We start from the raw sequence: 57,671 nt of genomic DNA, 5'->3' as shown, positions 1-57,671 counted from the left end.
CGGCCTCGATCTGCGTTCGATCTTCATGACCTCGGCCGTTCCCGGCACCTTCACCGACCAGGTGGCGGCCGCGCTCAGCGACAGCGCCCCGCCCATCGACCCGGACAGGCCGATCTGGCCTGTCACGGGGGAGACCGGCACCGCGCCGCAGGGGGGCGGCACGGTGCAGGGCGGCAGCGTGGCGCAGGGCGGCATCAGCGCGACCTCGCCGGCGCTGCCCGGCACCCCGTTCGACACCCAGGCCAGGCCCGCCGGACAGTCCGACCTGTCGGTGTCCGAGATCGTCCGCCAGGACGTCTCGGTCGCCGACCTCGGCGGCGCGGTCACGTCGCTCGGCTGGACGACCGAGCAGGGCGCGGAGATCACGCGGGGTGTACCGCTCGACGCCGCGATGCTGGCCGTGGGCCTCCCGGCCCGCGGCGCCGTGGCCGAAGGCGTCCAGTACGCCCGGGTGGCCGTGGCCGAGCCGGGTGACGGCCTGCTCGGCCGCACGGATGTGCGCGCGGGCACCTTCGACGAACCGCACCTCGTCTGGATCGCGCCGCGGACCGACCCCGCCGTGGTCTCGTCGCTGCTCGTGCACGAGATCTCGCACGTCGCCCAGGAGCACGCGGCGACGGCGGCGGGGACGCCGCAGGGCGTCGTCAGGACCTCGCTGTCGGAGCAGGAGGGGAGCACCGACCACTGTCTCACTCCGCGCCTCAACGAGCACGCCCACCTGGCGCGCAAGTGGCAGGCGGCCACCGAGGCGGACCAGCGGCTCCGCCTCGCCGAGGCGATCGACGCCGTCGCGGCCGACATCGACCGGCGCGGGCACACCCCACCGGCACCGCCCTGGGGTTCGGGGCCGAGGGCGGCGCCGGCGGTACCGAGGCAGAGCAGGATCGCGGAGCTGATCAACGGGGGGGCCGGGCCGGCGGCAGGCGCCCTGGCCTCCGCGCTGGTCGACGGCCTGCGGTCGCAGCGCCTGCACGACCATCTGGAACGCGCGCGCACCCTCAGCAACGGCACCAGCTGGTACCCCCCGGAGGAGGAGCCGTGCCTGTGCCCGCAGGACGGGCCGTGTGAGTGCGGTCTGCGGAGGAACGTGTCGGTAGCCGAGGCATGATGGGAGCTTCCAAGGAGGAGGCGGTTATGACGTTCGCGGTCGCGCGGGCCAGGGACGAGGCACACCTCTACCTCGACCTGCATCCGTGCAGGCAGTGCGGTTCGGCGGAGACGACCTGGGGCAGAGGGGTGGTCAGCGTGGGGGGCGAGCTCGCCGACCGCTACGCCGGCACCTGCGACGACTGCGGGGCCGAGCGCGAGTTCCTGTTCGGCCTGCCGGAGCGCCCCGCCCCGTCGGCGGGTTATCCGACCTTCGGCGGCCGGGAGCCCTCCCAGCTCCTCGACGCGGGTGAGTGGCTGTGGGTGGCCGACCTGACCGCGAGCAACGTGCCGGCCGACGACCGGGCCGAGGCGCACCGCGTGCTGTCGGTGGCCGGCGCGGCGGTCGAGGAGGTCATCAAGTTCATCCCGCCGGGACAGGACGAGGTGCCCGACGACGGGTTCTGGTCGGAGCGCGGACAACGGATGCGCGAGGTCGAGCCGGGCCGCTTCCGGCTGGACCGGCTGCTGGTCGTCCGGGACACCTACCGCGACCTGGTGGCCCGGCATGCCTGACCCCGCCGTACCCGGCGAGCACGGTCCGGTGGAGCCGGACGACGACCTCGCCGGGTACGGCGGGGGCCCGGCCCGCTCACTCGTCGAGGCCTACGTCCATCTCGACCTGACCGGGCCCGGCGACGGGCCGGGGGCGGCGGAGCGCGCCGTGCTGACCGAGGAGCAGGAGGGGTGGCGGGTCCGGCTCGACGGCGGCGAGGTCTTCGTGCCCTACGCCGCCGAGACCGAGGCGAGGCGGGAGGAGCTGACGTTCGGCTCGGGCGTCTCCGAGCTGATCGACCCCGGCCAGTGGGTGCTGGTCGGCGCCACCTACGCGCGCAGGGCGCTGGAGGCGGCGCTCTTCTTCGCCGCCGACCCCTCCTCGGACGAGCGGTACCAGGCCATCGTGTCGGACTGGCGCTTCGCGGCCGACGCGGTGCTGGAGGCGTTGAAGTTCATGCCGGAGGGCGCCGGCGAACTGCCCGCGGCGTCGTTCTGGACCGAGCTGGGCCGGACGGCCTACCAGGGCGAACCCGCGCGCTTCACCCGGGCCAGGCTGGAGGACGACCTCGCCTACTACCGCACCGCCCTCGACGACTTCCTGCGCCTGCACGCCGAGGGCGACGACCCCGCCTAGCGCGATGCCCGGCCGCTCCCGGCCGGGGAGGTTGTTTGTCCATTAAGCAAGATATGTGCTGGACAAACCGGAAACCGGTAAACAGGTGGGTAAAGCCCGTCGTTGTGACGGCTCGCTGACCGAAGGGACGCCATGTGACATCCTCTCCGGCGTCGAGGCCGGAGATGTAGCCCTGCTCGCATCCGCGTACCTCCCCGACCGCGCCCGTCACGAGCGCCGCGAAAGCGGCTGGACGACGTGCGGCGCGCCCGAGCACCGGAACCCGTCTCCGCCTACATCGGTCCGCAGGCCGAGGTCGGTTCGGGCGGTGCCCGGCCGCCGGCCCTCCGCTGGGGAACGGAGGAGCCGGCGCTTCGCCACCGGATCGCATGAGAACGATTCCGAAACGGCGGCACGAGAACCCCCGCACCGTTTTCTCAAGGGGCCGGTGCGGGGGTGAGGTGCCCATCGGCGACGTCGTTTTCGACGGGCGCCGACCCCGTCGTGCCCACCAGGGATTCCCGCCATCCACTGGACCTGTAGGGCCAGGCATGGTTGCATCTCGCTTGTCCAGAATCGATCTTCGGGAGAAGTCGAGCGACGATCGTGTGTCGGCGGGGGCTGAATGGGGCGACCGGAAAGGGCTCTCGATCCCGACGCGGGCCCGCTGCAGCGGTTCGCGTCAGAGCTGCGGCGGCTGCGGACCGAGGCCGGGCGGCCGAGTTACCGGGAGCTGTCCCGGCGTGCGCACTACTCGGTGACCGCACTGTCGGAGGCGGCCGGTGGGGAGATCTTCCCCACCCTCGCGGTCACCCTGGCCTACGTCGGGGCGTGCGGCGGCGATGCCGAGCTCTGGGAGAAGCGGTGGCGGACGCTGGCCGCGGAGTTCGCCTCGGCCGACGCGGCCGAGCGGGCCGACAAGGACGCGGACGCCCCGTACCTGGGGCTGGTGACCTTCGATCCCGGTGACGCCGACCGGTTCTTCGGGCGCCGGGAACTGGTCGGTGAGTTGTGCGCGCGGCTGGAGGACACCTCGCTGCTGGCGGTCTTCGGCCCGTCGGGGAGCGGCAAGTCCTCGCTGCTGCGGGCGGGTCTGCTGCCGGCGCTGTGGGACGGGGCACTGCGGGGGAGCAAGGCGTGGCCGACGCTGCTGCTGACCCCGGGGGAGCATCCGCTGGAGGAGCTCGCGATCGCCATGGCGAACGAGATGGGGACCGGTGCCTCGGTGCTGCACGCGGGGCTGCTGGCCGAGGACGGGAGCGCCCGCCTCGACATCGGCCAGTTGCTTGAGGGACGGCCGAAATCGGCACGCGCCGTGATAGTGGTCGACCAGTTCGAGGAGGTCTTCACGCTCTGCCGCGACGAGCGGGAGCGGATGGCCTTTCTCGACTGGCTGCTCACCGCGGCGGACGGTACCGACGGCCGGGCGCGGGTGGTGCTGGGGGCTCGTGCGGACTTCTACGCCCGGTGCGCGGAGTACCCGCCGCTGGTGGCCGCGTTGCGCGACCGGCAGCTGCTGATCGGCCCCATGGACGAGGAGGATCTGCGGCAGGTGGTCACGGGACCGGCGGCCCGGGCCGGGCTCAAGGTCGACCGGGCGCTGGTCGAGGCGATCCTCGGCGACTGCCGCCGGGAGCCGGGGGCGTTGCCGCTGCTCTCGCACGCGCTGCTGGAGACGTGGAAGCGGCGTAGAGGCGACGCGATGACACTGGCCGGGTACCGCGCCGCCGGTGGCATCCAGGGGGCGATCGCGCAGAGCGCCGAGCGGGTCTACGACGAGACCGGCGACCGGGAGCGACCTCTGGTCAAGAACGTGTTCCTGCGCCTGACCGCGCTGGGCGAGGGTACCGAGGACACTCGCCGCCGCGTCGCTCCCGCCGAGCTGCTGTCCGGACCGAACGGCACGGCGGTGGCGACCGTGCTGACCAGGCTCACTGAGGCCAGGCTGCTCACCGTCGACGAGGACAGCGTCCAGGTGGCGCACGAGGCGGTCATCCGCTCGTGGCCCAGGCTGCGGGGCTGGCTCGCCGAGGATCGGGAGCTGGTGCGCCTGCACCGGCGTCTCACCGAGGCCGCGGCGGAGTGGGAGCAGCACGGGCGTGCGGACGAGCTGCTCTACCGGGGGATACGCCTGACCGCCTGGGACGGTCGCGAGCTCGACCGGCTCAACGACTCCGAGCGCGCCTTCCTGGAGGCCGCGCGGGCGCGCGAGGCCCGCGAGCGCGCGGCGGCCGGCCGGCGGGCCCGCCGTCTGCTGATCAGCGTGACGGCGGTCGGCATGGTGGTCTGCGCGCTGGCGGTGATGGCCCTCGTCCAGGCGGATCGGGCCAGGTACGAGCAGAATCTCGCCTACTCCCGCCAGCTCGCCGCCGACGCCCGGGGACAGCTCCAGCTCGACCCCCAGCTCAGCCTGCTGATGGCCCGGCGGGCATACGAGGTCAGCCCCACCGCCGAGGCCGCCGCGATCCTGCGGCAGGCGGTCGTCGACTCCCGGGTGCGCCTCATCCTGCCCGTCGACGGGGGCAAGGTCTGCGGTGTCGCCTTCTCCCCGGACGGGCGCCTGCTGGCCACGAGCAGTGGTGACGGGACCGTACGGGTGTGGCGGACGACCGGGCGGGGCCTGCCGGCGGGGGACCCGGTCGTGCTGCGGGGGCACGAAGGCCAGGCGTGGAGCCCGGTGTTCAGCCCCGACGGGCGCTACCTGGCCACCGCCGGTGTCGACGGCACCGTACGGGTGTGGGATCTGACCGGTGGTGACCGGCCCGCGGTTCTCCGGGGGCACGCGGGAGAGGTCTGGAACGTGTCCTTCAGCCCGGACGGGCGGCGCCTGGCCAGTGCCGGCGACGACGGCACGGTACGGGTGTGGAAGGCGGGCGGCGGCGGATGGGCCGGCGCCGAGGCCCCCTCGGCCGTGCTCCGCGGACACAGGGGACGGGCCCTGGGGGTGGCGTTCAGCCCGGACGGCCGGCACCTGGCCACCGGGGGCGGCGACGGCACGGTGCGGCTCTGGGACCCGGAGGGCGAGGCACGGCCCACCGTGCTGCGGGGGCACGAGAACTCGGTGGAGAACGTGGCGTTCAGCCCGGACGGCCGGCGCCTGGTGAGCGCGAGCACCGACGGCACCGCGCGGCTGTGGGACATACCGGGCGACGGTTCCTCCATGGTGCTGCGCGGGCACGACGGCACCGTGGAGGGGGTGGCGTTCAGCCGCGACGGGCGCAGGATCGCCAGCGTGGGCAACGACGGCACGGTCAACGTCTGGAGCGCGGGCGACACCATCGCCCCCCTGCTGCTGAGCGGTCACCGGGGGACCGTGTGGAGCGTCGACTTCAGCCCCGACGGCCGGATACTGGCCAGCGCGAGCGATGACGGCACCGTGCGGCTCTGGGACGTGACGGCGGTGGGCGACGCCGTCATCATGCGTGGTCACACCGGAGAGGTATGGGACGCGGCGCTCAGCCCGGATGGACGGCGGGTGGCCGACGCCGGCAGTGACGGGACGGTCCGCATCGGGGACGTCACCGGCAAGGGCGGTACGGTGGTGCTGAGTCCCGGTGGCGGGGAGATGCTCGGCGTCTCCTTCAGCCCGGACGGGCGGCAGGTGGCGAGCGCCACGCGGGACGGCGTGGTCCGGGTCTGGGACGCCTCCGGACGCGGTGAGCCGATCGCGCTCCGCGGTCACCTGGAGACGGTGTGGAACGTCGCGTTCAGCCCGGACGGGCGGCGGCTGGTCAGCGGGGGCAGCGACGGCACGGTCCGGGTCTGGGACCTCTCGGGAGGTGGAGAGCCGCTCGTGCTCCGCGGCCACCGGGGGTTGGTCAGGCAGGTCGCCTTCGGCCCCGACGGGCGGCGGGTCGCGAGCGCGGGTGAGGACGGCACCGTCCGGGTCTGGGACGTCTCGGGGCACGGCGAGCCGGTGGTGCTCCGCGGCCACCAGGGGATGGTGTGGGGTGTGTCCTTCAGCCCGGACGGACGGCGGCTGGCCAGCGGCGGCAGCGACGGTACCGTCCGGGTCTGGGACCTCTCGGGACGCGGTGAGCCGCTCGTGCTCCGCGGCCACCGGGGGTTGGTGTGGAGCGTGTCCTTCAGCCCCGACGGGCGGTGGGTGGCCAGCAGCGGCAACGACAACACGGTCAGGATCTGGGCGGCCGAGGGTGTGGGCGAGCCGGTGGTCTTCCATGGTTACGGCGCCTCCGTCGAGAGCGTGGAGTTCGCCCGGGACAGCCGTGACCTCGTCACCGCGCACGGCGACGCCACGGTGCGGGTCTGGCGGTGCGACGTGTGCGGCCCGATGGATGAGGTGCTCAGGCTCGCCCGTGACCGCACCATCCGCGAACCGACCCCGGACGAACGCAAGGCGTACCTGCGGACCTTCCGCTGACCGGGGCCCGCGGCCGGTGTGTCAGGTGGACTCCCGGATGACCAGCTCGGTGGGCAGGATCGTCGACGAGGCGGGGCCTCCGTCGATCTGGCGCAGGAGCAGGCGCACCGCCGCCCGTGCCTGGTCCGTCCTGGGCGCGCGTACCGTGGTGAGCGCGGGAACGGTGTGGGAGGCGGCCTCGATGTCGTCGAACCCCGCGATCGCGACGTCGTCGGGCACCCGTCGCCCCGACTCGCTCAGCACCCGCAGGGCGCCGATCGCCATCAGGTCGCCGGCCACGAAGACCGCGTCGAGCGCCGGGTCGTCCCGCAGCAGCTGGCGCATCGCGTCCGCGCCCGAGGCGAGGGTGAGGTCGCCGACGGCGATGATCGACCGGTGCCCGGTGTCGCGCAGTGCCTCGCGGTATCCCCTGAGCCGGTCCTGCGCGGCGATCGTGTCCGGGGGACCGGCGATCGCGGCGATCCGCCGTCGTCCCCGGGCGAGCAGGTGCCTGACCGCGGAGGCGGCGCCGCCGGCGTTGTCGATGTCGGCGTACGAGGAGGGCACCGACACCGCGGGCCTGCCGAGCGACACGACGGGGACGCCGGTACGGGCCAGCGCGGCGGGTAGCGGGTCGGAGCTCAGCGTCGAGTTGAGCACCACCCCGTCCAGGTGCCCCGAGGCGGCGTACCGCTCGACTCGGAGCCGGCCTTCGGCCGAGTCGGCGAGCATGAGGGTGACCCGCTTGCCCGCCTCCTCCAGACACCGGGTGGCCGAGCGGACGATCGCGGAGAACAGCGGGTCGTCGGCGTGCGCCCCGGCCGGGGAGTCGGAGACGACCAGCGCGATCGAGTCGGTGCGCCTGGTCACCAGGGAACGGGCCGCCGAGTTGGGCACGTAGCCCAGCTCGTTGACCGCGTTCAGGACGATGGCGCGGAACTCGTCGCTGACCGTGTCCTCACCGTTGATCACCCGGGAGACCGTCGACCTCGACACGCCGGCGCGGGCGGCGACCGCCTCCAGCGTGGGACGCCGGACACGCTCGCGGTGCAGTCCGTTGTGCCGGATCACCTCGCGGTACCAGAGCGCGCTGTCCTTGGGCAGCCGCCGCTGCGTCTCGAAGTCGACGTGCACGATCCCGAAGCGCTTGTCGTACCCCTCGGCCCACTCGAAGTTGTCCAGCAGCGACCAGACCAGGAAGCCGCGCAGATCCGAACCGGCCTCGATGGCGGCGTGCGCGGCCCGCAGGTGGCCCTCGAAGAAGGCGGTCCTGTCGGTGTCGTGCACCTGGTCGCCCGTCACCACGTCGTCGAACGCGGCGCCGTTCTCGGTGACCAGCAGGCCGACCTCGGGGTAGTCGCGCGAGAGCCGGGTGAGCAGTTGGGAGAGCCCGGTCGGCACGATCGCCCAGCCCATCGCGGTCGTCGGGGCGTGGGCGCCGCTGAACAGGATGTCCTCGGTGCCGGGGTAGGCGGCGTTGGAAGGCTCGCCGGGCTCCGATCGCACCACGCAGGGCGTGTAGTAGTTGATCCCGAGCAGGTCGACGGGCTGGTTGATCGCTTCGAGGTCGCCGTCGCGGACGTGGCCGAGCCCGCCCACGCGGTCCATGATCGCGAGTACCGGTTCCGGATAGCTCCCGCGCAGGGCGGGGTCGAGGAACTGCCGGTTGATGAGGCAGTCGACCCGGTTCACCGCCTCGGCGTCCTCGGCGGACGGCACGAGGTCCGGGTCGCTCACCTGGCCGGGCGTGATCACCGGTGCGAGGTTCAGGGTGAGCGCGATCTCGCGGGCGCCCGCCTCGCGCAGCACCCGGGCGCCCAGCCCGTGGGCGAGCAGGAGATGGTGGGAGGCGCGGAAGGCCTCCGCCGCCGACGCACGGCCCGGCGCGTGCACGCCGATGCCGTACCCCAGCACCGCGGCCACCCACGGTTCGTTGATCGTCATCCACGTCCCGACGCGGTCGCCGAGCCGGTCGTGCACGGCCCGCGTGTAGTCGGCGAAGCGGTAGGCCGTGTCGCGGTTGGTCCACCCGCCGAGGTCCTCCAGCGCCTGGGGGAGATCCCAGTGGTAGAGCGTCACGTACGGCGCGATGTCGGCCGCCAGCAGTTCGTCCACCAGCCGGTCGTAGAAGTCGAGCCCGGCGGCGTTGGCGGGTCCCGATCCCGATGGCTGGATCCGGGGCCAGGCCACCGAGAACCGGTACGCCCCGAGGCCCAGCTCGGCCATCATCCGGACGTCGTCGGCGTAGCGGTGGTAGTGATCGCAGGCCTCGTCGCCGGTGTGGCCGCCGGCGGTCCTGCCGGGCGTGTGGGAGAAGGTGTCCCAGATCGACGGGCCGCGCCCGTCGTCCTGCGCGGCGCCCTCGATCTGGTACGCGGCGGTGGCCGCACCCCAGACGAAGCCGCCGGGAAAGGCCAGGGTCTCACCCCGAGCTGAGACGGTCATTGCGGTCATCCTTTGACAAACCCCCGTTGGTTCTTGCGGTCGTCGGGACGCGAGGAACGTCCTGGCCGACGGAAACACCTCACCGACATTCTGGGCATGGCCGGGGGTCGGCGTCGAGAGGACCACCCCCGCGTCCATGAACGGCGACAACGAGGGCATGCCGCCCGGCCCTCCGGAACCGTCGGAGACCTCCCCGCGCACGCCCTCAGGCGCCGCGCGGAGTCAGCATGCGGTCGATCAGCTGCCGGAGATGGGCGAGGAAGGGCTGCAGCGCCTGCGGGTCGGTGGAGGCGGGACCGTGGCCGTCGGCGTTGATCTCGCCGTGCATGAACCCGGACACGCTCCAGATCAGCGTCTGCACCGTCAGTTCCAGGTTCACCCGGTCGTCGATCAGGCCGGCCTCCGCGGCGGGGCGCAACGCGTCGCAGACGAGGTCGATGACGGGGTCCCTGTAGGTCTCCTCAAGTCCGGGGATGTCGGCGGCGTCGCCGAGCCAGCGGTGTGCCCACAGCGAGGGGACCTGCGGGTTGGCGAGGAAGAACTCCAGAAGGCGCGTCGAGAGCCGGTACACGACGGCGCGGGCCTCCTCGGGGTCGGCGGCGGGGAGCGCGCCGAGCACATCCGCCACGATGCCGCGCTCCATCTGGCTGCCGTGGTCGACGACGGTCAGGTAGAGCTCACGTTTGTCGCCGAACCGCTGCTGTAACCACGCCAGGTCCTCCCCCGAGGCCTCCGCGATGTCGTGCAGCGACGTGCCGTCGTAGCCGAACGCGGCGAAGAGCCGCGACGCGATGTCGATGACCGCCTGGCCCCGCGGGTCGTCGGAGGGAAGCATGATTCCAATTCAAGTCCCGCAGGCGGGTGGAGAGGGCCACGTACTGGTTTTGTCCCGGTCAAACCTGTGTGCGCAATACGTCGTCGGCGAGGGAACGGATCACAAGGGGAGGATGCGGAGCTCGCCCGCCGCGGTCACGGTGGTGATCCGCCGAGGGGCTGCGGAGTCGCGCCGCACCTGGATGATCGCGTTCCGGTCGCCGGCCCGCACGTCGTAACCGTCCTCGTCCGGCACCCTGACCTCCACGTCCCCGGCCGTCCGCACCACGGCCCTGACGTCGCCGGGCGGGGCCGCGAATCCCAGATCGACGTTCCCCGTGCCGGTCTCGACGTCGGTCCCGGCGGACCGCAGGCCGGTGCCGCTCACGTTTCCGATCTCCGCCCGCACCCGCAGCGCGCCCTGTGAGTCGTCCACGACCACGTCGCCGGCGGTGGTCGAGAGGCGCAGGTCGCCCTGGACGCCGCTGGCCGACACGGTCCCGAAGCGGCTCGTCACCTCGACGTCGGTGGTCATGGGCAGGATCAGGGTGTAGTCGGCCCGGCAGTTCGGGCCGTCTGGACGGTCGCCGCCGGGGCAGCGGACGCCGATCGTGAGCGTCCGCCCGTCCCAGTCCTCGGTGACCACGGGCCGGTCCAGGGTCCACTGGAGCGTCCGCTCCAGGTCCAGCCGCCGATCGGCGCCACCGACGACCGAGACGTTGACGTGACCGGTGGTCTCCACGACGATCCCCGGGGAGGTGAGCGCGTGGGACCGCAGCGTGGTCTCGGCGACCCGGCGGGCCTGGGTGACCTCGCTCCACGCCGCGATGGAGGTGATGCCCACGGTGAGTGCGGTGAGCGCACCGCCCACGACGATCCAGGCCTTTCTGGTGTTGCTCCGTATCGGCATGTTCTCTCAAACCTTCAGGAATCGCAGGACGGCGAGTACCCGGCGGTGGTCCTTGTCGGCGCCGGAGAGGTCGAGCTTGGTGAAGATGTTGTTGATGTGCTTTCCGACCGCGCTCTCCGAGACCACCAGGGCCTCGGCGATCCCGGTGTTGGACCGGCCCTCCGCGATCAGCGAGAGCACCTCGTGCTCCCTGCGGGTCAGCCGGTCCAGCGGGTCGCTGTGCCTGCGCAGCAGGAGCTGGGCGACCACCTCGGGGTCCAGCGCGGTGCCTCCGGCGGCGATCCGGCGCAGCGCGTCGAGGAACTCCTCGACGTCGGCCACCCGATCCTTGAGCAGGTAGCCGATCCCGCTGGTCGCGGTGGACAGCAGCTGGGTGGCGTAGCGCTCCTCGACGTACTGGGAGAGCACCAGGATCGCGAGCGTAGGCCGCTGGCGGCGGAGTACGAGCGCGGCGCGCAGGCCCTCGTCGGTGTGCGTGGGCGGCATCCGCACGTCGGTGACGACGAGATCGGGAACGTGTTCGTCCACGGCGCGCAGCAGCCCCTCGGCGTCGGAGACGGCGGCCACCACCTCGATGCCCGCCGAGCCGAGCAGGCGGATGAGCCCCTCTCGCAGTAGTACGGAGTCCTCGGCGAGCACTACGCGCACGGTAGCTCCACTCTGATCGTCGTCGGCCCGCCCGGCGGGCTGTCGACGTACAGGATGCCGTCCACGGAGCCGACCCGGTGGGCCAGGCCGCGCAGCCCCGTGCCCAGGTCGGGGTCCGCGCCGCCCTGGCCGTCGTCGTGGACGGCCAGGTACAGCCGGTCGCCGCGCCGCTCCACCGTGACCTCGGCGCCGGACGCCCGCGCGTGCTTGGTGATGTTGGTCAGTGCCTCGGAGACGACGAAGAACGCCACCGCCTCGACCGTGGCGGAGACCCGCTCGGAGATGTCGACGTCCAGCCGCACGGGGAAAGGGGCACGCGCGGCGAGGCCGGACAGTGCCGCGTCCAGGCCCTGGTCGTTGAGCACGGCCGGGTGCAGCCCCCGGACGAGGTCGCGCAGCTCCTTCAGCGCCTGCTTGGCCTCCTCGTGCGCCTGCACGATCACCTCGCGGGCCGGCTCGGGCAGGTCGGTGAGGGTCGCGCGGGCCATGCCCAGGTTCATCGCCAGCGACACCAGCCGCTGCTGGGTGCCGTCGTGCAGGTCCCGTTCGATGCGGCGGCGCTCGGCGTCCGCGGCGTCGACCACCCCGGCCCGACTCTCCCGCAGCGTCTCGACCCGCAGCACCAGCTGGTCGCTGAGGCTGGGCCCGAGCAGGGCCTCGGCGGCGATCACGTCCAGCACCGCGAATCCGCGGGCCACCCACGGTCCGGAGACGAGCAGCGTCCCCGAGACGAGGACGAACACCGTGCTCTGCCAGGTCTCCCCCATCGCCCAGCTCCGCGTCGCGAGCGCGGCGGTGACCAGGCCGCCCGCCCACGCCCCGACGACCGAGGCGGCGCCGACGCCGCTGATCAGCGGAGCCAGCAGGTGGTACGAGAGCCGGCGCCAGGTGCTCCGCGTCCTGGCCTCCTGGAGCAGCCGCCCGAAGGGGTTCCCGCTCAGCGGGCGGCGCGGGACCGGGGGGATGTCGACGTCGAGGAAGGCGGCGAACCGGGACCGCTGCACCCGGGTGAGCAGCCGGACGACCCAGAAGAACAGCAGCAGCGCGATCACCGGGACCACCACGGTCCACACGAACAGCACCGACGCCACGGTCAGCCCCACGATCACCGCCGCGCCCAGCAGGGCGATCGGCAGGCCCGTGACCAGGTGCGCGGTGCGGAGCCAGGTCCGGGCCGACCAGTGGGCGCTGATCCTCGACCAGGGGGTGGTCGCCTCGATGCCGCTCATGGGACCACCGTAGGGACCGCGGCGGTCAGGGCACATGGGCGAGGTATCCCGGAAAAAGGTGGGGTTTACCCCACCATTCCCGGCAGGGCCGGGGTGCTCTTCGCGGCGGCATGCTCTCGGCAGCCCGATTTCGTCACGTGCTACCGGGATTTCCTCGCCCGGACCTTCTGTCATCGCGGGAGCCCGCCCGTGTTCCCCGTCCGGTGCGCCGTTCGCTCTGGACCGCGCCGCCCGAACATAACCCCAAAGGGGGTATCTGTGGGTTATAAATAGAGGTGACCGAACATGGCCCGTCGAAGGGATTCCGTCCTTGAAGCGTGTGCTGCTGCTGGCGACCGGTGACACCATCGCCCACTCCTACGATGCCGTCCGTCCGGGCGTCGCCTCGGGGGCCGAACTCCTGAGCGCGCTCCCGCCCGGCACGGTCGCGGCGGACGTGGTGGCCGAGGACGTGATGGCGGAACCCAGCTGGGACATGTCCCCCACGACCATGCTGGAGCTGGCCCGCAGGGCGCGCTCGGCCATCCTGGACCGCGGATTCGACGGTGTCGTGATCACCCACGGCACCGACACGCTGGAGGAGACCGCGTACCTGGTGGATCTGCTCGCCGGCCGGGCGGCCGAGCAGGGCGCCATCGTGCTGACCGGTGCCGTCCGCTCCCTGGACGAGTTCTCCCCCGACGGCCCGCGCAACCTCGCCTCCGCGCTCGCGGCCGCGGCCGACGACGCGCTGCGGGGTGCCGGGGCCGTCGTGTGCGTGAACGACGAGATCCACGCGGCCCGCTGGGTCACCAAGGTCGACGCCGTCAGCGTCGCGGGGTTCTCGTCGGCGCCCTTCCCCGTGCTGGGCCTCCTGACCGGTGGCCGGGTCGAGACGCTGTCCGCCCCACCGCGCCGGCCGCCCGCCTTCGGTGGGGACCCGGCGTCGGACGTCGCGCTGATCAAGACCTATCCGGGGATCGAACCCGTGCTGCTCACCGCCGTGGTGGACGCCGGAGCGCAGGGCGTCGTGCTGGAGGGGACCGGCCTGGGCAACGTGCCGGTCGGGCTCTTCACGACGATCGCCGAGCTGACGGAGTGGGGGATCCCCGTGGTCGTCGCGTCGAGGTGCCGTACCGGTGCGGTCCCGCTTGACGAGATGCGCCTCGGTACGGGGCTCGCCGCCCGCGTCGGGGCGATCGGGGCCCGCGGCCTGGCGCCCTCGAAGGCCCGGTGCGCGCTGATGGTCGCCCTCGGGACCGGCGGAATCGACGCCGTACGCGACTGGTTCGGCAGGCTCTGACACCCGTGAGGAAATTATGGGCGGCTGAAAATCGTAAAAAAGGGAGTATCCCCGAACCGGGTGGGCAGGTCCGGGGAGACCGTGATCCGGCGGAGGGCTGGGGAGGCCTCCGCCGGGTCACCTTTCTTCTCCCCACGCGGGTCGCGCGTGCTGGACGGCCCGGTCACCCGAGGCGGTCAGACGGGGATCGAGACGCCGAGACCGCCGCGGGTGTCGGCGCCGTAGCGCTCCTTCTCCCTGGCGATGTCGAGCGGTCTGATGCTGCTGCGCCCGCTCAGCGTCTCCGAGGTGAGCAGGTCGGCGGGGACCAGCCAGGAGACCTCGAACTCCAGCCCGTCGGGGTCCTTGGCGTAAAGGGCCTTGGTGGTGGAGTGGTCGGAGGCGCCGACGAGGGCGTTGAGCTCGCCGAGCTTGACGGCGATCCGCTCCAGCTCGGCCAGGGTGTCGACCTCCCAGGCCAGGTGGTAGAGGCCGACGGTCGAGCGCCCGGCTCCCGAGGGGCCCGCCTGCGCGCCGAGCTCGAAGAGGCCGAGGTCGTGGTCGTTGCTGGACCCGGAGGCCTGCAGGAACGCGGCGCCCGGCATGCCCATGACCACCCTGAAACCGAGCGCCTCCCGGTAGAAGGCGACGCTGCGCTCGACGTCGCGCACGAAGAGAACGGCGTGGTTGAGCCGCTGGACCGGCATGGTTCCTCCCGAAACTTGAACTCTCAAGTAGATTACCCTCGCTTTGTTGAGAGTTCAAGTAAGCTGGTTCCGTGACGCGATGGTTGGACGACGAAGAACAACGCACCTGGCGTGCGTTCCTGGCCGCCTCGCAGCTCGTCCAGGAGGAGCTGGACCGGCAACTGCAGCGCGACTCCGGCATGCCGCACGCCTACTACGCCATGCTGGTGAAGCTCTCCGAGGCGCCCGACCGGATGATGCGGATGAGCGAGCTGGCGACGGAGCTCAACTCCTCGCAGAGCCGCCTGTCGCACGCGATGAAACGGCTGGAGGAGCGCGGCTGGGCGCGGCGCGAGCCGTGCGCCGCGGACAGGCGGGTGAGCTGGGCGATCCTCACCGACGAGGGGTTCGCGGCCCTCACCGCCGCCGCCCCCGGCCACGTCGAGGCCGTCCGCCAGGCCCTCTTCGACCGCCTGACCCCCACCCAGCTCCGCCGGCTACGGGAGATCTGCACCGCCCTCCTGCCCACCTCGAACCCCTCGTAGCCAGACCGCCTTCAGGCCGCTTCGGCGTCGTACCCCAGGTGCTTCGGGAGTGACTCGGCCGACGCCCGGCCGCAGGGACGAACTCGACGCCCGTCAGTCGGCGGTGTCGGCGATTCCGCTAGGCGCTCTCACCGCGACGCGTCAGCGTCGTGATCGGATTCGCGAGGACCCGGTGGATGATCTGTCCGGCGGCGCCCAGGGGCGCGGCGTCGCTGCCGAGGCGGGAGACGGTCAGGTCGGGGACGGTGTGCCGCATCCCGGTCAGCCGGGCGGCCATCGCCTGCCGGACCGGGTTGCGGATCCACGGGAAGAGCGGGGCGAAGACGCCGCCCAGCACGATCGTGCCGGGATCCATCAGATGGATCGCCGAGGTGAGGGCGATGCCGAGCGCGGATCCGGCGCGTTCGCAGGCTTCCAGCGCGCCGGGCTCGCCCGCGCGCAGGCTCTCCAGCAGCTCGGGGACGTCGGCCAGGCCGCAGGCTCCGAGCAGGGCCTCCTGGCCGGCGTACCGCTCCAGGCAGCCCCGGCCGCCGCAGCGGCAGGCCGGGCCGTCCGGGTGGACGACCACGTGTCCCAGCTCTCCGGCGAGACCGCGGGCGCCGCGGAACAGGGTGCCGCCCACCACCAGGCCCGCGCCGATGCCGATCTCCCCCGACACGTGCAGGAAGTCGCCGGGGGCCGAACCGAACCAGAGCTCGCCCAGGGCCGCGAGGTTGGCCTCGTTGTCCACCTCGACGGGGAGGTCCAGCAGGTCGGAGACGCGGACGTGGTGCCAGCCGAGGTTGGGGGCGGTGTGCACGAGCCCCCCGTCCACGAGACCGGGCACCGCGAGGGTCGATCCGGCGACGGCCAGGCCCTCCCGGCGGGCTTCATCCACAGCCCTGTGGGCAAGTTCTGCCAGGTGGGAAAGGGTTTCCACAGGGGAGGCCGCACGGTTGTCCACAGCCTGTGAATATCGGAGCCGCACCGCGAGGGTGAGGTCGACCACGCAGGCGGACAGGTAGTCGACGTTGATCTCCAGACCGAGCGCGGCGACCCGCCGCCCGCTGAGCACCACCGCCGTGCCCGGACGTCCCCGCTCGCCGTCCCGCAGCGCGCCGGACTCGGCGACCATGCCCGCCTCGATCAGGTCGCCGACCATCTTCGACACCGTCGTCTTCGTCAGCCCGGTGATCTCGGCCAGCGCCGCCCGGGTGACCGGGCCGTTCCTGCGGATCTCGCCGAGGACCACGCCGAGGTTGCGGGCGCGCATCGAGTCATGGCGTACGGCCTGTGTCATGGAGCATCCACCTCTTGACGATCCCACCACCCCGATCCATATTAAGTCCATAAAGTGGATTAAATCGGAGGAACGTAGATGAGCGCCTACACCCCCAAGCCCGAAGATCGCTTCACCTTCGGGCTCTGGACCGTCGGCTGGCAGGCCCGCGACCCCTTCGGTGACGCGTCGCGGGCCCCGCTGGACCCGGTGGAGAGCGTTCACCGGCTCGCGGAGCTCGGCGCGTACGGCGTCACCTTCCACGACGACGACCTGCTCGCCGTCGAGCCCGACCGGGACCGGGCCATCGCGAACTTCAGGAAGGCACTGGCCGAGACCGGGCTCAAGGTCCCGATGGCCACCACCAACCTGTTCACCCACCCGGTCTTCAAGGACGGCGCGTTCACCAGCAACGACCGTGAGGTCCGCCGCTACGCGCTGCGCAAGGTCATCCGCAACATCGACCTGGCCGCCGAACTCGGTGCGACCACCTACGTCTGCTGGGGCGGGCGCGAGGGCTCCGAGTCCGGGGCCGCCAAGGACATCCGGGCCGCGCTCAGCCGTTACAAGGAGGGCATGGACCTGCTCACCTCGTACGTGATCGAGAAGGGCTACGACCTCAGGTTCGCCATCGAGCCCAAGCCGAACGAGCCGCGCGGCGACATCCTGCTCCCGACCGTCGGCCACGCGCTCGCGTTCATCAACGAACTCGAACACCCCGACCGCGTCGGCCTCAACCCCGAGGTGGGCCACGAGGAGATGGCCGGGCTCAACTTCGCGCACGGCATCGCGCAGGCACTCTGGCACGGCAAGCTCTTCCACATCGACCTGAACGGCCAGCACGGTCCTCGCTACGACCAAGACCTGATCTTCGGCCACGGCGACGTGAAGAACGCCTTCTTCCTGGTCGACCTGCTGGAGAACGGTGGCTACGAGGGCCCCAGGCACTTCGACTACAAGCCGCTGCGCACCGAGGACGCCGAGGACGTCTGGGTCTCCGCCGCGGCCAACATGCGCACGTACCTGATCCTGAAGGAGAAGGCGAGGGCCTTCCGCGCGGACCCCGAGGTCGTCGAGGCGCTCGCCGCGAGCAAGGTCGCCGAGCTCTCCGAGCCCACGCTGGCAGCGGGCGAGACGATCGCGGACCTGAGCCGCGACTCCTTCGACCTCGAAGCGGTGGCCGCGCGCGGCTTCCACTTCACCCGCCTGAACCAGCTCGCCATGGAACACCTCCTCGGGGTCCGCGGATGACGCTCGTGGCCGGGGTCGACTCGTCGACCCAGAGCTGCAAGGTGGTGATCAGGGACGCCCGCACGGGCACCCTGGTCCGCCAGGGCCGCGCGGCCCACCCGGAGGGCACCGAGGTCGATCCCGAGGCCTGGTGGGAGGCGCTGCGGGAGGCGCTCACCCGGGCGGGCGGGCTGGACGGCGTCGAGGCGATGAGCGTCGGCGCGCAGCAGCACGGCATGGTCTGCCTGGACGACTCGGGCGACGTGGTCAGGAGGGCGCTGCTCTGGAACGACACCCGCTCCGCCGGGGCGGCGGCCGACCTGGTCCGGGAGCTGGGCGGCCCCGAGCGCTGGGCCGAGGCGGTCGGCAGCGTGCCGGTGGCGTCGTTCACGGTGACCAAGCTCCGCTGGCTGGCCGAGCACGAGCCCGACTCCGCCCGTCGTACGGCGAAAGTGTGCCTGCCGCACGACTGGCTCACCTGGCGGCTGGGCGGGGAGTTCGTCACGGACCGGGGTGACGCGTCGGGCACCGGATACTGGTCGCCCGCGACCGGGGAGTACCGGACCGATCTCCTTCGGGCGGCCTTCGGCGCCCTCCCCGAACTCCCCGAGGTGCTGGGGCCCCGCGCCGGCGCGGGAGAGGTCAAGGCGTTCGGAGACGGGACGGTGCGGCTCGCGCCGGGGACGGGCGACAACATGGCGGCGGCCCTCGGGGTCGGCGCCCTGCCGGGAGACGTGGTGGTGTCGATCGGGACGTCGGGGACGGCCTTCGCGGTCGCCGACAGCCCGAGCGCCGACCCGAGCGGCGCCGTGGCCGGGTTCGCGGACGCCACCGGGCGGTTCCTGCCGCTGGTGGCCACGCTCAACGCGGCCAGGGTGCTGGACGCCACCGCGCGGCTGCTCGGGGTCGGCCTCGACGAGCTCGACCGGCTGGCCCTGGCGGCGCCCGAGGGGGCCGGCGGCCTCGTCTACGTCCCGTACCTGGAGGGCGAGCGCACCCCGAACCTGCCCTCGGCCACGGGGTCGCTGCACGGGCTGACGCTGGGCACCTCCACCCCGGCCCACCTGGCCAGGGCGGCGGTGGAGGGGTTGCTCTGCCACCTCGCCGACGCCTTCGACGCCCTCGGGCTCGACCCGGCCAGGGTGCTGCTCATCGGAGGCGGCGCCAGGTCCGAGGCCGTACGGCGGATCGCCCCCGCGGTCTTCGGGAGGCCTGTGGTCGTTCCCGAGCCGGGGGAGTACGTCGCGGACGGGGCGGCCAGGCAGGCCGCCTGGCTGCTCGGCGGCGACGAGCCTCCGGCCTGGGAGGCGGGCGGGTCCGAGCGCTACGAGGCCGACCCCGCGCCCGGGATCAGGGATCGCTACGCCGAGGTCCGTGGCCTCCGCTGAGACGGGCCGGGGCGTGAGGGGGCGCCCCGGCCCGGCCGTCTCAGGGACGGCTCAGGGTTGGATCAGGGGTGCCGCCGGATGCCCGAAACCTCCTTCCGCGAGCAGACTTGATCCATGCTCGCCTCGAAAAGGCTCTACCCCCTGATCGCGTGCGCCGGGATCGCGGCGGCCGCGGTGGCGGCCCTGGCCGTCGCGGTGGGGCGGCCCGACCCGGTTCCGTACCAGGACTCGCTCGATCTGACCATCAGCGAGTACGCCGCGCTGGACCGCAGCGGAGTCACCGGGTTCGTCATGGCGTCGCTGGGGATCTCCTCCCTCGCGCTGGTCGCCGGGTTGCGCGCGACCGGGGCGCCGGTGGGTGTCCTGGCCGAGCGGCTGATGCGGGTGTGGGGTGCCGGGCTCGTCCTTCTCGCGGTGCTGCCACCGGTCCTGCCCGGCACGGGCACCGACCTGATCGGCCAGACGTACCGCTACCTGTCGATCGCCGTGTTCGTGGCGATGCCGGTGGCGGGCGGCCTGCTGGTGGCGCGGTTCGACGAGGACGAGCGGTGGCGGCCGGTGGCCAGGACCGTGGAGTGGCTGGCGCTGGCCGGAGGTTTCGGCCTGTTGGCGATCACCTACGTGGCGCTCCCCGGGCACGGGGTGCTCGCGGGCCTCGCCGAGTGGATCCTGCTCGGCACCGAGGCCGCGCTGGTCGGCGTGCTGGCCGCCCGGCTCGCACGGCTGACCTGGACACGAAGCGCAACTCAGGCATCACACGCCGCTCTAGGCTGACTTCTCACTTCTCATGACTATTTCATGACATGTCACAAATAGGCTACAAATAGCAGGAGCCGCCAGTGCTATTCTCGTCGGCGATCTAGAGATCGTCCGGGGGCTCCCCCTGGCGTTCCGTGAGCGAGCCGTTGAGGTGACATGGCATCGAGCAAGTCCATCCGGTTCAAGGTCTCGGTGCTGCTGGCCATTCCTCTCACCTCGCTGGTGGCGGTATGGGGCTTCGCCTCGGTCGTCACGGTCGGCGACTCGATGAGCCTGCGCTCCATCGGCACGCTGTACGAATCCGTCGGCAAACCCTCGAACGACCTGAACAACGCGATCCAACGCGAGCACATCCTGTCCGCCGAGTACCTGGCCACCCGCTCCAACGCCGACCACAAGACCCTCGCGGGACAGCGCGCGGTCACCGACCAGGCCCGCACCCGCCTCCGCCAGGAGATGGGCCGGGACGAGGTGCAGGCGGTGATGTCCGACGAGACGAGGACCCGCCACGCCGAGCTGATCAGGCAGGTGGAGGGGCTCGACGCGATCCGAGCCAGGGTCGACGTGGGGCGGATCGACTCGGTGGGGCTCTCCGAGGAGTTCGCCCGGCTGCCGGACGCGCTGAACCGGCTCTTCAACACCCTGAGTCCCACCAACGACCTCCCGCTCTACCGCGAGTTGCGCGCCGTCACGATGGTCGACCAGAGCATGAACCTGTTCAGCCGCGAGCGGGCACTCGCCACGGGCCCGCTGGCGCTGCGGAGCCCGATGACGGAGCACGAGGCGCGAGTGTTCGCCCGGATCGCCGCCAACCGGGCATTCCTCATGGAACAGGCGATCTCCGAGCTGGGGCCCTCGCTGCGCGCCCCCTTCACGGAGCTGATCGCCTCCTCGACGTACGCCAGGTTCGTCGCCCTGGAGTCGCGCCTGCTGGCCGGCAGCGGTGTCTCGGCCACCGAGTGGCGTGCCGCGGGCGACGCGCTGGACGCCCTCTACCAGCGGTCGACGACGGAGGTCGGCCCCACGCTCGTCAAGCGGGCCGAGCCGGTGACCATGGGCGTCTACATCCGCGCCGGTGTCGTCGGCGTCCTCGGCCTCGCCGCGGTCGTCGCGTCGCTGCTCGTCTCGTACCGGATCGGCAGCGGGATCGCCAGGGAACTCGCCGGCGTGCGGCGGGCCGCCACCGACCTCGCGGAGGTGCGGCTGCCACGGGTGATGGAGAAGCTGCGCCGCGGCGAGAAGGTGGACGTGACGGCCGAGGCACCCGAGCTGGAACCGCTGGGCAGCACCGCCGAGATCCACGATGTCGCCGCCGCCTTCGACAGCGTCCGGCGCCGCGCCGTGGACGCCGCCGTGGAGCAGGCCAGGCTGCGCGAGGGCGCCGCCCACTCCTTCCGCAACCTCGCCCGCCGGAGCCAGTCGCTGCTGCAGCGCCAGCTCAAGCTGCTCGACGGCATGCAGAAGCGGGCGGAGAACCCCGAGTCGCTGGAGAACCTCTTCAGGCTCGACCACCTCACCACCCGCATGCGCCGCCACGCCGAGGGCCTGGTGATCCTGTCCGGCGGGGCGGCGGGCCGCAAGTGGCGCTCGTCGGTGCCGATGGAGGACGTACTGCGCGGGGCCGCCGCCCAGGTCGAGGACTACGCCCGGGTGCGGATCCTCCCGACGGGCGGCACCACCCTGGTGGGCAACGCCGTCGCGGACATGATGCACCTGTTCGCCGAGCTCCTGGAGAACGCCACGGTCTTCTCCCCGCCCGGCAGCCAGGTCTCGGTCCGCGGTGAGCTCGTGGGCCGTGGCTTCGCCGTCGAGATCGAGGACAGGGGGCTCGGGCTGACCGCGGAGAAGCGTGCCGCGATCAACGAGCGCCTGGCCAGTCCGCCGGAGTTCGACCCGGCCGACACCGATCGGCTGGGCTTCGCCGTGGTCGGGTTGCTGGCCGCCAGGTACCGGGTCGAGGTCGCGCTGCACTCCTCGCCGTACGGCGGGACCGGGGTGGTCGTCCTGATCCCCGAGGAACTGCTCGGGGAGCCGGAGCCCGTCGAGCAGCCGCCGGAGCCGCCGGTGCTCACCGTCATCAGCGTGCGGCCCGAGCCCGAGGGACAGCCGGAACGGGCCGGGTCCGGCGAACCCGGTGAACCGGCGGTGCCGATTCCCACGGACCTGTGGCGGCCGCTGCGGCGCGGCGGCGGGTTGCCACGTCGGGTACGGCAGGCGAACATGCCGTCGATGCGGGCCAGGGAGCCGCGTTCGCCCAACGCCGAGATCGAGGAGCGGTCACCGGAGGAGACGAGAGCGCTGATGAGCGCCCTGCAGTCCGGCTGGCAGCGCGGCCGGGCCGACGACGAGGACGGCGGTGCCGAGCGTTGAGCCGGGGCCGTGAGAGCGGGAGCGCGAACGGAGACGGGTCCATGAGACCGGCTTCGTCGCGCCGGTGGGGGGTAAAGATCAACAGGATCATCAGAGGGGAAGGGGTTTAACCACGTGCCGGGTGAGCTTTATTGGCTTCTGGATGACTTCGTCACGAGTGTGGCGGACGTTTCGCACGCACTGATCCTGTCCAACGACGGGTTGATGATGGCCTCGTCCAGAGGGCTGACCAAGGAGGACGCCGACCATCTGTCGGCGGTGGCGTCCGGCTTCCAGAGCCTTGCGAAGGGCACCAGCCTGCAGTTCGGCGGCGGAGCCGTACGCCAGACGATGGTGGAGATGGACTCCGCGTTCCTCTTCGTCACCTCCGCCGGTCAGGGGAGCTGCCTGTCGGTCATGACCACCGGCGCCGCCGACGTGGGCCTGATCGCCTACGAGATGGCCCGCCTGGTCACCAGGGTCGGACAGCATCTGGCCACCGGACCCCGGATGGCCGGCCAATGAGCGACGACGTCGAGTGGGTGGACGAGGAGGCCGGTCCCGTCGTTCGCCCCTACGCGGTGACCGGGGGGCGCACCAGGGCGTCCTGCTCCTCGTTCGACCTGCTCTCGATGGCGGTGGCGACAGGGGCACCGGTCTCCCCGGGAGCGTCTCTGGGCTCCGAACACCGGCGGCTGCTCAACCTGGTCAGGCGGGCACGCCCGATCGTGGAGATCGCGTCGGACGCCGAGCTACCGGTCGGCGTGATCAAAGTCCTCCTGGGCGACCTGCTCGACCAGGGCCTGATCCTGGTGAGATCGCCGCTTCCCGCCGCCTCCGTGCCGCCGGAGAGTCTGCTGAGGGAGTTGATCAGCGGCCTGCGGGCACTGTGACCTCCTGGCGGGGCGCCTGGGCTCTCGGTGGCGAGGGCCGGGGAACCCCCCGGCCCGCCTCTCAGCTCTGGCTGGCCGTCAGCACCTTCAGCGAGTGCTCCACGAGGGTCACGAGCACCGTCTTCGCCGAGACACGGCGCCGCACGTCGCAGAGGAGCACCGGCACGTCCACGTCGAGGTCCAGGGCGACGCGCACGTCCTCCGCCTCGTGCCGGTCGGCGCCGTCGAAGCAGTTGACGGCCACGATGAACGGCGTGCCGCGCTGCTCGAAGTAGTCGATCGAGGGGAAGCAGTCGGTCAGCCGCCGGGTGTCGGCCAGCACCACGGCGCCCAGCGCGCCGTAGGACAGCTCGTCCCACATGAACCAGAACCGCTCCTGGCCCGGGGTGCCGAACAGGTAGACGACCAGACCCTCCCTGATCGTGATGCGGCCGAAGTCCATCGCGACGGTGGTGGTGGTCTTGCCCTCCACGCCGTCGACGTCGTCGATGCCGATACCGCGGTCGGAGAGCACCTCCTCGGTGCGGAGCGGCCGGATCTCACTGATGGCGCCCACGAGTGTGGTCTTTCCCACCCCGAAGCCACCCGCGATGAGAATCTTGAGGGCGACGGGTTCGTCAGAGGGCCCGAAGTCCATTGATCACTTCCTTGAGAATGCGCTCGCTCGCGGAGGCGCGCCCGATCGAGATGAGCTTGTGGTCCTGCAGGTCGCCGAGAAGGACCTTGACCACGCCGAGTGGCAGGTTGAGGTCCGAGGCGACGTCGGCGACCGAGGTCGGGGTGGTGACCATGGCGAGAATGCGTTCCTGTTCCGGCCCGGGGACGAATCCCCCGGACGGAACGGCGCGGGTCGAGGTGACCATCGCGACCAGGTCCAGAGTGTCACCGGAGGAGCGGGTGCGACCCCTGATGAGCGCGTAGGGCCGGACGACCGGTCCGGCCTCCTCGTCCATCCAGTGTGTCATCCGGACCTCCGGCACCGGGTTCGGGGATCGGACGGTTCATGGACGGCGCCACCACCCGCTCCCCCGCTCATGAGAGACCCTGGCGCGGACTGGTGGAGATATGCTGGCCCACCCGCTTGACCAGCATCGCCATCTCGTACGCGATGTGACCCACATCGGCGTCGGAGCTGCTCAGCACGGCCAGGCAGGTGCCCTGTCCGGCGGCGGTGACGAACAGGAACGCCGACTCCATCTCCACGATGGTCTGGCGCACCTCACCGCCGCCGAAATGGCGTCCCGCGCCGCGTGCCAGGCTCTGGAATCCGGCTGCGACCGCGGACAGATGTTCGGCGTCCTCGCGGTTGAGCCCCTTCGAGAAGCCGACGGCCAGCCCGTCGGTGGAGAGGATCACCGCCTGGCGCACCGCGCCCACCCTGGTGGTCAGGTCGTCGAGGAGCCAGTTCAGCTCGCCGGTGTTGGTCAATTTTCCGGTCATTTGTCCCCCTTGTCGCCTGTCGTGTGGTGTGCGAAGTCATCGTCCTGCTCCTCGCGTCCGCGCCGCGCACCCGCCTGGAAGGCGGAGAACAACGCGCGGACCTCGTCGGGCGAACGCTCCTCGCACGGTTCCGCCCTTGGCTCCGGCTGGGCGGGCTCCGTCGCCTCGGGCTCCTGGCGGAGCTGAGGCGCCAAGTTCGCCTGCCGGATCCGGCGGGGCAGGCCACCCGGCCCCTTGGGGGGCTGGGTGGCCGTCTTACGTGTCGGAGCGTCATTGCCGAGCTCGGACTCGTGAGGTGTCCGGAGGGTCTCACCGGTCCCCTGTGGCGTCTCCTCGGGCGACGCGGCGAAGGGGGCGTGGGCCCAGCCGGTCTCCTGGTCCGCGGTCCCGCCCGGATGTCCCTCCTGCCCGGCGGACCGGGCATGGGCCGGCGGGTCGGTCACCACGCTGAGTGCGGGCGCGGCGGTGAACTGGGCAGGAGAGGCCGGCCTCATCCTGCGGGGCAGGCCGTTGCCGTTGGCGGAGGGTGCGAACGTGTCGTGCGAGGAGGAGTCGAACGGCTCTCCCGAATGCTCGGCGGCGCGTTCGGCGGCGGAGGACGTCTGCTCCACGGTGAGGGCGAGCGGCGAGCCCTGCTGGGCGATCAGCGCACGGGGGATGAGCACGATGGCCGTGGTGCCGCCGAACGGTGAGCCGCGCAGGATGACCTGGATGCCGTGCCGGGAGGCGAGCTGGCCCACCACGAACAGGCCCAGCCGGTCGCTGTCGGCCAGGTCGAACTCCGGCGGGTTGGCCAGCCGCTCGTTGATGGCCGCGTACTCCATGGGGCTCAGGCCCAGGCCGCGGTCCTCGACCTCGACGGCGAACCCGTTGGCCACCACGTCGCCGCGCACGGTCACCATGGTCTGCGGCGGGGAGTAGATCGTGGCGTTCTCGATCAGCTCGGCCACCAGGTGGGTGATGTCGGCGACCGCGGCCCCGTCGAGCGAGATGTCGGCCACCGGCATCACGTTGACCCGGGTGTAGTCCTCGACCTCGGCGATCGCGGCTCGCAGCACGTCGACCACCGGCACCGGCTTGCGCCACGACCGGCCGGGTGCCGCGCCGGACAGGATGATCAGGCCCTCGGCGTGCCGCCGCATACGGGTGGTCAGGTGATCCAGCCGGAACAGGTCCTCAAGGCTGTCGGGGTCACTCGCCCGGTGCTGCATGCTGTCGAGCAGGGTGAGCTGGCGGTGGAGCAGGCTCTGCTTGCGCCGGGCCAGGTTCACGAAGACCTGGCTGACGCCACGCCTCAGGTTGGCCTGGCCGACGGCGGCCTCGACCGCGGTCCGCTGCACCGAGCCGAAGGCGTGGGCCACGTCGTGCACCTCGGTCGAGCCGCCCGCCTGGATCGGCGGCGCCTCGGCCCGCACGTCGACCTCCTCGCCGCGCCGCAGGCGCTCCACGACGCGGGGGAGCCGCACGTCCGCCAGCTCCAGGGCGGCCGAACGGAGCCCGGCGAGCTCGGCGGCCAGGCGGCGGCCGAAGCGGACCGAGATGATGATCGACGCGACCACCGCGATCAGGCCGACGCCGCCGGCGATCACGATCCGGAGCAGGATGCCGGTGGCCGCCGTCTGGGCCCGCTCCGCCAGCTTCTTGGAGGCGGCGAGGTTGACCTTGTCCAGCCAGGCCGACATCTCGTTCGCGGTCGTCTTCCACCTGGCCGCCTCGGGGGCCAGCCGGTTGCCGGTCGACCCGATGACGGCCTTCTCCAGGTCCGTGAACTTCTCGAAGGCCGCGGACTCGAAGGTCTCGCGGTAGGTCCTGCCCAGTTCGGGATCGAGCAGGGCCACACCCTTGGTGTGCAGGAAGTTCCGGGTGGTGACGTACTCGCCGAAGGCCTTGCGCTCCTCCTCCGACAGCCGGTAGTCGATCAGGGCCCCGCTGATCAGCGCGTTCTCCCTGGCGAACATCTCATAGGCGTTGCCCATGCCCTGCATGGCCGTGGCCTGCTGGAAGATCGACAGATCGGGCACCGCGGCCATCTGGTCGTACACCAGGAAGACCGCGTCGAGGATCCGGTTGTAGCTCGACAGCACGGTCAGCCGTGCCTGCTGTCCGCTGTCGACGCCCGACCGGATGTTCGGAAGCCGGTTGAGCTGGCCGAGCAGCGCGTCCAGTGAGCTACGCAGTTCCGGGCTGCCGGAACTCTCGGAGGCGGTGGCCTTCCTGAACGCCTCGACCGCCCGGTCGGTCCGGGAGCGCTGCTCACCCATCCCGCTCGTGAGGACCCGGGAGCTGATCGCCACCGACGACTGCGTCCGCTCCGCCTGAAGCTGTAGTCCCAGATCAGTGGAGGTGACACCCACCGACTGGTAGATGCTGTTCGCGTTGAGCAGCGTGATCCCGTCACCGACGGTCAGGTTGAGCACGAAGCCCCACAGTGCGCTCAGTGACAACAGTGGCAGGAGCAACAGCAAGAAAATCTTGAACCGAATCGAGCGGTTTCTAGAGCCCATGTCCACTCGTCCCAACCTCTGAGCGTGTGGAGGCTCGTGCCGGTTTAGGGATGGATAGGCCTCCGGAAGATCGCATAGGAGACTAGCACCGAATACGCTTTCTGCGCAGTGGAGGATCGGATGATTAGTGTGATTACCGGGGCTAGTGCCGGAATTGGTGAGGCGGCGGCGGTAGAGCTCGCGAGGCGCGGACAGCGGGTTGTTCTGGTCGGCCGTAATCCCGGTAAGACAGCTCACGTGGCGGAAAGGGTGGCGGCGGTCTCGGGAACGGTCCCGGATACGTTCACCTGCGATTACACCTCCTTGGACGAGGTGCGCGGACTGGCGGCCGAGCTGCTCTCCCGTTACGAGCGGATTGACATTCTCGTCAACAACGCGGGTGTCATGACCACCGAGCGCACGCTCACCCGCGACGGCCACGAGACGATGATCCAGGTCAACCACCTCGCCCCCTTCCTGCTGACGAACCTGCTGCTGGAGCGGATCGGGGAGCGGGTGATCACCACCTCCTCCCGGGCGGGCAAGGCCGGGCGCCTCGATCCGTCCGATCTCGACCGCGAGCGGCGGCGCTGGAGCGGCTGGCTCCAGTACGGGGACTCCAAGCAGGCGGGCGCCCTCTTCACGGTGGAGCTGGCCCGGCGCCTCGCGGGCACCGGGGTGACCGCGACCTGCTTCCATCCCGGTGTGATCAAGACCGAGTTCGCCCCGGCCACGCTGATGATGTGGATGGTGAAGAACATCCCCGGCATGGGCCAGACCGTCGAGGAGGGCGCGAGCACCATGGTGCACCTCGCCACCCACCCGGACGGCACCACCCACCCGGGCCGCTACTTCGCCAAAAGCGCCCCGGCGGCCGTCCCCGGCAGAATGGCCGACCCCGCGCTGGCCCGCGCGCTCTGGGACGCCAGCGCCGCCGCCGTCGGGTAGCCGTCGCACGATCCCACCGGGTGGCGCCGGTGGGACCGCGCGGGGATTTCCCCGGCGGTCACCGGTTGTTCGCCGGGCGTTGGGCGGGTCTGGCTACGGTCCGGGCTGTGAGTGTCGCAACCCCGCTGCGGGCCGCTCTCCCGCCCGCCGCGGACAGGGACCCGTTCTTCGACAACGCCAAGTTCCTGGCGATCACCCTGGTCGTCTCGGGTCACCTGATCGAGGGCCTGCGGGACGTGCCGGTCGCGCACGCGGCCTACTTCTACGTGTACACGTTCCACATGCCGCTGTTCATCGTGCTCAGCGGCTACCTGTCGCGGAACTTCACCTTCTCCTCCGGCAAGGCGCGCAGGCTGATCAGCACGCTCGCCGTCCCGTACGTGATCTTCGAACTGCTCTACTCGCTGCCTCGCCTCATCCTGTACGGCAAGCTCGACATCAGCCTCCTCGACCCGTACTACCTGACCTGGTTCCTGATGTCGCTCTTCCTGTGGCGGCTGTCCACACCGGTCTGGCAGCAGCTGCGGTGGCCGCTGACGGTCGCGGTCGGGCTGTCGCTGCTGTCGGGGATGAGCAGGCTTCCCGACGAGCTGTCGATGAACCGGACCCTCGGCCTGCTCCCGTTCTACGTGCTCGGGCTGATGCTCCGTCCCGAGCACTTCGAGTGGCTCAGGCGGCGGTGGGCACGGGCCGCGGGGGCGATCGTGCTGGTCCTGGGCGGTGTCCTGGCGCTCGCCACGCACAGTCTGGTGAAGACCGAGTGGATCCGGTGGCGGCACGCCAACGACGCGATCGGCGTCGACGACCTCACCGGAAGCCTGATCCGCCTCGGCATGCTGGCCGCCGGGGCACTGCTCGTCGCGGCGTTCCTGGCGGTCACCCCGGCCAGGCGCACCTGGTACTCGGGGCTCGGCGCGGCGACGATGTACGCCTACCTGCTGCACGGCCTGGTGGTGAAGGTCGCCGAGCGGTTCTACGGCGACTGGGCCCAGACCGTGGCGGGGGTGACGGCCGTGGCGCTTCTCGGGGTCGGGCTCGCCGCCCTGCTGTGTACGGAGCCGGTGCGGCGCGCCACCCGCTGGGCGGTCGAGCCGAGGATGAGCTGGGCCTTCACTGGGCTGAGGAAGCCCGGGTGATTCCCCGTCAGCACCCCGTCAGCACCCCGTCAGCACCCCGTCAGCGCTGTAGCTCCGCGACCGCGCGGTAGGCGGCGGTGACGGCCGCGTCGGCGCGGGCGGCGGGCACGGAGTCGGCGTTGGCGATCGCGATCCGGCCGTGCGGCCGGCGGGCGACGGCCGCCGGTGGCCGGCCGTCGGGGTAGAAGTCGAGATCCCACGGGGTGGCGTACTCAGGGGTGTGGCCGTGCCCCCACCGGTTGACCGTGATCGCCTCGATGTCGCGGGCCGCGTCGAAGCCTCCCGGGCCGAGCAACCGGGTGAGCTGGTCGCGGATGCTGTACTCCAGGTGCCCGTACGGCGTCTCGATCAGGGCGTACCGGCCGGCGATCGAGCCGTGCGCGGGTGACACGCCGGGCGTGACGGGCGTGCTGACCATGTGCACCGCGATCGGCTCGGAGGAGGTCCTCGGACACCGGTAGCCGCCGATGTCGGCCGGGTCGTCGAGTTCGGCCACGCACCAGCGGGCGCCGGTGAACCTGGCGCGCCTGATCCCGATCTCCTGCCAGGCGCGCCAGTCACGGAGCTGGACCGTCGCGTACAGCAGGGGCACCTTGACCGCCCGGTACAGCGCCGCCCGCTGCGCGAGCGGCAGGTCGCCGACCAGGTAGGGGATCATCGAGTTCCAGCAGGCCATGATCACGCTTCCGGCCCGCACGGTCCGCACCCGCTCGCCGTCGAAGTAGCCGACCGTGGCGCCGGTGGCCGCCTCTGGCCGGCCGTCGTTGGCCGCCGAGACCACCGGGCTGGACAGGCGCACCCGGACCCGGTTGCCCGGCCGGTCGAGCGCGCCGTAGTCGAAGCTCGCGGTGGTGATCCCCGCCATGTCGGCGGTCGTGGCGAAGCCGGGGATCATCCGGGCGGCCATCATCCGGACGATCGCCTGGTTGCCCTCGGGGAAGCGGTAGGCGCGCGGCTCGCCCGCGTCCCACTCCTTGATCACGGTCGGGGAGTTGTACCTGGACGGCTTGGAGGCGTCGAGGCCGAGCCCCTGGAATCCGGCGTACCGGTGCTCGTCGGCGCAGGCCCAGGCGTCGATCGCGCCGAAGGCGTCGGAGCCGTAGGCCCACTCGTCACTCGGCATGGTCTGGACGAACTTCAGCACGTCCGGATGGACCCCGCAGACCTCGGCGAGGAAACCCGAGTAGGTGAGCCTGGCCAGCCGCTCCTGTTTCTCCTCGCCGGACAGGCCGGGAAACCAGTCCGGCGGGTCGCCGTACAGCATGAGCAGGTCCTTTCCGGCCTGCTCCGCGACCGGCAGTTCGGCGATCCACCGCGGTGCCCCCTTGCCGGGGGTGAACACGACCAGCCGCTCGGCCGGGAAGGTCTCCCGGTCGCAGAAGACGCTGTCGTGCATCCCCAGGTCCGGGTAGAGCCTCCGCTCCCCGGTAAGCCTCTCGGGGCGGATGTCCAGCTTGGCGAGCAGGTCCTTCCCCTCGGGGGTCCATGCCGCCGGGTTGATGATCGACCGTGACCCGCCGTACGCGACCAGCGGCCCCTTCCTGGCCCTTGGGCGGAACTCGTTGCGCAGGGCGTGCCCGCCGATGTCGTCGTGATTGTCCAGGATCAGGATCCGTGCGCCCGGATCGCGTTCCAGCCACCGGTGGGCCGCGCTGAGGCCGCTGATCCCCGCGCCGACCACGACCAGGTCATAGCGCTCGCCGGTGGGTTCCGGCATCCCGGCGTATGCCCAGAACCGCTGGTCACGAAGGGCGTGGGGCACGCTCAGCGCCTCCGCGGTGTCACCGCGCAGCCCGGTGAGGGACGGCGGGTAGGAGGTGTCGGGCGAGAGCTCCAGGTCTTCCGCGCCCTTGGCCGGGGAGGTGTTCCGTCCGCCGATCCCGGGCAGCGAGCACGCCGCCGCGATCCCGGTGGCCGCGATCACCCCGTCGAAGAAGTCCCGGCGGGAGATGGGCCGGTCCATACCGAGTTCCAGGGCCTTACGTGGATTGATCTCATCAGGATCGGTCATGGGGCGATCATCACGATGTGAATGGATCGCCGCGGTCGCCGCGCTGTGTTTTCGGGAAGTTTTTACCCATGCCATTAGCGTGCTGTCACGATATCTCCTGCATGAGAGTCATGTCATGGTCGCCGGGAATTGAAAGGAAGGGTGGGCGACGACGGCACGCCGTGACCTATCCGGTCCGAGGAAAGGACCCACGCCTGGCGCAACCGGGACATGCCACTCCGCATGGTTCCCCGCCGTTCCATCCCTTTCCGCCTCTGACCTCGGATTACATGAGCCGGGGGGCGGACGCGAGGGAGGTATGCCGTATGAATTTTCAGGATAAGCCGGAACGTTATCGGAAGTCGGCCCGTTACCCCTATAAAGTGAGGCGCGGGGATTAACGTCCGGCCGAGTTCACGTCACGGCACGGTGCGTGGCGGAGCGAGGCGCGCATTCGTTTCTCCCCCTTGGCGGCTGATCCGGGGAGTAACGCGTGGTCGGTAAAGAGGGCAGGGTCACCGGAAAGATCGGCCCCGGCCTGGTCGGTGAGGTGATGGTGGTGGTCCGGGGCGGTGTCGAGGCGTTCTACGCGCATCCCACGGTTCCCGACGAGGAGTTCACCGTCGGCTCGATCGTCGTGATCGTCGACTTCTTCCCGCCGCGCACCGTCTACGTCTCCCGAGCGCTCGGCTGACAGTTCTCTCATCCCCCACCGCGGAGGCCGCGATGCCTACGGAGTACTTCGTCATCGGGGGCGTCGTCATCGTCGCCCTTTCTGTCATCGTCCTGCTCTTCAAGGCCATCTGGCGGGTGGCCGAGCCCAACGAGGCGCTGATCATCTCCGGGCTCGGCGCCCGGGGCAGGAGCGAGGAGGCCGACAGCCTGGGATTCAAGATCATCACAGGCAAGGGCACCTCCGTGCTCCCCGGATTCCAGACCGCGCGCCGCCTGCGCCTGGACAGCCGGGCCGCCAACCTCCAGGTCTCCTGCGTCACCCAGCAGGGCATCCCGGTGGTGGTACGCGGCGTCGTGATCTACAAGGTCGGCGACGACCTGCACTCGATCGCCAACTCCGCCCGCCGCTTCCTGGACCAACAGGACTCGATGAACGGCGCCATCCACGAACTGTTCACCGGCCACCTGCGATCGATCATCGGCAACCTGACGGTCGAGGACCTCATCCTCAACCGGGAGCGGCTGACCGGCGAGACCCGCGCCTCGGCCGCCGACGAGATGATCAAGCTTGGCCTGATCGTCGACTCCCTGCAGATCCAGGAGATCGAGGACGAGACGGGCTACATCACCAACCTCGGGAAGCCGCACGCCGCCAGGATCGCCGCCTCGGCGCGCATCGCCGAGGCCCAGCGTGACCAGGAGGCCACCGAGGCAGAGCAGGTCGCCGCCGCCAACAAGGCCGCGGCCTGGCGCGACTCCCAGATCAAGCAGGCCGCCTACCAGGCCGAGATCGACGAGGCGCTGGCCAGGTCCCGCCAGGCGGGGCCGCTGTCGGAGGCGTCCGCCCGCCAGGAGGTCGTCGTCCAGGAGACCCGTGCCGCCGAGCTTGAGGCGGCGCTGGCCGAGCAGCGACTGCAGGCCCAGGTCCGCAAGCCCGCCGACGCCAGGGCGTACGAGACGGTGACGGCCTCCCAGGCCGAACGCGACGCCCGCATCGCCCAGGCCGAGGCCGAGGCCCGCGAGACCGAGCTCCGCGCCGCCGCGCAGGCGTCGCAGGTCAAGCAGGCGGCCGCGGCCGAGGCGGAGTCCGTGCGGCTGCGCGGCCTCGCCGCCGCCGACGCTACCAAGGCCACCGGCCTGGCCGCCGCGGAGGCTTCCAGGGCGCAGGGACTCGCGGAGGCCGAGGCGGCCAAGGCGAGGGGCCTGGCCGAGGCCGACGCGATCCGGGCCCGTTCCGAGGCCCTCGCCGACAACCAGGAGGCGGTCATCGCCCAGCAGCTCGCCGAGAACTGGCCGCAGATCGTCGAGGCGGGGGCGAAGTCCTTCGGCAACGTCGACCACATGGTCGTTCTCAACGGCGCCCAGGGTGTCGAGGAGATGCTGGCCAAGGCGCTCACCCTCGGCGGCACCGGCCTCGGACTCGTCCGCTCCCTGCTGAGCGGCGCCACCCCCGGCGTCCCCGGCGTCCCCGCCGTTCCTGTCGGTGACCCGACCGGCGAAACGCCGGGAAAGCCAGTCGACCGGGTCTCCTGACACCGGGATCCTCCGGGCGATGATCGCCGGTCGGAACCCGTATACGACCACTTCACAACAGGATCGTGACCCACGGCCAGTAATTCGGGTCACTCCGTTATGTGTTGTTCGTCTTTCCCAGGGCATACGCCTGGCAGCTGAGCAGACAGGAGCGTGGAACATGACAGTCACCGGCATCATCACCGCCATCGTCATCGGCGCCATCATCGGTGCCCTGGGTCGGCTCGTCGTGCCCGGCAAGCAGGCCATCCCGATCTGGCTGACCATCGTCATCGGTATCGTCGCCGCCCTCATCGGCACCGCGATCGCCGGAGCGCTCGGAGTCGCCACCACGTCGGGCATCGACTGGATCGAACTCGTCATCCAGATCGCCCTGGCAGCGGTCGGCGTCATCCTGGCGGTGAGCCTGTACGGCAGGCGAGGCGTCCGGTAACCAAGTCCACCCGTGCCCGGGGCCGGGTTCCCGGAAAAGCCGGGAACCCGGAGACCAGCGCCCCGGCACCCACGACACCCCCCGGCCCGGAGTCCTCGGGGCCGGGGGGTGTCGTCGTGTTCCGTACCAGAGCACCTCCCGCAGATTGTCATGATCTGTCGGTGGAGGTACTCCGTTCCTTGGTCCGTGGCCCATTCAGCCACCGCCCTGGCCTTCGCTGATCTCCCATCCGCCAGGTCGGCCACGGCCCGGTTCGCTCAGACCGAGAAATCGTCAAGACCTGTGGATCGGGGGTCGACGAGGTGGGGTGCGGTGATCGCGCGCCGGCGGTCCTGGGCCGACTTCGGCAGGGAGTTGATCACATTGCGGGTCTCGTGAACCCGGCACCCCTGGTGGCGAGCGTCGGGGAATACCCCTCTCGGTGCGCCGAGGTCGGAGGCTCGGCCGTTGACGGGAGGGCCGCGGCGATGCAGTCGAGGACGCGCTGGAGCCCGTGCCGGAACTGGTCGTCGCGGCTCAGGTGCAGCCGGCGCGCCTCCGTCACGATCTTGCTGAAGATCGGATAGTCCCCGCTCTCCAGCAGCTGGTGGACGCGCGGGGAGCTCCGCACCATCCACTCCGACTCGCTGAGCCCGCTGCGGCGGACCTCCTCGGCCCAGCTGATCTCCTCGCGGACGGCGCCCTCGACATAGCCGTTCAGCATGGCCATGAGGCCGAGGTTCTCGTCGATGGAGACGTGCGGGTCGAGGGCACCCATCACCCGTTCGATCAGGCGCAGCTGGTTGGGGCCGAAGCTGGGGAGTGACCGCTGCACGGTGACGATCCACGGGTGCCGCAGCCACATCGCCCGCAGCCCGTCGGCGTAGCGGGTCAGATCCGCGCGCCAGTCGCCGGAGGGCATGCCCTCGACGTCGACCTCGCCCTGCAGCCGGTCGGCGATGAGCTCGACGAGGTCGTCGCGGCTCGGGACGTACCGGTAGAGGGACATCGCGCCGGCGCCGATCTCGGCGGCGATGCGGCGCATGGTGGCGGCCTCCAGGCCCTCGGCGTCGGCGATCCGGACGGCCGCCTCGGTGATCTGCGCGCGGCTGTAGACCGGCTTCGGCCCGCGGGTGGGGCGCTCGGGCCGCATCCAGATGTTCACGTACTCGGCGTCGGTCACCGTTCCACCCCCTACTTGCGTACATAGTACCCAGTGGCTTAGCCTGGCCGCCATACCGCGTACAACGTACCCAGTTGGAGGGGATCATGTCTGATCCGATCGTGGTCGCCGAGGGGCTGTACAAGTCCTTCGGCGACACCCATGCGCTGCGGGGTTTGGACCTGAGCGTTCCGAGAGGAACGGTCTGCGGCGTGCTGGGGCCCAACGGCGCGGGAAAGACGACCGCGGTGCGCATCCTGGCGACCTTGTCCGATCCCGATGCCGGGCACGCCCGCATCGCCGGATACGACGTCGTCCGCGAGGCCGGCAAGGTGCGCGCCAGGATCGGGCTCGCGGGCCAGTACGCCGCCGTGGACGAGAAGCTCACCGGCCGTGGCAACCTGCGCATGTTCGGGCGCCTCTCCCACCTGTCCCGGCGCGAGGCGCACCGGCGGGCCGACGAGCTGCTGGAGCGCTTCGGCCTGACGGACGCCGCCGACCGGCCGGTTCTCGGCTACTCCGGCGGCATGCGGCGCCGACTCGACCTGATCACCTGCCTCATCCTGCGCCCCCAGGTGCTCTTCCTGGACGAGCCCACCACCGGCCTGGACCCGCGCAGCCGCGGCGAGATCTGGGACAGCATCCGCGAGCTGGTGGCCGACGGCAGCACAGTGCTGCTCACCACGCAGTACCTGGACGAGGCCGACCAGCTGGCCGACGACATCGCCGTCGTCGACCACGGGCAGGTGATCGCCACCGGCACGCCCGATGAGCTGAAGGCCACGATCGGCGACCGCCTCGACGTCACCCTCGAAGACCCCGCCGCGGTGCCTGCGGCGATGACCGTGCTGAACACCCTCACCGGCACCGATCCCACGGCGACGGGCGCCGACCGGCTCAGCGTCGCCCTGCCCGGCGGCCGCCTCAGGCTCGCCGACATCGTGCGCGAGCTCGACCGCGCCGAGGTCGCCGCCGCCGACGTGAGCCTGCGCCGCCCCACCCTCGACGAGGTGTTCCTGCGCCTCACCGACCGCAAGGAGACCGTGCGATGACTGTCCTCACCTCACCACTGGGCCGCCTGCGCTGGACGCTCACCGACGGGCTGACCCTGGTCGGCCGCGAGTTGAGCCGGCTGCGGCAAGAGCCTGGGCAGGTCGTCGCCGCGCTGGTCTTCCCGGTCATCATGGTGGTGCTGTTCGGGTACGTCTTCGGCAGCGCGATCCAGGTGCCGGACGGCGGCGACTACCGCGAGTACCTCATGCCCGGCCTGTTCGCGATGGTGACCTTCTCCGCGTGGTTGGGGGTCATGGGGCGGATGGCCACCGATGCCTCCCGCGGCGTGACGGACCGCTTCCGCTCCATGCCGATGGCGCGCTTGGCGGTGCCGTTCGGGCAGACCGGCGCCGACCTGCTGATCGGCCTGCTGATGCTGGCCGCCATGGTGACCACGGGCCTGCTGGTGGGCTGGCAGCCGCACCGCGGCCTGATCCCCACCGCCGAGGCGTTCCTGCTGATGACGCTGCTGCGGTACGCGCTGAGCTGGGTGGGCGTCTACCTGGGCCTGGCGGTGAAGGACGAGCAGGTCGCCGACGCGATGGTGCCGCTGGGCCTGCCGATCACGATGCTGTCCAACGCGTTCGTCCCGACCGACGGCATGCCCGCCTGGTTGCGGTTCATCGCCGACTGGAACCCGGTGAGCGCGCTCACCGCCGCCTCACGGGAGCTGTTCGGCAACCCGGGCGCCCCGTCCGGAGACGTGGCCTGGCCACTCGCGCATCCGGTGACCGCCGTCCTGCTCTGGTCGGCCGCGCTGCTGGTGATCTTCGTCCCGCTGTCGCTCCGCGCCTACACGCGCACAGGACGCTGACCCCCAGGCACCCGCGACCGCCTTGTTCTCCTCCAACAGTTCTCCGTCTCCGGCGCGCCGTCAGAAGACCGTTGCCGTGCATCGCATGCCGACAGGACCCAACGGGTCACATCACGAACAGGTCGCTCGTGTACCGCAGGTTGGCCGGCGGGGTCATCAAGAGCCGTGGCCTGGTGGGGCCGGTGGAATTCTCTGACCCCACCAGCCCCAACGCTCCTCATAGAAGACACTCAGTAGGAGCCTGGTGCCCTCGCTGAGGGCGGGAAGGTCGCCCAGCCAATCGGGCAGAGCGGTCAGCGGGTTATCGCTCACACTGAGCTCGGTGAGGGCGGTGAGATTGCCCAGCGACTCGGGCAGAGCGGTCAACCGGTTACCGCCCACACTGAGCCTGGTGAGGGCGGCGAGGTTCCCCAGCGACTCAGGTAGAGCGGTCAACCGGTTAGCCCCTAGGCAGAGTTCGGTGAGGGCGGCGAGGTTGCCCACTGACTCCGGCAAAGCGGTCAGCTGGTTACCGGTCAGATCGAGCACGGTGAGCTCGGTGAGGTTCTCCAACGACTCCGGCAGAACAGTCAACTGGTTGTTGCCCAAGTAGAGCCACCAGAGCTCGGTGAGGTTCCCCAACGACTCTGGCAAAGCGGTCAACTGGTTGTTGTCCAGGCAAAGCTCGCTGAGCTTGGCGAGGTTCCCCAATGACTCCGGCAAAGCGGTCAGCCGGTTACCCTCCAGGTGGAAATAGTCGAGCTCGGTGAGGTTCTCCAACGACTCCGGCAGAACGGTCAATTGGTTGTCGCTCAGATAGAGCCATCCGAGCTCGGTGAGGTTCCCCAACGACTCCGGCAAAGCGGTCAACTGGTTGTTGTCCAGGCAGAGTGCGGTGAGGGCGGTGAGATTCCCCAGCCAATCGGGCAGAACGGTCAGCCGATTATCGCGCAGGTAGAGATCGGTCAGATGGGTGAGATCGCCGAGCGATTCCGGCACCGTGTCCAGGTCGAGCCCGGACAGGTCCAGCGTGGTCGATCCCTCTCGCAGGCACCTGTCGATCCGCTCGTCAGCGGTCATCGAGCCGTTCCCGGTCTCCGGCAAGGTCCCTCTCCTCGTCGTCGCTCGGATGCCCGGTCGCCTCGGGCGCGAGGGGCGAGGGGCGAGGATGAGGCTACGGACCGGCGCTGGGAACCCGCTTGGAGGGGGCTGAGGACCGGCTTGTGGATGGGACGTCGATGTCGGCGAACGCCAAGCAAACGGTCTCGACCGCGCGCACGAGATCAGACGGACCTGACGGACCCGGCCCCCTCTCCAGCTGGCCCACCCGGCCGGAACTCCCCTTCCGAGGCGTACCCCTCCCTCCGGTCACAGCGACGATCCGAGTCGCGATCTGAGCCGCGGTCTAAGCCGCGACGCGCCCTGTCAGACAGCTACATTCGCCCCCGACCCAAACCATGACCCGCAACGACAAGCCGCAGCGAACCGACCAGCGCCAGCGAATCACAACGGGCCCGATGAACTACGGTGAGCCCCCCTGCGCTCCTTCCCGCACCGCTGCTTCAGCTACGGCGACGGACCCGGAACGATCCCCGTACGGATTGCTTCAGCGTCGAAGAGCCCGATGGGCGGCCCGCAAGGAAGCGACTACGGCCCGTAGACCGTACGGCGGGACAAGGGGTGCGCGGAGGTGGGTGGGTGCTCCGGGCGGCTTATAAGAATCCGCGACCACCGCGCCCGCCGGGCCGGAGGCCCGAATCCCCAGACCCGCCACCAACGACGGCCGCCCGGAGCACCCACCCACCGGAGCGCGAACACGTCCCCGCAAGAGAACACGTCCCGTCATCGAGCACGCCGGAAACCCTCGCGACGCCCCGGCCGGAAAATCAGATCATCACATGCGCGTCCGGATGCCCGACAAAAGAGAACTGCGCATTACGAGTGAGCTTGATGTCGTCGGCCTGCCAGGTGTGCATGCCCGCGTCCCCGCTGCGCCAGTAGACGAAGTTGAACCGGTCCGCGGAGTAGATCTTGACCCGGTCCTCCTTGAGCCGGCGGACCAGGCGGGTGTCCTCGCCCCGGGTCACGTCCTCGAAGCCGTAGTGCCGGAACATGTCCGCCCTGCCGAGGAAGGTGCCGCCCTGCACCAGGAAGGCGTAGCGGTGCTCCAGCCCCGGCAGGCGGAGCATCGTGGTGTTGCTGCCCTCGAAGTAGGCGTAGTGCGCGCCCTTGCCGACCAGTTCGGCGTCGGAGTAGTCGAAGGCGCGGGCCAGGTCCGACAGGTAGTGCTCGCCGTACAGGTTGTCGTCGTCCATCTTGGCGATCAGCTCGCCCTCGGCGGCGGCGATGCCCAGGTTGAGGCAGGCGCCCAGCGACAGTGACGAGTCGGCGGGCAGCACCACGACGTCGGTGATCCCGGCCATCCGCGCCTTGTCCGCCACCACGACGGGGTCGATGTCGAGCCCGTGCAGGACCATGACGAGCTGGACAGGGCGGTGGATCTGCTTGGCCACCGAGGAGATCGCGTGCTCGATCTGGGCGGCCCGGTTGGTGGGCAGCACCACCGAGATCGACCGGGTCCGCCGCTGCACCGGCTTGCCGAGGATCTCCAGGATCTGGTCCACCCGGTGCGAGAACAGGTGCTTGTCGAAGACCTCGCGCATCGCCAGGTGCCCCTGGCGGGCGCGCAGCTCGGGGCTGTTGATCAGGTGCAGGACCTGGTTGTACGACTCCAGCTCGTCACGGGCGATCGGGATCAGCGACCCGAAGGTCTCCTCGATGGCCCGCGACCAGCCCGAGACGATCGACGTCGAGCAGGCCGACAGCTCGAAGACCCGGCGGGCGCACATAGTCGGCGAGTCGAGTACCGAGTTCACGTTGAGGAAGACCTTGTACATCTTGTACGCGGCCAGCATCTGGTCGTACGGGAGCTCGCCCACGATGTGCGGGACATACTCGGCAGGCCAGGCGTACTTCTCGTCCACGGTCCCATTGCGCGCGAAGATGTGCAGGCCGAGCTCGCGGATCGGGGCGAGGACGGTCTCCATCTGTTCGCGGCGCTCGGGGTGCTTGTCCCTGAAGTACATGCCGGCGAAGACCACGTCGTTCAGGCGGCCGCGCTTCTCCTGGATCGGGTTGTGCACCCGGGGTTGTGCGGCGAACTGCAGCACGTCGACCCGGTCGTGGCCCAGCACCTCGCGGTAGCGGGGGACCATGTCGCCGTCGCAGGTGAAGACGTAGTCGAACAGCTTGGCCGTGTCGATGAAGAAGTCGAAGTTCGGCGGGTCCTCCTTGTTCCAGAAGACCGTGGGGATCCCCTCGACGCGGCACCAGTCGATCAGGGCGCGCAGCTCGGGCTTGGGGGCGTTCGTCCCGGTCATCTGGTAGCGCCAGCGGCCCTGGTTGCCGTGCCAGGCCGACTCCACGAACAGCAGCTCGGGACGGCGCTCGGCGAAGATCTCCGGCCAGTCGCGGAGCCCGAACTCGATCTGGTCCCACTCGTACTTGAAGGCCATCCGGGAGAAGTCGTCCAGGATGACCGCGACCTTCATGTCCGGACGGACGATCGGGCCGACCGGCCACTTGACCTGCGGCACGTCGACCACGGGCCCCTGCCGGTCGAGCTCGGCGACCACCTCGGCCACCGGGCGGGGCGGCTTGGGGCCCCTGCGCGTCTGCATCGCGGAGCGCAGTTTGCCCGGCAGTGCGGTGACCCCCGATCCCTTGGCCGCGGTCAGTGCCTCGGCCACCCGGTACGGGCGCTGCACCTTGGTCGACTCCAGCTTCCACTGCGCGTAGTCGGCCTTCGCCTCGGCGATGGCGAGCCGCCGCTCAAGGTCCCGGACACGCTCCTCGAAGCGCTCGACGACCTTGCGCTCCTCGGGCAGCCAGTTGATCGGCCCAAGACGCTGGAACTTCGGCTCTTCGGGGGTCTCTTCGCTCATGGGGGATCGCCTTTGTCCGGGGTCGTGCCAGGCTACGGCCTAAGCCGTGCCGAAATAGCCGTTTTAAAGTGATTTGGGCGGTACGGATTGCCCGGCCGGGGAGAGATTGCCGCCGCGCAGCCAGTTCTCGATCACCCGGGCGATCCGGGGACCGGCCTTGCCGTCCCAGAGCGGGGGCAGCTCGCCGGAAGGCGTCGCCGCGCCGTCCGCCAGTGCCAGGTCGGCGGCGGCGGGCAGCTGCGCGGGGGTGACCAGCCGGTTGGTGCCGTGCGTGATGGTGATCGGCCGCTCGGTGTTGGGCCGCACGGTGAGGCAGGGGACGCCCAGCATGGTCGTCTCCTCCTGCACGCCGCCGGAGTCGGTGACGACCAGCGTCGCGCCCCGCACCAGCGACAGGAAGTCCACGTAGCCCAGCGGGTCGATGATGCGCAGGTTCTCGGTGTCCACCAGCCCGGCCTCGGCCAGGCGGGTCCGGCCGCGCGGGTGCAGCGGCACCACGACCGGGAGGCGCTCGCTCACCGAGAGCACCGCCTCGACCAGCTCCTTGGCGGAGGCGGGGTCGTCGACGTTGCCGGGACGGTGCAGGGTGGCCACCCCGTACCGCTCGGGAAGGCCGAGCCGGGAGCGGACCGGGGCCGGGTCGAGGCGGTCCAGCGCGGAGAACAGGCTGTCGATCATCGGGTTGCCGACGAGGTGCACCCGGGCCGGGTCGACACCCTCGGCGGCCAGGTAGGAGAGCGCGTCGGGAGAGGTGGCGAAGAGGATGTCGGACAGCGCGTCGGTGACGATCCGGTTGACCTCCTCCGGCATCTCCCGGTCGAAGGAGCGCAGGCCCGCCTCCACGTGCGCGGTCGGCACGTGCAGCTTGGCGCACACCAGGATCGCGGCCAGCGTCGAGTTCACGTCGCCGTAGACGACGACCAGCGTCGGCCGCTGTTCGAGCACCACGTCCTCAAGGCCGACGAGCAGCGCCGCCGTCTGGCGGGCGTGCGAGCCGGAACCGACGGCCAGGTTGGCGATCGGCTCGGGGAGACCGAGGTCGGCGAAGAACACGTCCGACATGAGCGCGTCGTAGTGCTGGCCGGTGTGGACGATGCCCTGCCGCACGCCCAGTTCGGCGAGCGCGCGCACCACCGGAGCGGCCTTCACGAAGTTGGGCCGTGCGCCGAGCACGTGCAGGACAAGGGGATTCTCGGGGCCCTGAGCAGCGCCCGGACCGGCAAAGTCCCTCATTGACCTCGCCTTTCATGCGGCAGTGGGGCAAACCTTGCCTATGGTACGGTCACGGCGTGGTATCCGATGCCAACAGGCCAGACTCCCCCTCGGTTCCCGCGAAGGTTCCCGCGAAGCCCTCGGCTCCCGAGAAGCCCTCGGTGCCGGCGACACCCGCCACATCGGTGACGCCTCCGGCCGCCGAGCCTGACGCGGAGCCGGTGGCGACCTCGGGCACGGCGACGGCCCCGGAGGCGGAAACGCCCTCCGAACCGGAGACGACCGCGGCCGTGGAACTGCCTCCGGCCGTGGAGGTGCCCACCGAGCCCGCCCCGCCGCCGAGTGCGGAGACGCCCCCGGTCGTGGAGACGCTTCCCGGTTCGGACACGCCCCAGGCGTCGGCGACGCTCCCCGCTCCGGCGACGCCCCCGGACGGTGGGAAGGCCCCCGCGGGGCCGGTGTCACAGGCTCCGGTGTCGGCGAAGTCGGCCAGGGCCGGCCTGCGCGGGTTGATCAAGGGTTTCGTCCAGCATCCGGTGATCGTCTCCCGGGTCGTGGCGACGAAGGTCAAGTCCGACCCGGTACGCGTGGCACAGGCGGCGGCCGAGACGCTCCCGTCGAGCGTCCGTCCCATCGTGGGCCGGTTCGCCTGGCCCGTCGCGCGCCGCGCCAAGATCGTCGTTCGCAAGCTCGGCATGCGCATGGTGAAGGGCCCGTGGACCGAGGCGAAGGAGCACTTCGACGCCGGCCGGATGAGCGAGGCCGCCGAGGTGCTCCAGGCCCATACCCGGTACCCCTTCATCAAGCGCCGGGCCGCCTACTACGCCGGAGAGCTGGCCTCGATCCAGCCGAACCCGATCCCGCCCAAGGCGAAGGTGATCGTGGGTGAGCGGTTCGGTGGCCGGGTGCTGCACTGCGTGACCAACGCGCTGCCGTACACGCAGGCCGGATACACGGTTCGCACGCACCGCATCGTCACCTCGCAGAAGGCCGCCGGGCTGGATCCGCACGTCGTGACCAGCTGGGGCTGGCCGATGATGCAGGGCCACGCCGACGCGACGCCGTACGAGGAGATCGACGGGATCCCCTACCACCGGCTGCTGCCGAGCGGCGAGGTGCCCTTCGAGAGCCAGGGGCGGATGATCCGGGGCGCCGGAGAGGTCACCGAGCTGGTCAGGACCCTGCGTCCGCAGGTGCTGCACGCCGCGACCGACCACCGCAACGGCTCGGTGGCGCTGGCGGTGCGCGAGCGGACCGGCACGCCGATGGTCTACGAGGTCCGGGGCTTCCTGGAGGAGACCTGGGCCTCCCGCGACCCCAAGCGCATCGGCAGCCAGCGGCACGTGCTCCAGCGCGACCGCGAGGCGTTCATCATGCGCTCCGCCGACGCGGTGGTCACCCTCGCCGAGACCATGGCAACCGAGATCGTCGAGCGGGGGGTGCCGAGGGAAAAGATCTACCTGGCGCCGAACGCGGTCGACGACTCGCTGCTCAGTGCCGAGTACGACGGTGCGGCGTTCCGCGCCGCCTACGGCATCGAGCCCGGTGACGTCGTCATGGGTTCGGTGTCGAGCATCGTGGCCTACGAGGGTTTCGCCACCATGATCAACGCCGCCGCGCTGCTGCGGGACGAGGGCGCGCCGGTCAAGATGCTGCTCGTCGGCGACGGCGTGGAGCGGGCGGCACTGCTGGAGCAGGTCGAGGAACTGGGGCTCGGCGACATCGCGATCATGCCGGGACGGGTCGGCCCCGACGAGGCGCTGCAGGCCCAGTCGGCGATCGACATCTTCGTCTGTCCCCGAGAGGACCTGCGGGTCTGCCGACTTGTTACGCCATTGAAACCGGTCGAGGCGATGGCTCTCGGCAAGCCGGTCGTGCTGAGCGACCTGCCCGCCCTGTCGGAGCTCGTGGGTTCCGACGGCGCCGGGCTTCTGGTGCCGGCGGGAGACCCCGAGGCACTGGCCAAGGCGATCGCCGGACTACGTGACGATCCGGGGCGAAGGGCCGAGATGGGTGAGGCTGGACGGGCAGAGGTGGCCGCGAAGCGTACGTGGAGCCGCATCGCGGAGACGTACCGTGATATTTACCGATCCATTGCCGGTTAATGACCTTGTCATGGCACCGGGGATACCTGCCGTTTGTGATGCGTTCAATCGCATTAGGCGTAGCTCGTTCGGACTTGAGATAGCCTTTGCGACCATGAAGTGTTGTTTCCGGCGTTCCAAGGTCATCCAGTGACTGCCTACGACCTGGCCATCATCGGTCTGGGCTACGTCGGCATGCCCCTGGCCAAGGAGGCCACGGCAGCCGGTCTGCGGGTCATCGGCTTCGAGGTCGACCCCGTCAAGATCGCTGCTCTCAACGCGGGCAGGTCCTACATCGACGACCTGACCGACGCCGACCTTGAGCACATGCTGGCGGGGGGATTCACCGCCACGGGGGACGAGTCCGTGCTGGCCGACAGCCGGACCATTGTCATCTGCGTGCCGACCCCGCTCGACGAGGACCACCGCCCCGACCTGTCCGCGGTCGAGGGCGCCACCGGCACCGTCGCACGTAACCTTCGCGCGGGCTCGCTGGTGGTTCTGGAGTCCACCACCTGGCCCGGCACCACCGACGAGGTCGCCCGCCCCATCCTGGAGGAGGGCTCCGGCCTCACCGCGGGCACCGACTTCCACCTCGCCTTCTCGCCCGAGCGCATCGACCCGGGCAACCCCAAGTACGGCCTGCGCAACACACCGAAGGTCGTCGGCGGCTACACCTCCGCCTGCAAGGACCGCGCGGTCGGGTTCTACTCCCAGTTCATCGAACAGGTCGTGCCGGTCAGCGGCACCCGCGAGGCCGAGATGGCCAAGCTCCTGGAGAACACCTACCGCCACGTCAACATCGCCCTCGTCAACGAGATGGCGATCTTCTGCGACGAGCTGGGCGTCGACCTCTGGGAGTCGATCGAGGCCGCCGCCACCAAGCCGTTCGGCTTCCAGAAGTTCCTCCCCGGACCGGGTGTCGGCGGTCACTGTATCCCCGTCGACCCGTCCTACCTCTCCTACACGGTGCGCAAGCTGGGCTATCCGTTCCGCTTCGTCGAGCTGGCCCAGGAGATCAACGAGCGGATGCCGTCGTACGTGGTGGCCCGCGTGCAGCGCCTGCTCAACCGGCACAGGAAGCCGGTCAACGGCTCCAGGGTGCTGTTGCTCGGTGTCACGTACAAGCCCGACATCGCCGACGAGCGCGAGACCCCGGCCCTGCCGGTCGCGCGGGCGTTGCGGGAGCTGGGCGCGGAACTGGTCTTCACCGACCCGTACGTCAAGGACTGGCGGGTCGACGGAGTCCAGGTGCCGCGCGAGGAAGACCTCGCCAGGGGAGTCGTCGAAGCCGACGTGACGCTGTTGCTCCAGCAACACGCCGCCTTCGACCTGTCGATTGTCGAGGACCAAGGCAAGCTCGTGCTCGACACCCGAGGCGTGCTCGCCGAGGGTGAACGCGTCGAGCGGCTCTAGCGACGAAGGGCTGCGCGCAGTGCACGTGCTCGTCATGACCGTGGTGCATCATCCCGAGGACGCCCGGATCCTGCACCGGCAGATCCGCGCGCTCGTGGACGCCGGTCATGAGGTCACGTACGCGGCCCCGTACACGGCGCGGGGCGTCATGGCCCGATCCTGGGTGAACGGCATCGACCTTCCCCGTGCCGCCGAGCGCAAGCGGCTGTCGGCGGTGCGCGCCGCGCGCAAGGTCTTCAAGCGCATGCGCGGGCAGGTGGACCTGGTGGTCATCCACGACCCCGAGCTGCTGCTCGCGGTGGTGGGGGTGCGCAAGCGGCCCCCGGTGGTCTGGGACGTGCACGAGGACACTCCGGCGACGCTGTCGCTGAAGCCCTGGCTGCCGGCGTTCCTCCGCCCGCCGGTGCGCTTCATGGCCCGCCTCCTCGAAGGCACCGCCGAGCGATACCTGCACCTGCTGCTGGCCGAGACCGCCTACGCCGGACGGTTCCGCCAGGCCCACCTGGTGGTGCCCAACGAGACCTGGGTGCCCGACGAGGTGACGCCGCCGGGTGACGACCGCATCGTCTACCTCGGCTGGCTGTCGGAGGCGCGCGGGGTGCGCGAGGCCATCGAGGTGGCACGGCTGCTCCAGCCGTACCGGGTGGCGGTCGAACTGATCGGCTACGCCGACCCGCAGTCGCGGCCGACGCTGAACGAGGCGGTGGCGGAGGGTGTGCTGGAGTGGCGCGACTTCATGCCCAACGACGAGGCGCTCAAGCGGCTCGACGGCGCGCTGGCCGGCCTCTCCCTGCTGCACGACGAGCCCAACTACCGGCACTCCATGCCCACGAAGATCGTGGAGTACATGGCCCACGGCATTCCGGTGATCACCACTCCCTCGCCCCGCGCGGTGGAACTGGTCGAGCGCTACGACAGCGGCATGGTCGTGCCCTGGCGGGATCCCAAGGCCGTGGCCCAGGCCGTGCTCTTCCTCCGCGACGACGTCTCGGCGAGGCATGCCCAGGGCGCTCGGGGGTATGCGGCGGCCCGTGCGAACCACCACTGGCCCAACTCGGCCCGTCGTTTCGTCGCCCAGCTGGAGGCGTGGGCGGGCGTCAAGAGCTGATTTCCGGTATGACAAAGCTCCTTATGTCTGCCAGATCACAAGAACGGTAGTGTCCTGAACGTGCGCTGGCTCATCGCTTTCCTGGGCGTGGCGATCCTCGCGGGAGTGGCGGCGTTCGTGATGATCACGCCCGTCGAAGACGGCTCCCCGACCAGTGGGAGCTCGCCGCTCTCGCCCTCCCCTTCGGTGCCGGTGCCGGTGGCGACCGAGTTCACCGACCCGTGTGGAACGTTCGACACGGCCATGGGGGCGCCGTACGCGATCACCGGCTACTGGCTCGTCCCGACCGCCGACCACTGCACCTGGCGACGGCAGTTCGCCGCCATCCACAAGGTGGGCGGCGACACCGTGATCCGGATCGGCTGGGGCCTGCAGGCCCGCAACGTCGACGACGACGGCCGGATCCTCGACCGCGAAGGGAAGATCGATTCCCGCTACGAGCCGTGTGAGGAGAACGGGGTGCCGTGCGTGGCCGCGGCGGAGAACGACCTCAAGGCCGCCAACCCGGGCAACCGGGTGAGCTGGACGTTCGTCTACCGGACCGATGAGGCGTTCGGCTCCCAGCTCTTCCGCTGTCCCGAGTTCGAGCGGAAGATCGTCACGCGGAAGACCGTCTTCTACCGGATCGTCGCCACCGACGACGGCAGCGACGACGCGAGCTGCGAGAACATCAGGGGCAAGGGGCGCGGCTACCACGTGATCCTGATCGCGGGCGCGCACGAGGACAGCCTCACCGAGCTGCTCGACCTCGGTGACCAGTTCGGGGTGAAGGTGTTCCCCGCGCTGCCGCTGGCCCCCCGCGACCCGGCGCAGCAGACCCGGGCCGCCAAGCAGGGCACGGACACGCTCACCACGCTCACCCGGCGCATCATGCAGGACTACGGTGCCCGCTTCCGGGACCGGCCCTCGCTGGGCGGCTTCTACCAGCCGTTCGAGCTGCAGATGCGGGAGATGAAGTACACCGGCGAGTCGGACGACGACCACCCGACGCTCAAGATGTACGCCTCGCAGCACCAGATCGTCGAGCAGGAGATGCCCGGCAGCCCCGTCCTGGTCAGCCCCTACCTCGACGCCCGCAAGGACAAGCCGTTCAGCGCCACTCCCAAGCAGGTGGCCAGGGGCTTCGAGGCCCTGGTCAGAACCGGAGTCGGGATCATCGCGCCGCAGGACAGCCGGGGAACGGGGAAGGTCGGGCTGTTCTGGCCCGACCAGCGCGAGGAGAAGGCCGACAGGCGGCTGTGGCCGGTCGTCGGGGAGAAGCGCAACGGCGACGCCTACCACGGCTCGACCCGCGACTACTACCGGGAGATGTCGACCGTCCGGACGGAGATGGCCGAGCGGGGCCACAACGTGGAACTCTGGGCCAACGTCGAGGCGTTCGAGCCGTCCGGAGAGGAGACCTGCGCGGCCGGGTACGACAGGGGGAGCACCGACAAGGAACGGCTCGACACGGCCGTGGCGCAGGTCGGACGTTATGTCTCCAAGGTCGTCTCCTACATGTGGAGCGACTTCTACACCTGCGGCTCGCCCTCCCTCGCCGAGGAGATCGCCCGTGACTGGAACCGGCCCATCGCGGCCGACGCGGTCCGCATGCGACGCGACATCCAGGACGGCATGGAGGTCCGCGGTTACAACATGCCCATGGGCTCCAAGGTCACGATCACCTGGGAGGGGCAGCAGGAGCCCCGTGTCGTCGACGTGGCCGGGGTGAACCTCACGGACATGCCGCCCGGTCTGCCGGTGCGGATGGAGACCGCCTGGATCCCGTTCGACTGGTCCCAGGTGCCCGAGGACACCTGGGTCAAGGTCTCGGTCGCCGCGGCCGACGGGCGTGCCGCCTCCGAGCCGTTGCACGTCCGGGTGAGGCTCTGACCGGTGTAACGTGCCTGCCATGGTTCCGCGCATTCCCGTCAGCGTGGACCTGGTCGTCCTCACGGTGCGTTTCCAGGCGCTGTGCGCGCTCGTCTGGCGGCGCGACAAGCCGCCGTACGAGGGACGCTGGGCCCTGTCAGGCGGCTTCATCCATCTCGACGAGGATCTGCCCGCCGCGGCGGAGCGGATTCTCGCGGAGCGGGCCGGTCTGCCGGGCGCGCCCGTGCACCTGGAACAGCTCCAGACCTACGGCTACCCCGACCGCGACCCGCGCCAGCGCGTGCTGAGCGTCGCCTACCTCGGTCTCGCCCCCGACCTTCCGGCCTCCACCGAGGCGCACATGAGCTGGCAGCCGGTCTCCTCGCTACTGCGCGAGATGGCCTTCGACCACCGGCGCATCATGGTCGACGGGATCGAGCGGGCCCGGGGCAAGCTGGAGTACACCCCGCTCGGCGCGGCCTTCTGCCCGCCGGAGTTCACCGTCGCCGAGCTGCGCCGGGTCTACGAGATCGTCTGGGGCCGTGTCCTCGACCCGCGGAACTTCCACCGCAAGGTCACCAAGGCCGAGGGTTTCCTAGTGCCCACCGGTGACACCACCACCCGTGACGGCGGCCGCCCGGCCAAGCTCTACCGCCGCGGGCCCGCCACGATGCTCCACCCTCCGATGCTCCGCTCCCTCAAGGACTGACGGCCCTCTCCGGCGTGGTACGCCGGGGATCTCTGCCTGGGTCTCCGCGGCACCCGCCGGGCTCCAGGAAGGACCTCACCGGCCTGCCGACCGGTCAAGGCCGAGGGTCGCCGATCTCCGTCAGATCGATGTCGATGTCGTAGGGGAGACCGAGCTTCAGCCGGTTCTGGTGAACGCCGGTGAGTGCGTACACCCCGGTCACCGGGTTCAGTTCGTAGACGTGGACGCTGGGGCGGCCCTCGACGTTCTCGATCCGCCAGAAATGGGGGATGCCGGCCTCGGCGTACATCTGGGGCTTGCGGTTGCGATCGCGTTCCTCGGACTCCTCGGAGACGACCTCGATGGCGAGCAGCACGTCTTCCGCCTCGTAGAAAGTCCGCATCATGTCGGAGGGAGCATGTGCGTGCAGGATCACCAGGTCTGGCTCCGGCCGTTGGCGTCGCCCCAGTTTCACCGTCATCTCCCGCTCCACCCGAAGGTGGGCGGGTGCCGTCCGATCAAGCTCTCTGTGCAGGAGGAAGAGCACGAGAGCGTGAAAACGGGTCTGGGGGCTCACGAACACGAGAGTGCCATCGATCAGTTCCGTATGAGGAGGGATCCCCGGAAGCCGGTCGAGGTCATCGGCGGTAAAGCCCTCTATGGGGGGGATCGCCCAGTCGGGGATGGGCTCGACGTCGGCCAGCGGTGCGATGCTCATGTCGTCCTTCCGCTCGGGCATGCCTCTCACCTCCAGTCTTACAGGATGATGCCTCATCCGCCCGCTGCTCATAAAGTAAGGCCATGCCTCGTTTCCGCGCGATCCTGGACACAATGCCCCCTTACCGGGCGGGCAAGGCCGTGGTGTCCGCCGACGGCCGGTCCTACAAGCTCTCCTCGAACGAATCCCCCTACGAGCCGCTGCCCTCGGTCGTCGAGGCGGTCGCCAGGGCCGCGGGCCAGATGCACCGCTATCCCGACCCGGCCGCCACCGGGCTGACCGAGGCGCTCGCCGAGCGGTTCGGCGTGCCGGCCGAGCACATCGCGCTCGGCGCGGGCTCGGTGACGGTGGCCCAGCAGCTCTTCGAGACCGTGAGCGAGCCGGGCGCCGAAGTGATCTACGCCTGGCGGTCCTTCGAGGCGTACCCGCTCCTGGCCGATCTGGCGGGGGCGACCTCGGTGCGGGTCCCGCTGCTGGGCGAGGGGCACCATCTGGAGGCCATGGCCGACGCGATCACCCCGCACACCCGCATGATCTTCGTCTGCAACCCGAACAACCCCACCGGCACCGTGGTCCAGGCGGCCGAGCTGGAGGCGTTCCTCGACCGGGTTCCGCAGGACGTGCTGGTCGTGCTCGACGAGGCGTACCACGAGTACGTCAGGGACGCCGGGGTCCCCGACGGGGTCGGCGTCTACCGCGACCGGCCGAACGTGGCGGTGCTGCGCACCTTCTCCAAGGCGTACGGCCTGGCCGGGCTCCGGGTGGGCTACCTGATCGCCGCGGAGCCGGTGGCGTCGGCGGTCCGCAAGGCGACCGTGCCGTTCGCGGTCAACCAACTCGCCCAGGTCGCGGCGATCGCCTCGCTGGCGGCCGAGGAGGAGTTGCTGGAGCGGGTCGAGGTCGTGGTCAAGGAGCGCGACCGGGTCCGCGGAGCGCTCGTCGCCCAGGGCTGGACGGTGCCGGCGACCGAGGCCAACTTCGTCTGGCTCCGGCTGAACGAGCACACGCTCGACTTCGCCGAGGCGTGCGCGGCCGAGGGCGTCGCGGTGCGGCCCTTCGCCGGCGAGGGCGTCCGTGTCTCCATCGGCGAGCCCGAGGCCAACGACACCTTCCTGGCGGTCGCCGCGGCCTTTCCGAGGGGCTGACCGCCTCGCCGCGGCGTTTCCGGCACCGGCAGGGAGCGCCGCGGCGGGATGACCACCGCGTGAGGGCGAGCCCGCGGCCTACACGGTCGCGGGCTCAGGGCCGGAGACGGGTTCCGGCTTCCTGCGCCGCTCCGTGGAGACCACCAGGGCCACGCCGAGGACGATCACCAGGCCGCCCGCGATCATCGAACCGGTGACCTCCTCGCTCAGTACGAGGGCGCCCAGCACGACCGCCACGACCGGGTTGACGTAGGCGTAGGTGGAGACCAGCGAGATCGGGGCGTTGTTCAGCAGCCACACATACGCCGTGAAGCCGACCAGCGACCCGACCATGATCAGGTAGGCGAGCGCGATCCACGACCGGGTGGAGACGTCCGCGAGGTCGACGTGCTCGCCCACCACGGTGGCGGTCAGGGCGAGTCCGACGCCGCCGGCGGCCATCTCGACGGCGCTCGCGGTGAAGGGGTTCGCGGGCATCGGGATGCGGGAGGTCAGGAACGAGCCGACCGACCAGGACAGCGACGCCAGCAGGATGATCACGATTCCGGTGCTGTCGGCCGCGCTGCCCCCACCGGTCAGCGAGAGGACCGCCACACCGCCGAACCCGATGAGCACCCCGGCGAGCGTCAGTACCTGCGGCCGGTCCCTGAACAGGACCCTGAAGATCACGAGCCAGAGTGGTGTCGAGGCCACCAGCAGCGCCGCCAGTCCGCTGGAGATGTGCTGCTCGGCCACGGCGACCATGCCGTTGCCGCCGTTCAGCAGCAGCAGGCCGACCAGGGCGGCCCCACCGGCCTCCTTCCAGGTCATCCGGAAGGACTCGCGCCCCTTCAGCAGGCGCACCGCGACGCCGAGGACGAGCGCGGCCGTGACGAAGCGGATGGCGCCGCTGAGCAGCGGGGGCATCGTCTCGATCACGATCATGATCGCGAGGTAGGTGGATCCCCACACCACGTACACGATCGCCAGCGCCCCCCAGACGAGGAGCGCCTTACGGCTGTCAGCACTGTCATGACGCATAGCTCGTGACAATACTGGCAGGGCCCGACATATCGCACGCGGGGTTCGGTCCCCTCCGCCACGCTGAGATCGACGCTCGCGGCCTGGCGGACCCTCGCCGCGCCGGGGCGGGCGGACCGTGCCCCCGCCGGTCGCGCCACGCCGAGCCGGACGGGCCGTGACCTGGGAGGTTCCGCCGTCCGGGTGCGGCGGAAGCCTCCAGGTCGAAAGGCGGAGGGCTCAGCGGGTGCCGAGCTTCTCCACGATCAGCCGGTACAGCTGGCGGGGACGGCCGGGCTGCGGCGTCCGGTTCGGCGGAAGCGGCCACGCGAGTCCCTCGTCTACCAGCGTGCGCAGCAGTCGCCGTGCCGTACGCGGGGTGACGCCCAGCATCTTGCCCGCGCCCTCCGCGTCCACCACCGTGTCCCCACCCTCAAGCTTGGCGGCCAGCCGGGCCAGCACCTCCACACCCTTGGGCTTCAGCGGTCCCGTGCCCTGGGGAGGCATCCTGGGAGCCGGGATCAGTGCCCTGCCCTCGCGGTCGACCGCGAAGCCCTGGGCCTGCTTGCCCGCCTGGGTGCGCGCCAGAGCGGCCCTGGCGTGCGACTCGGCGTCGTGGGTGGTACGGCCCATGCCGACGCCGACCTCGACCGCCAGGCCGAGCTCGTCGCGGACCCGCGCGGCGAACGGCAGGACCCGGAACCCCTCGGTGGCCGAGGCCACCGAGCCGCGGGTCGCGGTGACCATGTAGCTGTGATCGTCGACCGCGGTGACCGACGCGTTGATCCGGTTGGCCTCCTGCACCAGCAACCGGTGCAGGGAGAGCCGGAGCTCGTCGCGCCAGTAGCGTGGCGCGGCCCGGCGGACCGGCTCGCGCAACGTGGGCACCTCCACCAGGACCACGGTGAGTTGTGACTCCTCCAGCCGGTGGTGCGCGCCGAGCAGCGCCGCCGTGTGCAGCGCAGTACGCACTGCGGCGGAGGTGGGGCGGATCCTGACCACGGGCACCCCTGCCGTCTGAAGGCGGTCGGCGACCGCGGGCAGGCAGGTGAGCGCCCCGCTCGTGCTGCCCTGGCGGGCGAGGCGTTCATGGAAGGCCGCGATCGTGCCGGTGGCGCCCGGCTCGTCGCGGCTCTGCACGTCCCCTGAGGGAAGGCTCAGATCGCTATAGGCCTCCTCGACCTCTGCTCTGCTCAGGATGTCGATGCTGACCCTGCGCGGGTCTATCCGCTCGTCCAACGCGGCCCTCGCCAGCGCGGCGATCAGCGCGGCGCCGCCGAGCTGGACATACGTCGCGGGCATCGTCAGCACCCCCGATCGCCGGGCCAGGTCGTAGGGGACCGGGCTGGCGAACAGACATGCGTCCACCCCGGCTCCCAACCGAGTGACCTTGTCCGCGGCCTCCTGCTCGTCACGGTATGCCGCCGCCACCAAGCGGCAGGGTAATGGGGCCGCCGCGTGCCCCATCAACATCACCCGTTCAACGAGGTCATGGGGGCCCACCACACCGATGGTGAGGTCTGGTGTCATGGCACCCGGGCGTGACACTCGTGGCGCTTCTTCGGCCCGCTCGACCAATGTTCGTCCCATCATGCCGTCCGTTTGTTTTCGGCTCTCTTTTGGAACGATCGCTTGTGAGGGCCGTAATGTCACGCCCGATTTGCGGCCAATTCCGGAAGCTGCTTCCGGGTTAAACCCATGACTGGCATCGTTTACACAGGTCAGCGCGGTTTTTGAGCAGCTCAAACCCGCTGATTATGATGCTGAAATCTCTCGGCGCACATCGCCGCCCAGGGCCTGCATGCGCTCGGCCAGATAAGAGTGCCCGCGGTCGATGAGATATCCCGATCCGATCACGGTCTCCCCTTCGGCGGCCAGACCCGCGAGCACGAGGGCGATTCCCGAACGCAGGTCGTGAGCGGTCACCTGTGTTCCAGTGAGCGGAGTCGCACCACGAACCACGGCGCTGTTCTCTTTCACTTCAATATCGGCGCCCATTTTGTTCAGTTCTGAGGCCAGAGCGAAACGACCGTCGAAGATTCGTTCATGAATGTAGCTGGCGCCGTCGGCGAGACAGGCGACCGTCATGATCGGCGACTGCAGATCGGTGGCGAAGCCGGGATAGGTGTCGGTGATCACATTGATCGGACGCAGCGGACGATCCCTGCGCACGTGCAGCACCGCGCCGTGGTCGGCGAACTCCACCCCCATCTGCTCCAGCTTGTAGCGGACCACGCCGAGGTGGTCCAGGTCGGCGCCGACCAGGTTGACCTCTCCGCCGGTGACGGCGGCGGCCATGGCGAACACGCCCGCGTCGAGGCGGTCCGGCATCACGGTGTGCTCGACGGCCTGGAGCTCCTCCACGCCCTCCACGGTGATGAACCCGGTGCCGCCGCCGCTGATCTTCGCGCCCATCCGGGTCAGCATGTCGATCACATCGAGGACCTCGGGCTCCAGCGCGGCGTTCTCGATCACGGTGGTGCCGCGTCCGAGGGCGGCGGCCATGATCAGGTTCTCGGTGCCGGTGTGCGAGGGGGTGTCCAGGTACAGGGTGGCGCCGGTGAGGCCCGCCGACTTGACGTGGATGACCGCGTCACCCTCGTCCACGATCGCGCCCAGGCGCTTGTAGCCCAGATAGTGGAAGTCGAGGTTGCGGCTGCCCAGGTTGCAGCCGCCCACGCCCTCGATGATCGCCTCGCCGAGGCGGTGCAGCAGGGCGGGCACGAACAGCACCGAGCCGCGGAAGCGCCGGGCGATCTCCGCGGGCAGCACCGGGCTGCTCAGCGTCGAGGCGTCGATCACCAGTGTGCGCTCCGCCTCGTGGAGCTCGACCTTGGCGCCGACCGTCTCTGCCAGCTCGACCGCACGCCGGACGTCCTCGATGATGGGGACGTTGCGCAGGACCGTGCGACCTTTGGAAGCCAGCAGCGCGGCACCGATCATGGGCAACACGGCGTTCTTGGCACCCTGGATGAAGGCGGTTCCACGAAGTGGGTTGCCACCGCGCACGCGGTAACGGACCATGCGTCATGCTCCTTGGAAGTGTTCTGGGTAACTCGTGTGGCGCGAGGCGGCAGCCGAGGTTATCGGCCAACAGTAGCCGTTGAATGCCCCTGAACCGGCCAGTTCGAAGGTGAACTGCCCCTGAACCGGCCGATAAGTCATCTGCCGCCGTCGTGTTGCCCGGCGACCACGCCCTCGCCTGCGGTTTCCGGGCTCGCGGGTGCCACTGCGGGGCGCGGCACCGGGAGCCCCCGGGCCTCGGATGCTACCTGCCCTTCGTGTTCACCGCGGTGGTGAGCGGGGAGGCGGCCGACAGGAGATTGTCGGCCCGCTGGTCCACGAAGCGGGTGACGACCTGCTGTCCGTACCCGAACGCCATCGCCCAGACCAGGATCGCGGGCTGCGAGCCGAGCCCCGCGAAACCGGGCACGAAACCCGAGTTCAGGATCAGCAGCCCGAGCACGGCCGTGGCCACCCCCGCGGGCGCCTTGAGCAGGTTCTGGACGACGGCCAGCGAGTAGCGGGTGGACAGCTCCGAGCGGGTCGACAGCGAGGCGGCGGTGGCCAGCGCCGCGCCCAGCATGCCGATCAGGGCCACCAGCGGGACGTCGCCGTGGCCGGGCCGCAGGCCGCCGGTCGGGCAGATCTGGGCGGGCATCAGCCCCTGGGTGCGGATCACCGACTGGTCGCCGCACATCGGGATGACGTCCGGCCAGATCGCACCGATGACCACCACGCTCAGCACGATCAGGGAGAGCATGACCACCCCGCCGAGGAGCAGGTTGCGGAAGCTGCGGACCCGCCCGGTGTCCATCGCCTGCGCGGTGTACGCGGCCCGCAGCACCGACTGCATCAGCGGCCGGTCGTTCTCACCGAGGTCTCCCGCCGCCAGCCTGGCCTGGAGGTGGACAAGCCGGGGGTCGTCACCGGGCAGGTAGGCCCGGCCGATCGCGACCACCTCCGGCGCCCGCCCGCACAGCTCCGCCACCGGCAGCACGCCGTACAGCATCACGGTGGCGCTGTTGACGTTGGACCAGGCGCCCTCGATGGCCTGGCCGGTCAGCCAGCGCCGCACGCCGTGCCTGCTGCGCGCGTACGCCTGCGCGCGGGCCAGGTGCGTGCCGATGCCCTCGCCCGCCGAGACCAGCCGGCCCGCCTCGTCGCACATCGTCAGGGCGCGCTCGGCGTCGGCCCTGATCTCCTCGCTCCGGGTGGCCACGTAGACCCGCCAGGTCCCCGGCCAGCGCAGCACGCCGGTGTCGCCGATCCGCTCGGCGGTCAACGCTGGATCAAGCGACATCGTTCCTCCGGGGGGCGGAGTCGGCGCGGGGTCGGCGCGGGGTCGGCCTGGGCTGGGCGCCGACTGCCCCAGGCTTATCGCGACATGCCGATCAGGCGCTACCCGAATGCGGGCCGGTGCCCCGGCCTTCGGCCGGGGGGGCGCGTCAAGCCTCAGGAGGGCCGTGCCGCCTTCAGAGGGCGCGGCCCGCGATGTCGGTGCGGTGGTGCGAGCCGCGCAGCCGGATGTGCTCCACCGCCTCGTAGGCCGCCGCCCGCGCCGCGGGGACGTCGGGCCCGGTGCCGACCACGCTGAGCACCCGGCCGCCGTTCGAGACGATCCGGTCGCCGTCCAGCGCGGTGCCCGAGTGCAGCACGTAGGCGTCCTCGACCGGGTCGGACAGCCCTTCGATCACGTCGCCCTTCACCGGATCCGCCGGGTAGTTCTCCGCCGCGATCACCACGGTCACCGCGGCGCCGTCGCGATAGGAGAGCGGCCCGAACCGGTCGAGCGTCCCGTTCGCGCAGGCGAGCAGCAGGCCCGCGAGGGGCGTCTGGAGCCGGTCCAGCACGACCTGGGTCTCCGGGTCGCCGAACCGCGCGTTGAACTCGATCACCTTCGGGCCCTTGGAGGTGAGGGCCAGCCCCACGTACAGCACCCCCGTGTACGGCATGCCACGCCTGGCCAGCTCGGTCACGGTCGGTATGACGGTCTCGGCCATCACCTGGTCGGCGAGGTCGTCCGGGGCCCACGGCAGCGGCGTGTAGGCACCCATCCCGCCGGTGTTGGGGCCCTGGTCGTCGTCGTAGGCGCGCTTGTGGTCCTGGGCGGGCTGGAGCGCCACGGCCGTGGCGCCGTCGCAGAGCGCGAACAACGAGACCTCGGGGCCGTCGAGGAACTCCTCGACGACCACCCGCTCGCAGGCGGCGGCGTGCCGGAGCGCCTCCTCGCGGTCGTCGGTGACCACCACGCCCTTGCCGGCGGCCAGGCCGTCGTCCTTGACCACGTACGGGGTGCCGAACTCGTCGAGCGCCGCGGCGACCTCCTGGGGCGTGACGCAGCTGTGGGACCGCCCGGTGGGCACGCCCGCCGCGACCATGACGTCCTTGGCGAAGGACTTGGAACCCTCGATCTGGGCCGCCTGCCGTGAGGGGCCGAAACAGGGGATGCCGGCCTGCCTGACGGCGTCGGCGACGCCGGCGACCAGCGGGGCCTCGGGGCCGATCACGACCAGCTCCGCCCGGAGCCGCTCGGCCAGTTCGGTAACCGCGGCCGGGTCTGTCGGTACCACCGGATGCAGGGTCGCGACCTGCGCGATACCCGCGTTTCCGGGAGCACAGTGAACCTCGGTGACCTGGGGGTCCGCCGCCAGCGACCGGCACAGGGCGTGTTCACGCCCGCCGGTTCCAATCACAAGAACGCGCACTTGTCAGAGCCTATCGTCCCCGCTGATCGTCCCTCGGGCCGTGTCCGGCACGCCCGGGTTTCGCCGGTGCCCGAACCCCCAGGGTTATCCACAGCCTGTGGATAACCCTGGGGGTTCGGGAGGTGTCGATACGCATGAGAGG

The 57,671-nt window shown here is 70.7% G+C and carries 48 protein-coding genes and 1 pseudogene (1 of these 49 running past the window's edge); 25 read left to right on the top strand and 24 right to left on the bottom strand.

What is annotated here, in order from left to right:
- The 4 genes from AB0J58_RS06680 to AB0J58_RS06665 all read left to right on the top strand — a co-directional run.
- Window positions 1-1,108: the final stretch of a hypothetical protein gene (locus tag AB0J58_RS06680; RefSeq protein WP_364211167.1), read on the top strand. 8,597 nt of this gene lie to the left of the window's left edge; only the last 1,108 of its 9,705 coding nucleotides appear in the window; its start codon lies beyond the left edge, outside the window; its stop codon occupies window positions 1,106-1,108.
- A gap of 26 nt (window positions 1,109-1,134) precedes the next feature.
- Window positions 1,135-1,662 carry a hypothetical protein gene (locus AB0J58_RS06675; protein ID WP_364211164.1) on the top strand — a complete coding sequence of 176 codons (528 nt, stop codon included), beginning with the start codon at window positions 1,135-1,137 and terminating at the stop codon, window positions 1,660-1,662.
- Window positions 1,655-2,278: a hypothetical protein gene (locus AB0J58_RS06670; protein WP_364211161.1), complete on the top strand. Its 624-nt coding sequence runs from the start codon at window positions 1,655-1,657 to the stop codon at window positions 2,276-2,278. The genes AB0J58_RS06675 and AB0J58_RS06670 overlap by 8 nt, the downstream gene beginning before the upstream one ends.
- A gap of 604 nt (window positions 2,279-2,882) precedes the next feature.
- Window positions 2,883-6,638, top strand: a complete 3,756-nt coding sequence (locus tag AB0J58_RS06665; protein WP_364211158.1) for a hypothetical protein — start codon at window positions 2,883-2,885, stop codon at window positions 6,636-6,638.
- Window positions 6,639-6,659: 21 nt separating this feature from the next.
- Here the strand turns inward: AB0J58_RS06665 and AB0J58_RS06660 are convergent, their stop codons facing one another.
- The 6 genes and pseudogenes from AB0J58_RS06660 to AB0J58_RS06635 all read right to left on the bottom strand — a co-directional run bounded on the left by AB0J58_RS06660 (window position 6,660) and on the right by AB0J58_RS06635 (window position 12,662).
- A complete protein-coding gene (locus AB0J58_RS06660; RefSeq protein WP_364211473.1) occupies window positions 6,660-7,688 on the bottom strand; it encodes a LacI family DNA-binding transcriptional regulator in 1,029 nt (342 codons plus the stop codon).
- Window positions 7,668-9,062, bottom strand: a pseudogene (locus AB0J58_RS06655) (GH1 family beta-glucosidase); the annotation flags it as partial. The pseudogene AB0J58_RS06655 and the gene AB0J58_RS06660, both read right to left, overlap by 21 nt.
- A 205-nt stretch (window positions 9,063-9,267) precedes the next feature.
- Window positions 9,268-9,897: a TetR/AcrR family transcriptional regulator gene (locus tag AB0J58_RS06650; RefSeq protein ID WP_364211155.1), complete on the bottom strand. Its 630-nt coding sequence runs from the start codon at window positions 9,895-9,897 to the stop codon at window positions 9,268-9,270.
- Between the two features lie 99 nt (window positions 9,898-9,996).
- Complete coding sequence (locus tag AB0J58_RS06645) at window positions 9,997-10,785, bottom strand: hypothetical protein (protein ID WP_364211152.1); 789 nt, start codon at window positions 10,783-10,785, stop codon at window positions 9,997-9,999.
- 6 nt (window positions 10,786-10,791) lie between these two features.
- Window positions 10,792-11,433, bottom strand: coding sequence for a response regulator transcription factor (locus AB0J58_RS06640; RefSeq protein ID WP_343961538.1), 642 nt, complete (start codon window positions 11,431-11,433; stop codon window positions 10,792-10,794).
- On the bottom strand, window positions 11,424-12,662 hold the full coding sequence (locus AB0J58_RS06635) for a histidine kinase (RefSeq protein ID WP_364211148.1): 1,239 nt from the start codon (window positions 12,660-12,662) through the stop codon (window positions 11,424-11,426). The genes AB0J58_RS06640 and AB0J58_RS06635 overlap by 10 nt, the downstream gene beginning before the upstream one ends.
- Window positions 12,663-12,981: 319 nt before the next feature.
- Between AB0J58_RS06635 and AB0J58_RS06630 the strand changes: the two genes are divergently transcribed.
- Window positions 12,982-13,944 carry an asparaginase gene (locus AB0J58_RS06630; protein ID WP_364211470.1) on the top strand — a complete coding sequence of 321 codons (963 nt, stop codon included), beginning with the start codon at window positions 12,982-12,984 and terminating at the stop codon, window positions 13,942-13,944.
- Between the two features lie 176 nt (window positions 13,945-14,120).
- Here AB0J58_RS06630 and AB0J58_RS06625 read toward each other — a convergent pair whose 3' ends face one another.
- Window positions 14,121-14,630: a VOC family protein gene (locus AB0J58_RS06625; RefSeq protein ID WP_364211145.1), complete on the bottom strand. Its 510-nt coding sequence runs from the start codon at window positions 14,628-14,630 to the stop codon at window positions 14,121-14,123.
- Between the two features lie 71 nt (window positions 14,631-14,701).
- On the opposite strand from AB0J58_RS06625, the gene AB0J58_RS06620 reads away from it, so the two are divergent.
- Window positions 14,702-15,154 (top strand): MarR family transcriptional regulator, encoded by a 453-nt coding sequence (locus AB0J58_RS06620; protein WP_364211142.1) that lies wholly within the window; start codon window positions 14,702-14,704, stop codon window positions 15,152-15,154.
- A 118-nt stretch (window positions 15,155-15,272) separates the two neighbouring features.
- On the opposite strand, the gene AB0J58_RS06615 is transcribed toward AB0J58_RS06620, so the two are convergent.
- On the bottom strand, window positions 15,273-16,433 hold the full coding sequence (locus AB0J58_RS06615; RefSeq protein ID WP_364211139.1) for an ROK family transcriptional regulator: 1,161 nt from the start codon (window positions 16,431-16,433) through the stop codon (window positions 15,273-15,275).
- Between the two features lie 78 nt (window positions 16,434-16,511).
- Between AB0J58_RS06615 and xylA the strand changes: the two genes are divergently transcribed.
- From xylA to AB0J58_RS06585, 6 genes are all read left to right on the top strand, one after another.
- Window positions 16,512-17,663 (top strand): xylose isomerase, encoded by a 1,152-nt coding sequence (gene xylA / locus AB0J58_RS06610; RefSeq protein WP_343961549.1) that lies wholly within the window; start codon window positions 16,512-16,514, stop codon window positions 17,661-17,663.
- Window positions 17,660-19,030 carry a xylulokinase gene (gene xylB / locus AB0J58_RS06605; RefSeq protein WP_364211136.1) on the top strand — a complete coding sequence of 457 codons (1,371 nt, stop codon included), beginning with the start codon at window positions 17,660-17,662 and terminating at the stop codon, window positions 19,028-19,030. The genes xylA and xylB overlap by 4 nt, the downstream gene beginning before the upstream one ends.
- A gap of 114 nt (window positions 19,031-19,144) precedes the next feature.
- A complete protein-coding gene (locus AB0J58_RS06600; RefSeq protein ID WP_364211133.1) occupies window positions 19,145-19,804 on the top strand; it encodes a DUF998 domain-containing protein in 660 nt (219 codons plus the stop codon).
- Window positions 19,805-19,945: 141 nt separating this feature from the next.
- Window positions 19,946-22,159, top strand: a complete 2,214-nt coding sequence (locus AB0J58_RS06595; RefSeq protein ID WP_364211130.1) for a nitrate- and nitrite sensing domain-containing protein — start codon at window positions 19,946-19,948, stop codon at window positions 22,157-22,159.
- Between the two features lie 114 nt (window positions 22,160-22,273).
- The gene (locus AB0J58_RS06590) at window positions 22,274-22,663 is read left to right on the top strand and encodes a roadblock/LC7 domain-containing protein (protein WP_343961557.1); all 390 of its coding nucleotides are present in this window, start codon (window positions 22,274-22,276) and stop codon (window positions 22,661-22,663) included.
- Window positions 22,660-23,031: a DUF742 domain-containing protein gene (locus tag AB0J58_RS06585; protein ID WP_343961559.1), complete on the top strand. Its 372-nt coding sequence runs from the start codon at window positions 22,660-22,662 to the stop codon at window positions 23,029-23,031. The genes AB0J58_RS06590 and AB0J58_RS06585 overlap by 4 nt, the downstream gene beginning before the upstream one ends.
- Window positions 23,032-23,092: 61 nt before the next feature.
- On the opposite strand, the gene AB0J58_RS06580 is transcribed toward AB0J58_RS06585, so the two are convergent.
- From AB0J58_RS06580 to AB0J58_RS06565, 4 genes are all read right to left on the bottom strand, one after another.
- Complete coding sequence (locus tag AB0J58_RS06580) at window positions 23,093-23,668, bottom strand: ATP/GTP-binding protein (protein WP_343961561.1); 576 nt, start codon at window positions 23,666-23,668, stop codon at window positions 23,093-23,095.
- Window positions 23,649-23,996: a DUF742 domain-containing protein gene (locus AB0J58_RS06575; protein ID WP_030916054.1), complete on the bottom strand. Its 348-nt coding sequence runs from the start codon at window positions 23,994-23,996 to the stop codon at window positions 23,649-23,651. The genes AB0J58_RS06580 and AB0J58_RS06575 overlap by 20 nt, the downstream gene beginning before the upstream one ends.
- A 67-nt stretch (window positions 23,997-24,063) precedes the next feature.
- Window positions 24,064-24,471: a roadblock/LC7 domain-containing protein gene (locus AB0J58_RS06570; RefSeq protein WP_030916058.1), complete on the bottom strand. Its 408-nt coding sequence runs from the start codon at window positions 24,469-24,471 to the stop codon at window positions 24,064-24,066.
- The gene (locus AB0J58_RS06565) at window positions 24,468-26,930 is read right to left on the bottom strand and encodes a nitrate- and nitrite sensing domain-containing protein (RefSeq protein ID WP_364211126.1); all 2,463 of its coding nucleotides are present in this window, start codon (window positions 26,928-26,930) and stop codon (window positions 24,468-24,470) included. Before AB0J58_RS06565 ends, AB0J58_RS06570 begins: the two co-directional genes overlap by 4 nt.
- A gap of 165 nt (window positions 26,931-27,095) precedes the next feature.
- Between AB0J58_RS06565 and AB0J58_RS06560 the strand changes: the two genes are divergently transcribed.
- Entirely contained in the window at window positions 27,096-27,902 is an 807-nt protein-coding gene (locus AB0J58_RS06560; RefSeq protein WP_364211123.1) for an SDR family NAD(P)-dependent oxidoreductase, read from the top strand.
- 107 nt (window positions 27,903-28,009) lie between these two features.
- Window positions 28,010-29,038, top strand: coding sequence for an acyltransferase family protein (locus AB0J58_RS06555; protein WP_364211120.1), 1,029 nt, complete (start codon window positions 28,010-28,012; stop codon window positions 29,036-29,038).
- 40 nt (window positions 29,039-29,078) lie between these two features.
- Here the strand turns inward: AB0J58_RS06555 and AB0J58_RS06550 are convergent, their stop codons facing one another.
- Entirely contained in the window at window positions 29,079-31,049 is a 1,971-nt protein-coding gene (locus tag AB0J58_RS06550) for an FAD/NAD(P)-binding protein (RefSeq protein WP_364211117.1), read from the bottom strand.
- Between the two features lie 472 nt (window positions 31,050-31,521).
- Between AB0J58_RS06550 and AB0J58_RS06545 the strand changes: the two genes are divergently transcribed.
- From AB0J58_RS06545 to AB0J58_RS06535, 3 genes are all read left to right on the top strand, one after another.
- Window positions 31,522-31,722, top strand: coding sequence for a hypothetical protein (locus tag AB0J58_RS06545; RefSeq protein ID WP_343961574.1), 201 nt, complete (start codon window positions 31,522-31,524; stop codon window positions 31,720-31,722).
- Window positions 31,723-31,754: 32 nt separating this feature from the next.
- A complete protein-coding gene (locus tag AB0J58_RS06540) occupies window positions 31,755-33,236 on the top strand; it encodes an SPFH domain-containing protein (protein ID WP_364211115.1) in 1,482 nt (493 codons plus the stop codon).
- Between the two features lie 160 nt (window positions 33,237-33,396).
- Window positions 33,397-33,669, top strand: coding sequence for a GlsB/YeaQ/YmgE family stress response membrane protein (locus AB0J58_RS06535; RefSeq protein ID WP_364211112.1), 273 nt, complete (start codon window positions 33,397-33,399; stop codon window positions 33,667-33,669).
- A gap of 358 nt (window positions 33,670-34,027) precedes the next feature.
- Here AB0J58_RS06535 and AB0J58_RS06530 read toward each other — a convergent pair whose 3' ends face one another.
- Complete coding sequence (locus tag AB0J58_RS06530) at window positions 34,028-34,831, bottom strand: TetR/AcrR family transcriptional regulator (protein WP_364211109.1); 804 nt, start codon at window positions 34,829-34,831, stop codon at window positions 34,028-34,030.
- 86 nt (window positions 34,832-34,917) lie between these two features.
- On the opposite strand from AB0J58_RS06530, the gene AB0J58_RS06525 reads away from it, so the two are divergent.
- A complete protein-coding gene (locus tag AB0J58_RS06525) occupies window positions 34,918-35,862 on the top strand; it encodes an ATP-binding cassette domain-containing protein (protein WP_364211106.1) in 945 nt (314 codons plus the stop codon).
- Window positions 35,859-36,677: an ABC transporter permease gene (locus AB0J58_RS06520; protein ID WP_364211103.1), complete on the top strand. Its 819-nt coding sequence runs from the start codon at window positions 35,859-35,861 to the stop codon at window positions 36,675-36,677. The genes AB0J58_RS06525 and AB0J58_RS06520 overlap by 4 nt, the downstream gene beginning before the upstream one ends.
- A 156-nt stretch (window positions 36,678-36,833) precedes the next feature.
- Here AB0J58_RS06520 and AB0J58_RS06515 read toward each other — a convergent pair whose 3' ends face one another.
- From AB0J58_RS06515 to AB0J58_RS06500, 4 genes are all read right to left on the bottom strand, one after another.
- The gene (locus AB0J58_RS06515) at window positions 36,834-37,736 is read right to left on the bottom strand and encodes a leucine-rich repeat domain-containing protein (protein ID WP_364211100.1); all 903 of its coding nucleotides are present in this window, start codon (window positions 37,734-37,736) and stop codon (window positions 36,834-36,836) included.
- A gap of 806 nt (window positions 37,737-38,542) precedes the next feature.
- On the bottom strand, window positions 38,543-40,600 hold the full coding sequence (locus AB0J58_RS06510; protein WP_364211097.1) for a glycosyltransferase: 2,058 nt from the start codon (window positions 40,598-40,600) through the stop codon (window positions 38,543-38,545).
- A gap of 63 nt (window positions 40,601-40,663) precedes the next feature.
- Window positions 40,664-41,833: a UDP-N-acetylglucosamine 2-epimerase (non-hydrolyzing) gene (wecB, locus tag AB0J58_RS06505; RefSeq protein WP_364211094.1), complete on the bottom strand. Its 1,170-nt coding sequence runs from the start codon at window positions 41,831-41,833 to the stop codon at window positions 40,664-40,666.
- Between the two features lie 49 nt (window positions 41,834-41,882).
- Window positions 41,883-42,329: a hypothetical protein gene (locus tag AB0J58_RS06500; RefSeq protein WP_364211091.1), complete on the bottom strand. Its 447-nt coding sequence runs from the start codon at window positions 42,327-42,329 to the stop codon at window positions 41,883-41,885.
- Between AB0J58_RS06500 and AB0J58_RS06495 the strand changes: the two genes are divergently transcribed.
- The 5 genes from AB0J58_RS06495 (at window position 42,322) to AB0J58_RS06475 (ending at window position 48,980) form a co-directional block, all read left to right on the top strand.
- Window positions 42,322-43,917: a glycosyltransferase family 4 protein gene (locus AB0J58_RS06495; protein WP_364211088.1), complete on the top strand. Its 1,596-nt coding sequence runs from the start codon at window positions 42,322-42,324 to the stop codon at window positions 43,915-43,917. The two genes, AB0J58_RS06500 and AB0J58_RS06495, sit on opposite strands and share 8 nt — an antisense overlap.
- Before the next feature lie 129 nt (window positions 43,918-44,046).
- Window positions 44,047-45,312: a nucleotide sugar dehydrogenase gene (locus AB0J58_RS06490; RefSeq protein WP_364211085.1), complete on the top strand. Its 1,266-nt coding sequence runs from the start codon at window positions 44,047-44,049 to the stop codon at window positions 45,310-45,312.
- 19 nt (window positions 45,313-45,331) lie between these two features.
- On the top strand, window positions 45,332-46,420 hold the full coding sequence (locus AB0J58_RS06485; RefSeq protein ID WP_343961613.1) for a glycosyltransferase: 1,089 nt from the start codon (window positions 45,332-45,334) through the stop codon (window positions 46,418-46,420).
- Window positions 46,421-46,480: 60 nt separating this feature from the next.
- Window positions 46,481-48,292: a DUF4434 domain-containing protein gene (locus AB0J58_RS06480; protein ID WP_364211081.1), complete on the top strand. Its 1,812-nt coding sequence runs from the start codon at window positions 46,481-46,483 to the stop codon at window positions 48,290-48,292.
- Between the two features lie 19 nt (window positions 48,293-48,311).
- Window positions 48,312-48,980, top strand: coding sequence for an NUDIX domain-containing protein (locus AB0J58_RS06475; protein ID WP_343961618.1), 669 nt, complete (start codon window positions 48,312-48,314; stop codon window positions 48,978-48,980).
- A gap of 94 nt (window positions 48,981-49,074) precedes the next feature.
- Here the strand turns inward: AB0J58_RS06475 and AB0J58_RS06470 are convergent, their stop codons facing one another.
- Window positions 49,075-49,698, bottom strand: a complete 624-nt coding sequence (locus AB0J58_RS06470; protein WP_364211078.1) for a Uma2 family endonuclease — start codon at window positions 49,696-49,698, stop codon at window positions 49,075-49,077.
- Window positions 49,699-49,760: 62 nt separating this feature from the next.
- Between AB0J58_RS06470 and hisC the strand changes: the two genes are divergently transcribed.
- Window positions 49,761-50,822, top strand: a complete 1,062-nt coding sequence (gene hisC / locus AB0J58_RS06465) for a histidinol-phosphate transaminase (protein ID WP_364211075.1) — start codon at window positions 49,761-49,763, stop codon at window positions 50,820-50,822.
- Window positions 50,823-50,900: 78 nt separating this feature from the next.
- On the opposite strand, the gene AB0J58_RS06460 is transcribed toward hisC, so the two are convergent.
- The 5 genes from AB0J58_RS06460 to purD form a co-directional block, all read right to left on the bottom strand.
- On the bottom strand, window positions 50,901-51,842 hold the full coding sequence (locus AB0J58_RS06460) for an EamA family transporter (protein ID WP_364211072.1): 942 nt from the start codon (window positions 51,840-51,842) through the stop codon (window positions 50,901-50,903).
- Window positions 51,843-52,061: 219 nt separating this feature from the next.
- The gene (locus AB0J58_RS06455; protein WP_343961626.1) at window positions 52,062-53,351 is read right to left on the bottom strand and encodes a GTP cyclohydrolase IIa; all 1,290 of its coding nucleotides are present in this window, start codon (window positions 53,349-53,351) and stop codon (window positions 52,062-52,064) included.
- Between the two features lie 225 nt (window positions 53,352-53,576).
- Window positions 53,577-54,845, bottom strand: coding sequence for a UDP-N-acetylglucosamine 1-carboxyvinyltransferase (murA, locus tag AB0J58_RS06450; RefSeq protein ID WP_030916131.1), 1,269 nt, complete (start codon window positions 54,843-54,845; stop codon window positions 53,577-53,579).
- A 244-nt stretch (window positions 54,846-55,089) separates the two neighbouring features.
- Window positions 55,090-56,124 carry a hypothetical protein gene (locus tag AB0J58_RS06445; protein ID WP_343961630.1) on the bottom strand — a complete coding sequence of 345 codons (1,035 nt, stop codon included), beginning with the start codon at window positions 56,122-56,124 and terminating at the stop codon, window positions 55,090-55,092.
- Between the two features lie 172 nt (window positions 56,125-56,296).
- Entirely contained in the window at window positions 56,297-57,529 is a 1,233-nt protein-coding gene (gene purD / locus AB0J58_RS06440; RefSeq protein ID WP_364211067.1) for a phosphoribosylamine--glycine ligase, read from the bottom strand.
- Between the last annotated feature and the right edge of the window lie 142 nt (window positions 57,530-57,671).

The organism is Streptosporangium sp. NPDC049644, from assembly GCF_040675205.1.
GTDB classification, from domain to species: domain Bacteria; phylum Actinomycetota; class Actinomycetes; order Streptosporangiales; family Streptosporangiaceae; genus Streptosporangium; species Streptosporangium fukuiense.
The sequence above is the reverse complement of the archived record's forward strand: the minus strand, read 5'-3'. Positions and strand labels throughout refer to the sequence as shown.

Coding starts and splice junctions, on each gene's coding strand:
- AB0J58_RS06675 (WP_364211164.1), top strand. CDS start 1,135: ATGACGTTCGCGGTCGCGCGGGCCAGGGACGAGGCACACCTCTACCTC.
- AB0J58_RS06670 (WP_364211161.1), top strand. CDS start 1,655: ATGCCTGACCCCGCCGTACCCGGCGAGCACGGTCCGGTGGAGCCGGAC.
- AB0J58_RS06665 (WP_364211158.1), top strand. CDS start 2,883: ATGGGGCGACCGGAAAGGGCTCTCGATCCCGACGCGGGCCCGCTGCAG.
- AB0J58_RS06650 (WP_364211155.1), bottom strand. CDS start 9,897: ATGCTTCCCTCCGACGACCCGCGGGGCCAGGCGGTCATCGACATCGCG.
- AB0J58_RS06645 (WP_364211152.1), bottom strand. CDS start 10,785: ATGCCGATACGGAGCAACACCAGAAAGGCCTGGATCGTCGTGGGCGGT.
- AB0J58_RS06635 (WP_364211148.1), bottom strand. CDS start 12,662: ATGAGCGGCATCGAGGCGACCACCCCCTGGTCGAGGATCAGCGCCCAC.
- AB0J58_RS06625 (WP_364211145.1), bottom strand. CDS start 14,630: ATGCCGGTCCAGCGGCTCAACCACGCCGTTCTCTTCGTGCGCGACGTC.
- AB0J58_RS06615 (WP_364211139.1), bottom strand. CDS start 16,433: ATGACACAGGCCGTACGCCATGACTCGATGCGCGCCCGCAACCTCGGC.
- xylA (WP_343961549.1), top strand. CDS start 16,512: ATGAGCGCCTACACCCCCAAGCCCGAAGATCGCTTCACCTTCGGGCTC.
- xylB (WP_364211136.1), top strand. CDS start 17,660: ATGACGCTCGTGGCCGGGGTCGACTCGTCGACCCAGAGCTGCAAGGTG.
- AB0J58_RS06600 (WP_364211133.1), top strand. CDS start 19,145: ATGCTCGCCTCGAAAAGGCTCTACCCCCTGATCGCGTGCGCCGGGATC.
- AB0J58_RS06595 (WP_364211130.1), top strand. CDS start 19,946: ATGGCATCGAGCAAGTCCATCCGGTTCAAGGTCTCGGTGCTGCTGGCC.
- AB0J58_RS06585 (WP_343961559.1), top strand. CDS start 22,660: ATGAGCGACGACGTCGAGTGGGTGGACGAGGAGGCCGGTCCCGTCGTT.
- AB0J58_RS06580 (WP_343961561.1), bottom strand. CDS start 23,668: ATGGACTTCGGGCCCTCTGACGAACCCGTCGCCCTCAAGATTCTCATC.
- AB0J58_RS06575 (WP_030916054.1), bottom strand. CDS start 23,996: ATGACACACTGGATGGACGAGGAGGCCGGACCGGTCGTCCGGCCCTAC.
- AB0J58_RS06570 (WP_030916058.1), bottom strand. CDS start 24,471: ATGACCGGAAAATTGACCAACACCGGCGAGCTGAACTGGCTCCTCGAC.
- AB0J58_RS06560 (WP_364211123.1), top strand. CDS start 27,096: ATGATTAGTGTGATTACCGGGGCTAGTGCCGGAATTGGTGAGGCGGCG.
- AB0J58_RS06550 (WP_364211117.1), bottom strand. CDS start 31,049: ATGACCGATCCTGATGAGATCAATCCACGTAAGGCCCTGGAACTCGGT.
- AB0J58_RS06540 (WP_364211115.1), top strand. CDS start 31,755: ATGCCTACGGAGTACTTCGTCATCGGGGGCGTCGTCATCGTCGCCCTT.
- AB0J58_RS06535 (WP_364211112.1), top strand. CDS start 33,397: ATGACAGTCACCGGCATCATCACCGCCATCGTCATCGGCGCCATCATC.
- AB0J58_RS06525 (WP_364211106.1), top strand. CDS start 34,918: ATGTCTGATCCGATCGTGGTCGCCGAGGGGCTGTACAAGTCCTTCGGC.
- AB0J58_RS06520 (WP_364211103.1), top strand. CDS start 35,859: ATGACTGTCCTCACCTCACCACTGGGCCGCCTGCGCTGGACGCTCACC.
- AB0J58_RS06515 (WP_364211100.1), bottom strand. CDS start 37,736: ATGACCGCTGACGAGCGGATCGACAGGTGCCTGCGAGAGGGATCGACC.
- AB0J58_RS06510 (WP_364211097.1), bottom strand. CDS start 40,600: ATGAGCGAAGAGACCCCCGAAGAGCCGAAGTTCCAGCGTCTTGGGCCG.
- wecB (WP_364211094.1), bottom strand. CDS start 41,833: ATGAGGGACTTTGCCGGTCCGGGCGCTGCTCAGGGCCCCGAGAATCCC.
- AB0J58_RS06475 (WP_343961618.1), top strand. CDS start 48,312: ATGGTTCCGCGCATTCCCGTCAGCGTGGACCTGGTCGTCCTCACGGTG.
- AB0J58_RS06470 (WP_364211078.1), bottom strand. CDS start 49,698: ATGCCCGAGCGGAAGGACGACATGAGCATCGCACCGCTGGCCGACGTC.
- hisC (WP_364211075.1), top strand. CDS start 49,761: ATGCCTCGTTTCCGCGCGATCCTGGACACAATGCCCCCTTACCGGGCG.
- AB0J58_RS06460 (WP_364211072.1), bottom strand. CDS start 51,842: ATGCGTCATGACAGTGCTGACAGCCGTAAGGCGCTCCTCGTCTGGGGG.
- AB0J58_RS06455 (WP_343961626.1), bottom strand. CDS start 53,351: ATGACACCAGACCTCACCATCGGTGTGGTGGGCCCCCATGACCTCGTT.
- murA (WP_030916131.1), bottom strand. CDS start 54,845: ATGGTCCGTTACCGCGTGCGCGGTGGCAACCCACTTCGTGGAACCGCC.
- AB0J58_RS06445 (WP_343961630.1), bottom strand. CDS start 56,124: ATGTCGCTTGATCCAGCGTTGACCGCCGAGCGGATCGGCGACACCGGC.